The 53,054-nt window shown below is 60.4% G+C and carries 44 protein-coding genes (1 of these 44 cut by a window edge); 17 read left to right on the top strand and 27 right to left on the bottom strand.

Going from position 1 to position 53,054, the window contains the following annotated elements; translation table 11 throughout:
* The 10 genes from RSF91_RS12235 to hemC all read right to left on the bottom strand — a co-directional run.
* A partial coding sequence (locus RSF91_RS12235; protein WP_332568676.1) for a UTP--glucose-1-phosphate uridylyltransferase occupies window positions 1–394 on the bottom strand: 394 nt, incomplete at its 3' end.
* 68 nt (window positions 395–462) lie between these two features.
* Entirely contained in the window at window positions 463–3,366 is a 2,904-nt protein-coding gene (locus tag RSF91_RS12230) for a valine--tRNA ligase (protein WP_332568675.1), read from the bottom strand.
* A 284-nt stretch (window positions 3,367–3,650) separates the two neighbouring features.
* Window positions 3,651–4,301 (bottom strand): VOC family protein, encoded by a 651-nt coding sequence (locus RSF91_RS12225; RefSeq protein ID WP_332568674.1) that lies wholly within the window; start codon window positions 4,299–4,301, stop codon window positions 3,651–3,653.
* A gap of 176 nt (window positions 4,302–4,477) precedes the next feature.
* Window positions 4,478–5,053, bottom strand: coding sequence for a YceI family protein (locus RSF91_RS12220; protein WP_332568673.1), 576 nt, complete (start codon window positions 5,051–5,053; stop codon window positions 4,478–4,480).
* An 82-nt stretch (window positions 5,054–5,135) separates the two neighbouring features.
* A complete protein-coding gene (locus tag RSF91_RS12215) occupies window positions 5,136–5,711 on the bottom strand; it encodes a YceI family protein (RefSeq protein WP_332568672.1) in 576 nt (191 codons plus the stop codon).
* A 35-nt stretch (window positions 5,712–5,746) separates the two neighbouring features.
* The gene (locus tag RSF91_RS12210; RefSeq protein WP_332568671.1) at window positions 5,747–6,310 is read right to left on the bottom strand and encodes a cytochrome b; all 564 of its coding nucleotides are present in this window, start codon (window positions 6,308–6,310) and stop codon (window positions 5,747–5,749) included.
* 177 nt (window positions 6,311–6,487) lie between these two features.
* On the bottom strand, window positions 6,488–7,798 hold the full coding sequence (locus tag RSF91_RS12205; RefSeq protein ID WP_332568670.1) for a heme biosynthesis HemY N-terminal domain-containing protein: 1,311 nt from the start codon (window positions 7,796–7,798) through the stop codon (window positions 6,488–6,490).
* 18 nt (window positions 7,799–7,816) lie between these two features.
* Window positions 7,817–8,935, bottom strand: a complete 1,119-nt coding sequence (locus RSF91_RS12200) for a uroporphyrinogen-III C-methyltransferase (protein WP_332568669.1) — start codon at window positions 8,933–8,935, stop codon at window positions 7,817–7,819.
* The gene (locus RSF91_RS12195; RefSeq protein WP_332568668.1) at window positions 8,932–9,765 is read right to left on the bottom strand and encodes a uroporphyrinogen-III synthase; all 834 of its coding nucleotides are present in this window, start codon (window positions 9,763–9,765) and stop codon (window positions 8,932–8,934) included. The genes RSF91_RS12200 and RSF91_RS12195 overlap by 4 nt, the downstream gene beginning before the upstream one ends.
* Window positions 9,766–9,776: 11 nt before the next feature.
* Window positions 9,777–10,721, bottom strand: coding sequence for a hydroxymethylbilane synthase (gene hemC, locus RSF91_RS12190; protein ID WP_332568667.1), 945 nt, complete (start codon window positions 10,719–10,721; stop codon window positions 9,777–9,779).
* Window positions 10,722–10,801: 80 nt separating this feature from the next.
* On the opposite strand from hemC, the gene ppc reads away from it, so the two are divergent.
* Window positions 10,802–13,651 carry a phosphoenolpyruvate carboxylase gene (ppc, locus tag RSF91_RS12185; protein WP_332568666.1) on the top strand — a complete coding sequence of 950 codons (2,850 nt, stop codon included), beginning with the start codon at window positions 10,802–10,804 and terminating at the stop codon, window positions 13,649–13,651.
* A 230-nt stretch (window positions 13,652–13,881) separates the two neighbouring features.
* Here ppc and flhC read toward each other — a convergent pair whose 3' ends face one another.
* Both flhC and flhD read right to left on the bottom strand, forming a co-directional pair.
* Entirely contained in the window at window positions 13,882–14,433 is a 552-nt protein-coding gene (gene flhC, locus RSF91_RS12180; RefSeq protein WP_332568665.1) for a flagellar transcriptional regulator FlhC, read from the bottom strand.
* Window positions 14,434–14,471: 38 nt separating this feature from the next.
* Complete coding sequence (gene flhD, locus RSF91_RS12175; protein ID WP_099736112.1) at window positions 14,472–14,798, bottom strand: flagellar transcriptional regulator FlhD; 327 nt, start codon at window positions 14,796–14,798, stop codon at window positions 14,472–14,474.
* Window positions 14,799–15,199: 401 nt separating this feature from the next.
* On the opposite strand from flhD, the gene RSF91_RS12170 reads away from it, so the two are divergent.
* Entirely contained in the window at window positions 15,200–16,453 is a 1,254-nt protein-coding gene (locus RSF91_RS12170; RefSeq protein ID WP_332568664.1) for a GGDEF domain-containing protein, read from the top strand.
* Here RSF91_RS12170 and RSF91_RS12165 read toward each other — a convergent pair.
* From RSF91_RS12165 to RSF91_RS12155, 3 genes are all read right to left on the bottom strand, one after another.
* Window positions 16,383–17,294: a sulfurtransferase gene (locus RSF91_RS12165; RefSeq protein ID WP_332568663.1), complete on the bottom strand. Its 912-nt coding sequence runs from the start codon at window positions 17,292–17,294 to the stop codon at window positions 16,383–16,385. The genes RSF91_RS12170 and RSF91_RS12165 overlap by 71 nt on opposite strands.
* Window positions 17,295–17,552: 258 nt before the next feature.
* Complete coding sequence (locus RSF91_RS12160; protein WP_332568662.1) at window positions 17,553–18,467, bottom strand: DMT family transporter; 915 nt, start codon at window positions 18,465–18,467, stop codon at window positions 17,553–17,555.
* An 84-nt stretch (window positions 18,468–18,551) separates the two neighbouring features.
* Window positions 18,552–19,691, bottom strand: coding sequence for an aromatic ring-hydroxylating oxygenase subunit alpha (locus tag RSF91_RS12155; RefSeq protein WP_332568661.1), 1,140 nt, complete (start codon window positions 19,689–19,691; stop codon window positions 18,552–18,554).
* 448 nt (window positions 19,692–20,139) lie between these two features.
* Between RSF91_RS12155 and xseB the strand changes: the two genes are divergently transcribed.
* The 5 genes from xseB (at window position 20,140) to RSF91_RS12130 (ending at window position 25,842) form a co-directional block, all read left to right on the top strand.
* Window positions 20,140–20,379: an exodeoxyribonuclease VII small subunit gene (xseB, locus tag RSF91_RS12150; RefSeq protein WP_198461307.1), complete on the top strand. Its 240-nt coding sequence runs from the start codon at window positions 20,140–20,142 to the stop codon at window positions 20,377–20,379.
* 56 nt (window positions 20,380–20,435) lie between these two features.
* Window positions 20,436–21,377: a polyprenyl synthetase family protein gene (locus RSF91_RS12145; RefSeq protein WP_332568660.1), complete on the top strand. Its 942-nt coding sequence runs from the start codon at window positions 20,436–20,438 to the stop codon at window positions 21,375–21,377.
* A gap of 68 nt (window positions 21,378–21,445) precedes the next feature.
* Window positions 21,446–23,311, top strand: a complete 1,866-nt coding sequence (dxs, locus tag RSF91_RS12140) for a 1-deoxy-D-xylulose-5-phosphate synthase (RefSeq protein WP_332568659.1) — start codon at window positions 21,446–21,448, stop codon at window positions 23,309–23,311.
* Window positions 23,312–23,493: 182 nt separating this feature from the next.
* Window positions 23,494–24,576: an ABC transporter substrate-binding protein gene (locus RSF91_RS12135; RefSeq protein WP_332568658.1), complete on the top strand. Its 1,083-nt coding sequence runs from the start codon at window positions 23,494–23,496 to the stop codon at window positions 24,574–24,576.
* Window positions 24,577–24,759: 183 nt separating this feature from the next.
* On the top strand, window positions 24,760–25,842 hold the full coding sequence (locus RSF91_RS12130) for a TRAP transporter substrate-binding protein (protein ID WP_099736119.1): 1,083 nt from the start codon (window positions 24,760–24,762) through the stop codon (window positions 25,840–25,842).
* Between the two features lie 263 nt (window positions 25,843–26,105).
* Here RSF91_RS12130 and RSF91_RS12125 read toward each other — a convergent pair whose 3' ends face one another.
* From RSF91_RS12125 to RSF91_RS12115, 3 genes are all read right to left on the bottom strand, one after another.
* On the bottom strand, window positions 26,106–27,950 hold the full coding sequence (locus tag RSF91_RS12125) for a TRAP transporter large permease (RefSeq protein ID WP_332568657.1): 1,845 nt from the start codon (window positions 27,948–27,950) through the stop codon (window positions 26,106–26,108).
* A 19-nt stretch (window positions 27,951–27,969) separates the two neighbouring features.
* Window positions 27,970–28,590, bottom strand: a complete 621-nt coding sequence (locus RSF91_RS12120; protein WP_198461322.1) for a TRAP transporter small permease subunit — start codon at window positions 28,588–28,590, stop codon at window positions 27,970–27,972.
* A gap of 487 nt (window positions 28,591–29,077) precedes the next feature.
* Window positions 29,078–29,461 (bottom strand): nuclear transport factor 2 family protein, encoded by a 384-nt coding sequence (locus RSF91_RS12115; protein WP_198461324.1) that lies wholly within the window; start codon window positions 29,459–29,461, stop codon window positions 29,078–29,080.
* 259 nt (window positions 29,462–29,720) lie between these two features.
* Here RSF91_RS12115 and RSF91_RS12110 point away from each other — a divergent pair, with 259 nt between their 5' ends.
* The 5 genes from RSF91_RS12110 to RSF91_RS12090 all read left to right on the top strand — a co-directional run bounded on the left by RSF91_RS12110 (window position 29,721) and on the right by RSF91_RS12090 (window position 39,831).
* Window positions 29,721–31,478, top strand: a complete 1,758-nt coding sequence (locus tag RSF91_RS12110) for an MdtA/MuxA family multidrug efflux RND transporter periplasmic adaptor subunit (RefSeq protein ID WP_332568656.1) — start codon at window positions 29,721–29,723, stop codon at window positions 31,476–31,478.
* A gap of 24 nt (window positions 31,479–31,502) precedes the next feature.
* Window positions 31,503–34,685 carry an MdtB/MuxB family multidrug efflux RND transporter permease subunit gene (locus RSF91_RS12105; protein WP_332568655.1) on the top strand — a complete coding sequence of 1,061 codons (3,183 nt, stop codon included), beginning with the start codon at window positions 31,503–31,505 and terminating at the stop codon, window positions 34,683–34,685.
* Window positions 34,682–37,855, top strand: a complete 3,174-nt coding sequence (locus RSF91_RS12100) for an efflux RND transporter permease subunit (RefSeq protein WP_332568654.1) — start codon at window positions 34,682–34,684, stop codon at window positions 37,853–37,855. The genes RSF91_RS12105 and RSF91_RS12100 overlap by 4 nt, the downstream gene beginning before the upstream one ends.
* A gap of 1 nt (window position 37,856) precedes the next feature.
* Window positions 37,857–39,434 carry an efflux transporter outer membrane subunit gene (locus tag RSF91_RS12095; RefSeq protein ID WP_332568653.1) on the top strand — a complete coding sequence of 526 codons (1,578 nt, stop codon included), beginning with the start codon at window positions 37,857–37,859 and terminating at the stop codon, window positions 39,432–39,434.
* A gap of 73 nt (window positions 39,435–39,507) precedes the next feature.
* On the top strand, window positions 39,508–39,831 hold the full coding sequence (locus RSF91_RS12090) for a hypothetical protein (RefSeq protein WP_198461334.1): 324 nt from the start codon (window positions 39,508–39,510) through the stop codon (window positions 39,829–39,831).
* A gap of 148 nt (window positions 39,832–39,979) precedes the next feature.
* On the opposite strand, the gene RSF91_RS12085 is transcribed toward RSF91_RS12090, so the two are convergent.
* Both RSF91_RS12085 and RSF91_RS12080 read right to left on the bottom strand, forming a co-directional pair.
* Entirely contained in the window at window positions 39,980–40,498 is a 519-nt protein-coding gene (locus RSF91_RS12085; protein ID WP_332568652.1) for an SRPBCC family protein, read from the bottom strand.
* A 99-nt stretch (window positions 40,499–40,597) separates the two neighbouring features.
* Window positions 40,598–40,963, bottom strand: a complete 366-nt coding sequence (locus tag RSF91_RS12080) for a hypothetical protein (RefSeq protein WP_332568651.1) — start codon at window positions 40,961–40,963, stop codon at window positions 40,598–40,600.
* A 116-nt stretch (window positions 40,964–41,079) separates the two neighbouring features.
* Here RSF91_RS12080 and RSF91_RS12075 point away from each other — a divergent pair, with 116 nt between their 5' ends.
* On the top strand, window positions 41,080–41,745 hold the full coding sequence (locus RSF91_RS12075; RefSeq protein ID WP_332568650.1) for an ABC transporter ATP-binding protein: 666 nt from the start codon (window positions 41,080–41,082) through the stop codon (window positions 41,743–41,745).
* Between the two features lie 3 nt (window positions 41,746–41,748).
* Here RSF91_RS12075 and RSF91_RS12070 read toward each other — a convergent pair whose 3' ends face one another.
* The 4 genes from RSF91_RS12070 to RSF91_RS12055 are packed head-to-tail and all read right to left on the bottom strand — an operon-like array spanning window position 41,749 to window position 44,368.
* Window positions 41,749–42,564 carry a LytR/AlgR family response regulator transcription factor gene (locus RSF91_RS12070; protein WP_332568649.1) on the bottom strand — a complete coding sequence of 272 codons (816 nt, stop codon included), beginning with the start codon at window positions 42,562–42,564 and terminating at the stop codon, window positions 41,749–41,751.
* The gene (locus RSF91_RS12065; RefSeq protein ID WP_442878846.1) at window positions 42,561–43,631 is read right to left on the bottom strand and encodes a sensor histidine kinase; all 1,071 of its coding nucleotides are present in this window, start codon (window positions 43,629–43,631) and stop codon (window positions 42,561–42,563) included. The genes RSF91_RS12070 and RSF91_RS12065 overlap by 4 nt, the downstream gene beginning before the upstream one ends.
* A gap of 24 nt (window positions 43,632–43,655) precedes the next feature.
* Window positions 43,656–43,940 (bottom strand): 2TM domain-containing protein, encoded by a 285-nt coding sequence (locus tag RSF91_RS12060; protein WP_332568647.1) that lies wholly within the window; start codon window positions 43,938–43,940, stop codon window positions 43,656–43,658.
* Window positions 43,941–43,978: 38 nt separating this feature from the next.
* Window positions 43,979–44,368, bottom strand: a complete 390-nt coding sequence (locus tag RSF91_RS12055; protein ID WP_332568646.1) for a DUF2306 domain-containing protein — start codon at window positions 44,366–44,368, stop codon at window positions 43,979–43,981.
* Window positions 44,369–44,634: 266 nt separating this feature from the next.
* Between RSF91_RS12055 and RSF91_RS12050 the strand changes: the two genes are divergently transcribed.
* Both RSF91_RS12050 and RSF91_RS12045 read left to right on the top strand, forming a co-directional pair.
* Window positions 44,635–46,818, top strand: a complete 2,184-nt coding sequence (locus RSF91_RS12050; RefSeq protein ID WP_332568645.1) for a TonB-dependent receptor — start codon at window positions 44,635–44,637, stop codon at window positions 46,816–46,818.
* Between the two features lie 12 nt (window positions 46,819–46,830).
* Window positions 46,831–48,072 carry a PepSY-associated TM helix domain-containing protein gene (locus RSF91_RS12045; protein ID WP_332568644.1) on the top strand — a complete coding sequence of 414 codons (1,242 nt, stop codon included), beginning with the start codon at window positions 46,831–46,833 and terminating at the stop codon, window positions 48,070–48,072.
* Between the two features lie 70 nt (window positions 48,073–48,142).
* Here RSF91_RS12045 and RSF91_RS12040 read toward each other — a convergent pair whose 3' ends face one another.
* On the bottom strand, window positions 48,143–48,421 hold the full coding sequence (locus tag RSF91_RS12040) for a PsiF family protein (RefSeq protein ID WP_332568643.1): 279 nt from the start codon (window positions 48,419–48,421) through the stop codon (window positions 48,143–48,145).
* Window positions 48,422–48,634: 213 nt separating this feature from the next.
* On the opposite strand from RSF91_RS12040, the gene RSF91_RS12035 reads away from it, so the two are divergent.
* Entirely contained in the window at window positions 48,635–49,459 is an 825-nt protein-coding gene (locus RSF91_RS12035) for an undecaprenyl-diphosphate phosphatase (protein ID WP_332568642.1), read from the top strand.
* A gap of 261 nt (window positions 49,460–49,720) precedes the next feature.
* On the opposite strand, the gene RSF91_RS12030 is transcribed toward RSF91_RS12035, so the two are convergent.
* Window positions 49,721–50,587, bottom strand: a complete 867-nt coding sequence (locus tag RSF91_RS12030; protein ID WP_332568641.1) for an alpha/beta fold hydrolase — start codon at window positions 50,585–50,587, stop codon at window positions 49,721–49,723.
* A gap of 84 nt (window positions 50,588–50,671) precedes the next feature.
* A complete protein-coding gene (locus tag RSF91_RS12025; RefSeq protein WP_332568640.1) occupies window positions 50,672–51,655 on the bottom strand; it encodes a proteasome-type protease in 984 nt (327 codons plus the stop codon).
* Window positions 51,656–51,942: 287 nt separating this feature from the next.
* On the opposite strand from RSF91_RS12025, the gene RSF91_RS12020 reads away from it, so the two are divergent.
* Window positions 51,943–53,054, top strand: partial view of a methyl-accepting chemotaxis protein gene (locus RSF91_RS12020; RefSeq protein ID WP_332568639.1) — the 5' portion only. It continues 775 nt past the right edge of the window; only the first 1,112 of its 1,887 coding nucleotides appear in the window; the start codon lies at window positions 51,943–51,945; its stop codon lies beyond the right edge, outside the window.

The following is a 53,054-nucleotide window of genomic DNA, read 5'->3' as shown; positions in this document are numbered from 1 at the left end:
CGGCAAACGGCTCGTCGCCCACCAGAGGCTCTGCGCACAGCACGGCGTGGCCCAGGCCCAGAGAGCGGGGCTGGCGCACGAACAGGCAGTTCATGTCGGCAGGGCTGATGCTGCGCACCAGATCCAGCATGGCCTGCTTGCCTGCACGTTCCAGCTCGTTTTCCAGCTCGTAGGCGGTGTCGAAATGGTCTTCAATGGCGCGCTTGCTGCGGCCGGTCACAAAGATCATGTCGCGAATGCCAGCCTCATAGGCCTCTTCGACGGCGTACTGGATCAGGGGCTTGTCCACCACGGGCAGCATCTCTTTGGGAGAGGCTTTGGTGGCAGGCAGAAAGCGGGTGCCCAGACCAGCAACGGGAAACACGGCTTTGCGAACGCGGGTTTGATTATTCATGGCAGTCAAATGGGATGGAAAAAAGGCGCAGTTTCCTGCGCCTTGAACTGGTGAAAGTCTACCCGGGATTAGCCAAGGCGAGCCAGTTGCTCATTGATGCGAGTCAGCGTGGACCCAAAGTCGGCCAGGCGCTTGCGCTCCTGCTCCAGTACGGCGGCAGGCGCCTTGGCGCAGAAGGCTTCGTTGCTCAGCTTGCCATTGGCTTTGACGATTTCGCCTTCGAGTCGCTTGGCCTCTTTGGAGAGGCGGGCTTTTTCTGCTTCCACGTCGATTTCCACAAACAGCGCCAGGCGGATATCGCCCATCACGTTCACGGGCGAGGCTTGAGCCGCTGTGGCCCATGCTGCTTCGTCGTCGAAGACCTTGACTTCGCTGAGCTTGGCCAGGTTCTTGAGCACGTCGGCATTGGCACGCAGGAACTCCGTGCCTTCGGCCGAGCCTGCCACCGTCAACAGCGGCAGGCGCTGTGCGGGCGAGACACCCATCTCACCACGCAGGGCGCGGCAGGCGTCGACCATTTGCTTGATGCGGCCCACGTAGGCAATCGATGCTTCGTCGATCTTGGCAGGCTGGGCTTCTGGGTAGCGGGCCACGGCGATGGATTCGCCCTTCAGACCCGCCACAGGCGCCACTTGTTGCCACAGCTCTTCCGTCACAAACGGAATGATGGGGTGGGCCAGACGCAGAATCGCTTCCAGCGTGCGGATCAGTGTGCGGCGGGTGGCGCGCTGCTGGGCAATGCTTCCGGTCTGGATTTGCACCTTGGCGATTTCAAGGTACCAGTCGCAGAACTCGTTCCAGACAAAGTCGTAAATCGTGTTGGCGACGTTGTCCAGACGGAATTCGGCAAAGCCCTTGGCCACTTCGGCTTCGACCTTTTGCAGCTGCGAGGAAATCCAGCGGTCAGGCTGGCTGAAGTGCATATAGCCTTCGAACTCGCCGCCGGGCTGGCACTGTTCCTTGGTGTGCTCTGCCAGACCGCAGTCATAGCCTTCGCAGTTCATCAGCACAAAGCGGGAGGCGTTCCACAGCTTGTTGCAGAAGTTGCGGTAGCCCTCGCAGCGCTTGCTGTCGAAGTTGATGGAGCGGCCCAGCGATGCCAGCGCGGCAAAGGTGAAGCGCAGTGCGTCCGCACCGTAGGCGGGAATGCCTTCGGGGAATTCTTTTTGCGTGTTCTTGCGCACGGTGGGCGCGGTCTCTGGTTTGCGCAGGCCGGTGGTGCGCTTGTCCAGCAGAGGCTCGAGCGAGATGCCATCGATCAAATCGACCGGGTCCAGCACATTGCCTTCGGACTTGGACATTTTCTTGCCCTGCGAGTCACGCACCAGGCCGTGGATGTAGACATGCTTGAACGGCACACGTCCGGTGAAGTGCGTGGTCATCATGATCATGCGCGCCACCCAGAAGAAGATGATGTCGTAGCCGGTCACCAGCACCGAAGAGGGCAGGTACAGGTTGTAGTCATCGTCAGCGGCAGTGCCTTGCTCGGGCCAGCCCATGGTGCTGAATGGAACCATGGCCGAGGAGTACCAGGTGTCCAGCACGTCGGGGTCGCGGCGCAGCGTCTTGCCGGGGGCCTGGGCTTGCGCTTCGGCTTCGTTCTTGGCGACGTAGATCTTGCCGTCTTCGTCGTACCAGGCCGGAATCTGGTGGCCCCACCACAGCTGGCGCGAGATGCACCAGTCCTGGATGTTGTTCATCCACTGGTTGTAGGTGTTGACCCAGTTCTCGGGCACAAACTTCACTTCGCCCGAGGCCACGGCATCGATGGCTTTTTGCGCGATGGACTTGCCCGTGGCATCGCCAACACCTGCCTTGCTCATGGCGATGAACCACTGGTCGGTCAGCATGGGCTCGATCACCTGGCCGGTGCGGTCGCAGATCGGCACCATCAGTTTGTGCTTCTTGATCTCGACCATCAGACCGAGTTCTTCCAGATCAGCCACGATGGCCTTGCGGGCCACGAAGCGATCCATGCCGCGGTACTTTTCTGGCGCTTCGTCGTTGATCTTGGCGGTCAGCGTCAGCACCGTGATCATGGGCAGGTTGTGGCGAATACCGACCTGGTAGTCGTTCTGGTCGTGCGCAGGCGTGACCTTGACCACGCCGGTGCCGAATGCCAAGTCCACATAGTCGTCGGCAATGATGGGGATTTGGCGGCCCACCAAAGGCAGGGTCACGGTCTGGCCTATCAGGTGCTTGTAGCGCTCGTCTTCGGGGTGGACCATCACGGCCACGTCGCCCAGCATGGTTTCGGGGCGGGTGGTGGCCACGACCAGATTGCCTTCACCGCTGGTGAGCGGGTAAGCGATGTGCCAGAGCGAGCCGTCTTTTTCCTGGTTTTCAACTTCCAGGTCCGACACCGCCGATTGCAGCACCGGGTCCCAGTTCACCAGGCGCTTGCCACGGTAGATCAGGCCTTGCTGGTACAGCTTGACAAAGGTTTCGGTGACGACCTTGGACAGCTTGTCGTCCATGGTGAAGTACTCGCGGCTCCAGTCCACGGTGTCGCCCATGCGGCGCATTTGCGTGGTGATGGTGTTGCCGGATTTTTCCTTCCACTCCCAGACCTTCTTGGTGAACTCGTCACGGCCCAGGTCGTAGCGGCTCACGCCTTGCGTCTGCAACTGACGTTCCACCACGATTTGTGTGGCGATGCCAGCGTGGTCGGTACCAGGAATCCAAGCTGTGTTGTAGCCCTTCATGCGGTGGTAGCGCGTCAACGAATCCATGATGGTCTGGTTGAACGCATGGCCCATGTGCAGCGTACCGGTCACATTGGGTGGGGGCAGCTGGATGGCGAAGTTGTTGCCAGCAGCGGTAGCCTCGGCACCGGGCAGGCCCGTGCCGCGATAGCCGGCGTTGCCGTAGCCGCGCTTTTCCCACTCGGGGCCCCAATGGGCTTCGATGGAAGCGGGTTCAAAAGACTTGGAGAGGCTGTCGAGGCCGGGCTGTTGAATGGTGTCGCTCATGGCTGCGGTGCAAAAAGTTCTGAAAATGAAAACGGCATCCGTGGAGGGGATGCCGTCTGCATAGAAATTAGGACGGATTGCCAATGATTTTAGCGATCCGATCCGGCGATGGGGACAGTAGGCCTTATTTCAACGCTTGGCGCTTATCTATCAAGCGTAAGCTGCTATCAAAATTAAAAAGCTTAAAACCACCATACGCCAGCAAAGAGACGCCAGGCAAGCGCCGCCGCCCCACGAAGCTGCAGTCCTCCCTTGGGAGAAGGCGCGTAGCGCCTCAGGGGGCGTTATTTGCCAGGGACAAATTCTGGCCGGTCATTGCTCTGGGGCTTGAGCGCCTCAGCGGTCTTGCCTGCAGCGCGCTCCCTGCGCCACTGCTCCTTGCGGGCTGTCCACTCCGCCAGGCGGGCGTGGGCCGTGGTGCTTTCCTTTTGCATCTGCATTTCGCTGGCCAGCTGTGCGGTCAGCTCCAGGCGAATGCCGTTAGGGTCGAAGAAGTAAATGCTTTTGAAGATGTGGTGGTCCGTCACGCCCAGCACTTCCACGCCGCAGGCCTGCAGGCGGGCCTTGGTGTTCTCCAGCTCCTCCACGGTATCGACGCGAAACGAGATGTGGTTAATCCAGATGGGGGTGTTGGGTGAGGGCAGGGCCGCTTCGTCGTCGCCAATGTCAAAGAAGGCGATGAAGGAGCCATCTTTCAGGCGAAAGAAGAAGTGTGTGTACGGGCAGTACTCGCCCGTGGAGGGGACGTAGTCGCTCTGAATGATGTGATAGAGCGGCAGGCCCAGGATGTCTTCGTAGAAGTGGCGGGTCTCTTCGGCATCTTTGGCCTTGTAAGCGTAGTGATGCAACTGCTGCACGCTGGCGGGAGCGGGCAGCTGGCTCATGTCTACGCGCTGGGGCTGGGAGTAAACCGGTGTCGGGGCGGTCTGGCTCATGGATGTCTCCTTGGATTTTTTGAGAATGCTGGAATTCTACTATTCGTAATTGATTAACCTAAAGTAAATTTTAATTGAGGGGATTTGTGTCGCACAAGGTGAAGCAGCGGGCGCAAAAAAGCCCAGCCTGTTTTCACGGGCTGGGCTTTTCAAGGCAATGAAGCCGCTGACTCCGCTTATTGCTTCACAGCTTCAATGGTCATGACCAGACGCACTTCCTTGGGGAAGCCGTAAGGAATGCCGTAGTTCACGCCCCACTGGGTGCGGTCGATGGTGGCTTCAAAGTCGCCGCCGCAGACTTCACGCTTTTGCAGCATGGGGCTTTCGTAGCAGGTGAACTTGTTGGCCTTGATGGTGATGGGGGCAGTCTTGCCCATCATGGTCAGCTGGCCGGTGACTTCCTTGAGCTTGTCGCCGTCAAACACAAATTTGTCGGAGACAAACTTGGCGGTGGGGAATTTCTCCACGTTGAAGATGTCGGCGCTTTGCAGGTGCTTGTTGAAAGCAGGCGTGCCGGAGTTCACCGAAGTCATGTCCAGCTCGATCTCGACCTTGCCTGTCTTGGCTGCCTTGTCGAACTGCACGGAGCCGCTCTTCTTGTCAAAGCGCACGCGGTTGGTCGAGGCGCCGAAGTGGTCGATCTCGAAAGAGGCGAAGGTGTGAGTAGGGTCGACCGCGTAAGTAGCGGGGGCGGCCTGAGCGGCCGAAGCAAACACGGAAGCAGCGGCCAGGGCGAACAATGCAGAACGCATGGTGAAAACTCCTTGAGGGGTTGGAACTATCAAAACATGAGCTGCTAGCGCTTATCTACCAAGCGCTAGAGCCTAAAAAGACTTAAATCTTGCCGACGCCAGTCAGGGCCAGCTTGAATTGCACGGTGACTTCATCGGCCACCATGGAGGTGTCCTTCCAGTCGCCGTCGCCAATCTTGAAGGTCAGGCGCTTGAGCGGCAGGGTGCCGGTGGCCGTGGTGGTGGCGCCAGACTGGGTCAGCGTCACGGGCAAGCTCACCTTTTGTGCGTTGCCCTTGATGGTCAGCGTGCCGTCGACCTGGAACTTGCCGCCGCCCAGAGCCTTGATGGCGCTGGAGTCAAACGTGGCCTGAGGGAACTTGGCGACATTGAACCAGTCTGCCTTGGGCAGCTCGGCATCGGTTTCCTTGGCGCCCATGGTGGCGCTGCCGGTATCGATGGAGAAGTGAATCTTGCTGGCCTCGGGCTTGGCGGCGTCAAAGGCAATCTTGGCGTCGAACTTCTTGAAGTGGCCCTTGAGCGGCACGCCCATTTGCTTGGCTTCAAAGTTGACGGCGCTTTGTGCGGGCACCAGAGCCTGATCGGCCAGAGCCAGGTTGGAGATTGCGGCAACGCCCAACGCGGCGACGACAGCAGTGGTTTTGAACAGATGCTTCATGGAAACAGACTCCGTGGTTTTCTGGAAAACAAGGGTTAGCGGCTGCCGGGCAGCATGCGGGAGAGCAAACCGTCGCGGTCGATGATCTGGTGCTTGATGACGGCTGCGACATGCAACACCACCAGCGCGGCCAGGGCATAGGCCAGATAGCCATGCCAAGGCTTGAGGGCTTCGGCCAGCTCGGGGCTCTTGCTCACCAGATCGGGCAGGGGCAATTGACCAAACAACACGATGGGGAAACCGGCGGCCGAGCTGTACATCCAGCCCACCAGCGGAATCGCAAAGAACAGCGCATACATCAGGTGGTGCGTACCGTGGTGGGCCACGCGCTGCCAGGCTGGCATGGTGCGGGTGACAGCGTCAGGCAGCTCTGGCGGGCGATGGGTAATGCGCCAGATAAGGCGCAGCGCCGACAGAATCAGAATCGTCATGCCCGCCCATTTGTGCCAGTTGAAGTACTTCAGGCGTGCGGGCGAGAAGGGCAGGCCTGTCATATAGAGGCCAAAGGAAAAGATGCCGATCAGCGCCAGGGCCAGAAGCCAGTGCAGGGCAATGGCTGTGGTGCTGTAGCGCTTGGCGGAAGGAGTGGCGTTGTTCATGTTGCTGCAAAAAAGAAAGTGCGACCATCGCGCTAGCCATGCAGTGTATGAAGCGAGCTGTGCAAAAAGGTTCAGCGGGTTTGAGGAAACAATTCAAAAAAGCTGAATGATGGCGGCGCTGAAATGAAAAAGCCCCGAGCTTTTACAAGCTCGGGGCTGATTGAAATAGGTGATTTTTTACGCCTCGCGTGCCGGGTTTTCCGGCAGCACCACCATGGCCTGTGCCGCCAGCTTCCAGGCAATGGCGGATGCTTCCATGTCGCCGCGGTGCTCGGCCATCAGCGCCAGTCGTTGCCAGGCGCGGGTGCGCAGCAGCGGGTCTTGCAGCAGGGGCGCGGCGCGGGTCAGTAGTTGCTGCGCCTTGCCCCAGAGTTCGCGTTGCACACAGGCCATGCCAGCCAGATACTGCAGGCGCGGCTCGCGGGGGTGGGCGTTGGATGCCGCTTCAATGCGGGCCAGCCATGCGCCATCGAGTTTGCTCAGGCAGGACTGCAACACTTGCACCAGCTTGGGCAGATGGGCTTCGGTGCGCGGGCCGGGGTGGCCCAGCAAATGCTCCCATACGGGCAGCAGCCAGGTGCGGGCTTGCTGGGCTTCGCCGCCCAGCTCGATCAGGCGCTCGGTGGCGGGAATGGCCACTTCGGGCATAGCCCGTTCGTCTTCATCCAGCGACAGCCAGAACTGCTGCAGCGACGAAGTGTCGCGTGCATCGCGAATGCTGGCCAGCAGCAGGCCGCGCACCACGCTGGCCGATGCAGCGGGCGAGAAGGCGCGGTGCTTGGCGAGCAGGCGGGCGGTATCCAGCGCAATGTGCGTATCGCCTGCGAGGCGCGCGGCCTTGAGCTTGATGCGCAGGGCGATGGTGCGGCGGGCCGCGCCCAGCGGCAGCTCGCCAAGGCGGCGCATGGATTCGGCGGCATCGCGGTCATCCAGTGCCCAGCGGGCGGCACGCATTTGTGCGCCTTCGCGGATTTCTTCGTCCTGCGTGTTGCCGGGAATGGGCAGCGTGTCTAAGGCTTTCTGCCAGTGCTTGTCGCGCAGAGGCGTATCTTGCAGAGCGTGTGATGCGTCGGCGGCAATCAGATGGGCGGTAGCGCTCAGGCGCTCGCCGTAGGGCAGGGCGGCGCCGCCTTCACGCAGCGACAACTCGGTGGACAAGGCCGTCAGCGCTGCCTTGCGGGCGCGCACAAAGCGACCGGCCTGCAGATGCGAGAGCGCTTCCAGCAGGCTCTGGTTCATGGCGCGCTCTTTTTGCTGCATGCGCCAGCGGCGGGCCTGATGCGGCATTTGCAGCAGCGCAGCCAGGGCGCGCAGCGCGGCATAGACCAGCGCAAAGCTCAGAAAGAGCAGGACGATGGCCAGATTCAGCGACATGTCCACCCGGTAGGGCGACCAGAACCAAGTGATCGAGCTCTGGTTATTGCCAGCAAACAAGGCCATGGCTACCGCCATGGCAAACAAACCCATTAACCACAAGGCGGCGCGCATTTCTGTCTCCTCCTTGGGTTAGCGGCCAGCCGCTGCAGTGGCCAGCGCGTTGAGCGTATCGTCCAGCTGCAGCTGTCCGCCAGCGTGCAGATTGGACTGAATCTGCTGCAACTGCGCCTGCGCAATCTGGGTGCGGCGCGAGCGGTTGTCGAAGTATTTGTGCAGCAGCGCGCCCGATGCACTCAGGTCAGCGCGGGCCGATTCCCATTGGCGAGACAGCAGGCCCAGTCTGGCGTTGAGCAGCTGTAGCTTGAGGTTCTCACGCAGAAAATAGCCTTGCTCGGGGGCGAGCAGGGCGACTTCGGGGTGATCGATGCGGCGCACGCGCACCAGATCGGACGCGCCATTCTTGAAGGAATCCCACACGCGCTGGCTTTGCCCCTGCCACCAGGCCCACTGGGTGGCAGACAGGTTGGCGACATCGGCAGCGGCATGGTCTGCGGCGGTGTTTTTGTCTTGCGCCGTGCTGCGGCTGCGTGCGCGGCCCACATCGTTGATCAAGGGCAGGTCATCGACTTGACGAATCAAGTCTTCAATGCGGCTGAGTACCCCCGTGGTGTCGGTCACGCTCATGCGCGAGAGTTTGTCCAGATCCAGATCCAAAGCGCGCACCACGGGCGCAAGGCGCGGCTGAGCCGTGCTTTCCACGCGTTTTTTGGCGGATTTGAGGGTGGTCACCAGCGGCTGCAGGCTGCCGGATAGCTCGGCCTGTTGCTGAGCCAGCCGCACCGATGACTCAATATCCGCCACCAGGTTTTCATCACGCGAGCGGGACATGCTCTGCATCAGCTCTTCGAGCTGATTGCGCTGCAGGCTCAGTTCGCCCACGCGCGCTTCCATGACGGAGACGCGGGCCGCGCTGTCGCGGGCCAGGTCTTGTGCATCTTTGGCCAGCGTGCGTGCCTCTACCGATTGAGCACCAGACTGAGCCGACTGGCGCGCCAGCTGCTCTTGCATATTGCCCACGCGCTGCCACAGCATGCCGCAGGCAATGAGGGCTGCGACGGCTACCGCCCCCAGCGTCAGCACCACGGCCATGGGCGTTCCATGGCCGGTGTTTACGGGCGCTGGATTGTCCTGACTGGGCGGTAGATCTGCGGGCTTGTTATCGGTAGTGGGGATGGCATCAGAGCTCATAGCCCTGATTCTATAGACGCCACCACGTCGTCCAGACTTGGCCGACTTTGCAAAACACGGCCAAAGCCAGCAGCAAGTGCTTTGCTGGCAATGCGATCATGGGTGGTAAGCGCTAACCCAGACTGCCAGTTTTGTGCAGGCAAGAGTTGTTGCAGGTTGGCAACAGCTTCAGAACTGCTGAACAGCCACAGGCTGCCGTCAGTGGCGGACTGCTCCGCAAAAGCCATCTGCTGAGCGCTCCACAGCGGAAGTTGGCGCTCATAAACCGCCAGAAACTCCACCTCGGCACCGGCATCACGCAGTTTGGCGGCCAGCCAGTCGCGGCCTGCGCCTTGGGTAGACGGCTGGCTGGTGGTGCTTTGAGTTGCTGCGACTGGGCTTGCGCCGCGCACAATCAGCACGCGATCGCCGGGGCGAATTTGCTGGTGCACGTTTTGCCACAGCGATTCGGACTCGAACTGCGCCGCATCGGGTGATGGGCCATCAATCTGGCAGGCGGGCAGGTTCGCTTCCAGCAAGGCGCGCTCTGTGCCCGGGCCGGGCGTCCATGCTCTTGTTTCAGTAGCTATCAGCGCTTGTCCATCAAGCGATAGAGGCTGGATTTGAGCAAAGAAATGCTGCACGGCATTGCCGCTGACAAACATCACCGCCCGGTAATAGCCACGCTGTGCGCGCTGGCGGGCAGCCGTTAATGCCTGGCGGGTTGCTTCATCGCTGCAGGGGCCAATGGCCAGCAGCGGCAAGGCCTCGGCCAGCAGGCCGCGGGCGTGAAAAGCCTCCACCCAGGGCATTGCATCGTGCAAGGGGCGGGTTACAAGTACGCGGCGCATGGGGTGTGGGCTTAGTCCTGCTTGGGGGCGGCGGGCACGGCGCCGGCAGCTTGCAGGCGTGTGGCCAATTGCTCGCCCAGAGCGTTGGCGGTGGCAAAGTCGGTGACGGTGGCGCTGGCCTGCACGCGGATCAGGCCCTTTTGGCCTTCCATATCGCCCCATGCGGCATTCATATGCAGGGTGTCGCCTTCAAAACGGCCAAAGGCGGCCAGCGGCATGGAGCAGCTGCCGCCCATGCAGCGGCTGACGGCGCGCTCAGCCGTCACGGTCAGCCAGGTGGGCATGTGGGCCAGCGGTGCCAGAGCGTCAATGACGTCCTTACGGTCAGCACGCACTTCAATGCCCAGCGCGCCTTGACCTGCTGCGGGCAGCATGTGGGCGGGGTCGAACTTGGTGCGAATGCGATCGCTCATCTCAAGACGCATCAGGCCGGCAGCGGCAAGCACAATGGCGTCGTACTGGCCTTCGTCCAGCTTGCGCAAACGGGTGTTGACGTTGCCGCGCAGTGGTTCAATCTTGAGATCCGGGCGCAGGGCTTGCAGCAGAGCCTGACGGCGCAGGCTGGAGGTGCCAACCACGGCGCCTTGTGGCAGCTCGGCCAGCGACGCGTATTTATTAGAGACAAAGGCGTCGCGCGGGTCTTCGCGGGTCATCACGCAGGCCAGCACAAAGCCTTCGGGCAGTTCCATGGGCACATCCTTTAAGGAGTGCACGGCCAGATCGGCGCGGCCTTCTTCCAGAGCGACTTCCAGCTCTTTGACGAATAGGCCTTTGCCGCCGACTTTGGACAGAGCGCGGTCCAGAATCTGGTCGCCCTTGGTGGTCATGCCCAGCAGGTCTACAGCGTGGCCACGGCTGCGCAAGATCGCCTGCACATGCTCGGCCTGCCACATGGCCAGCTGGCTTTCGCGGGTGGCAATGACGATGGATGCGGGTGTGGGCGATTGGGAATTCATAACAGGCGCAGGTAGCTGACAGGTAACAGGGAATGCTAGCATGGCAAGTTGTCTTACACAGTGCCCAAGGAGAATAGTCGATGCCTTCCGCCCGTCCCAAAAGCGCCGCAGCTACAGACAAACATACAGACAAGCCGGTGCGCAAGACTGACAAGGATTTGCCGCTGATTGAGGACATTCGCCTGCTGGGCCGCATTCTGGGCGATGTGATCCGTGAGCAGGAGGGGGAGGCCGCTTTTGCGCTAGTTGAGCAGGTGCGCCAGCTCTCCGTGGCCTTTCGCCGCGATGCCGATGAGGCCGCTGACAAGGCGCTGAAAAAGCTGCTCAAGGGCCTGTCCAGCGACCAGACGGTGAGCGTGATTCGCGCCTTTACCTATTTCTCGCATCTGGCCAATCTGGCCGAAGACCGCCACCACATTCGTCGCCGCGCCGTGCACGAGCGCGCGGGTAATACGCAGGAAGGCAGCATCGAAGTGGCGCTGGCCCGCCTGCGCTGGGCCGGCATTTCATCGGGCACGGTGGCCAAGACGTTGGCCAAGAGCTTTATCTCGCCCGTGCTCACCGCTCACCCCACCGAGGTGCAGCGCCAGAGCATTTTGACGGCTGAGCGCCGCATTGCTCAATTGCTGGCCGAGCGTGACGATATTCTGGTGCGCGCCCAGCTCTACAACAGCGCCAAAGATGCGCTGACTCCGCGCGAGCTGGCGCGGGTTGAGGCGCAGTTGCGCGCCTTTGTCGCCCAGCTTTGGCAGACGCGCCTGCTGCGCCACTCCAAGCTCACCGTGGCGGATGAAATTGAAAACGCGCTGTCTTATTACGAAGCGACGTTTTTGCAAGAGATTCCTAAAATCTACGAGCAGCTGGAGCAGGAGTTGGGCGAGAAACTGCCCGAGCAAAGCTTTTTGCGCATGGGCCAGTGGATTGGTGGCGACCGCGACGGCAACCCCTTTGTGACGGCTGAGAGCCTGAATCTGGCCCTCTCGCGCCAGGCCGATGTGGCGTTGCGTCACTATCTGCGCGAGGTGCACTACCTGGGCGGGGAGCTGTCGCTGTCGGCCAATCTAGTGGACATCACACCCGAAATGCAGGCGCTGGCCGATGCATCCCCTGACCACAATGTGCACCGCAGCGATGAGCCTTATCGCCGTGCTCTGACCGGCATTTATGCACGCTTGGCGGCCACGCTCAAGCAACTGACGGGCGGTGAGGCGGCCCGCCATGCCGTGGCGCCGCAGAACGCTTATGCATCGGCGGCTGAGTTTCTGGCCGAGCTGAAGGTCATCGACGATTCGCTCTCGCGCTATCACGGCGATGCGCTGGCCCCCCAGCGCCTGCGCCCGCTGATGCGCGCTGTGCAGGTGTTTGGTTTTTATCTGGCCACGGTGGATTTGCGCCAAAGCTCGGACAAGCATGAAGAAGTGGTGCGCGAGCTGCTGGCCGTGGCCAAGGTGGAGGCCGATTACAGCGCCCTGGAAGAAGACGCCAAATGCGCACTGCTGGTGCGCCTGCTGGAAGATGCCCGCCCGCTGCGTGTGATGGGTGCAGACTATGGCGATCACACTCGCAGTGAGTTGGCAATTTTTGAAGCCGCCAAGCAACTGCGCGAGCGCTTGGGCGCTGAGGCCATTCGCCACTGCATCATCAGCCACACCGAAACCGTGAGTGACTTGCTGGAAGTGCTGCTGCTGCAAAAAGAAGTGGGCCTGCTGCGCGGCACTTTGCAAGATGGCGCGCAGTGCGACCTGATTGTGGTGCCGTTGTTCGAAACCATTGAAGACCTGCGCAACGCCGCACCCATCATGCGCCGCTATTACCAGCTGCCCGGTATTGCCGAGCTGGTGAAAAAAAGTGGTGGCGAGCAGGACATCATGCTTGGCTATAGCGACAGCAACAAGGATGGCGGCATCTTCACCAGCAACTGGGAGCTGTACCGCGCCGAGATTGCGCTGGTCGATCTGTTTGATGATCTGGCAGGCCGCTTTGACATTCAGCTGCGCATGTTCCACGGCCGTGGCGGCACGGTGGGGCGTGGTGGTGGCCCTAGCTATCAGGCCATTCTGGCCCAGCCACCGGGCACGGTGCGAGGGCAGATTCGCCTGACCGAGCAGGGTGAAGTCATTGCCTCCAAATACTCGAACCCCGAAATTGGCCGGAGAAACCTTGAGACCTTGGTGGCAGCCACGCTGGAAGCCACGCTGCTGCAGCCAACCAAACCTGCGACCAAGGCGTTTCTGGAGGCCGCGGCCTTTTTGTCTGAAGCCAGCATGAAGGCCTATCGCGAGCTGGTGTACGAGACACCGGGCTTTACCAATTACTTCTTCAGCAGCACGCCGATTCGCGAGATTGCCGAGCTCAATATCGGCTCGCGCCCTGCATCGCGCAAGGCCACGCAGGCGATTGAAGACCTGCGTGCTATCCCTTGGGGCTTCAGCTGGGGGCAGTGCCGTTTGACGTTGCCCGGCTGGTACGGTTTTGGCTCAGCGATTCAGGCCTTTATTCACCGCCCGGGTAAAGATGCCAAGGCGCAACTGGCGCTGCTGCAGAAGATGTACCGCCAGTGGCCGTTCTTTAAAACGCTGCTGTCGAATATGGACATGGTGCTGGCCAAGAGCGACCTGAACCTCGCGTCGCGCTACAGCGAACTGGTGACGGACACCCGTCTGCGTCGTCGCATCTTTAACGTGATTGAAGCCGAATGGCACAGCACGGTGGATGCCCTGAACCAGATCACGGGCGACAAACAGCGGCTGGAGCACAACTCCGCACTGGCCCGCTCCATTCGTCACCGTTTCCCCTATATCGACCCGCTGCACCATTTGCAGGTGGAGCTGGTGCGCCGCTGGCGTGCGGGCCAGACGGATGACAAGGTGAAAAACGGTATTCACCTGTCCATCAACGGTATTGCGGCGGGGGTGCGCAACACGGGTTAAAGCAAAGCAGCTCTTGAAACAGGAGCTGCTTGCGCCAATGCATAAAGGGTTTGAGGCCATTAAATGCTTCAAACCCTTTTCTATAAGGCGGTACCAGCTATGAAAAGAATGAGCCGACCTAAATACCGGCGCGACCTCAGCGCAAGGGGCAGCAAGCAAGGGCTGCCCCGTAGCGATGCTGTCGCCCCCCTTGGGGGAAGCCGCGTAGCGGCTCAGGGGGAATCGTCCCCTCAGTGAAGCATCAAGGACCCAGCTGCCTTGCTCTTGCCGGCACGGGCCGGAGGATTGCACAGGCCGCACTGATAGTGGCGGGCATTTTCATAAGGCTCGGTCACAAACTGGCCCTTGCAGACCGAGCATTGTGTACGGCTCAGCATCTGTGCATCGACAAACTTCACCAGGCGCCAGGCGCGTGTGAAGGACAGCAGCACATCCAGTTCAGCCGCCTTGATTTGTTCTGCGTAGAGGCGGTAGGCCTTAGTCAGCTGCTCGGCGGTATCCAGCTCCACGCCCTTGGACAGATATTCGTAGATGTTGAGAAACAGCGAGCTGTGCACGTTTTCCTGCCAAGTTAGAAACCAGTCCGTAGAGAACGGCAACTGGCCCTTGGAGGGGGATTTGCCCGAGATTTCCTTGTACAGCCGGATCAGGCGTTCGTAAGACAGAGTGGTCTCGGACTCCAGCACTTGCATGCGAGCGCCCATCTCGATGAGCATGGCGGCGCGCTCGATTTGCTTGGATTCGTTGAGAACGCTTTTCACGGCAGTCTTGGTAGCAGACATGTGTCTTTCCTTAAAACCAGGTAGGTATTAACGAGTGCTTAAAGCACTTCGGAGACACGGCTGGCCATCAGGATATTGGCGTGCAGCGTGTTGGTGGCGGCGTTGCCAATCTTGTTGCTGCTGTGGTTGGTTAGCAGGCTCCAGACCATTTCATCGTCGGCGCGGAAGCTGGCCAGCAGCGTGTTGCGCGATGCCAGCTTGAGCACCTGTGCCGAGGAGAGCGAGCCCAGCAAGTCGCAGGCTTCTTCGTTCAGACCCAGGCGGAACACGGCTTCAGCCTTGTCCTGGCGGATCAGGGTCTGGGCCAGCATCAGATAAGTGAGGTTGGCTTCGCGGATCTCGGCAAGCAGTTGTTCGTTGTTCATGGGTCTGGTCCTTTCAATCCCGACAGACCGCAACGGCTTACAAAACAAGGCGTTAAAAGTGTTTCGATCTGTTGGAATGAATTGTGTTTCAGGCCGCGACTGAACTGAAGTCGGGGCAGGGATGTCTGGCCTGACCGGTTGCACCAGCAACTGTGTAAGATTTCCCTTACTTGACTGCCATCCTTATGGATGACTCAATGAGTCTGCGTTGGGACTGCATTGACGCAGGGTGATCTCCTGCTGTTGTTCGCTATTGTGATTGAGGTGCAAAAAAGCCAAGCTACGAAATAGGCAGTTTTTTCGTTGTATCTAAGGGCATTTGAAATAGAGAATCCGCCGCCGGCTGTGATAGTTGCGTGAATCTACGTTGACTGGCTTAGTCAACTTCTTCAGGAGTGCATATGAGCCAGAAGTTCGTGAGTTCTCAAGGCATGAAGTGCTACAGCCTGCTGGATGCTCTGCTGACGACGGATTCGCGTCAGCGTGTGTCATTGATTACGACGGGATTTGCCTGTTTGTTCATGGCGTTTTGCATTCTGGCCATGGAGCTGGTTGCCGCAGCCGGGCTGGCTGACAGGCAGTGGGTGCGCTGGTGGTCGTTTGCCAGCGGTGCCTGCGTGCTGATCAGCTTTGCTTTGATCCGCAGCGGCGTGACGCGTGACTGGCATGACCCGGCGTTTACCAGCGTGCAGATGCTCTACGCTATCACCAGCAACGCCGTGGCCTATGTGATTGCAGGTTCGGCCAGAGGTATTACGCCGCCCATACTGGCGGCGATCATGATGTTCGCGGTCTTCGGCCTGAAGCCACGTCAGATCAAGGGCTTGATGTTCTACGGGCTGCTGGCCTACGGTGTGGCAGCAGCGGTGGTGCAGTGGGGTCTGCCAGACGATCCCATGCCTGCCTCGCTGGCGGCGGTCTATTTGCTGATCGTGATCATGGTGCTGGCGATGACGGCCGCACTGAGTCTGCATGCCAATGCCATGCGGGTGCGCCTGCAGGTGCAAAAGAGCGAGTTGTCAGAAGCGGTAGCGCAAATCCATGAAATGGCGACCCGCGATGAGCTGACGGGCCTGCCCAATCGCCGTTATATGCAGGACATGCTGCGCCTTGAAGAGCTGCGGGCCAGACGCAGTGGTCTGCCCTTGCTGGTGGCACAGCTGGATCTGGACTTTTTCAAAAGCGTTAATGACAACTATGGCCATGCTGCAGGCGATCAGGTGCTGCAGGACTTTGCCCGCCGGGTGGAGAGCTGTGTCAGGGCGACAGACGTCTGGGCGCGCTGGGGCGGTGAAGAGTTTGTGCTGCTGATGCCCAATACCTTGGAAGCCGATGGTGCGGCGATGCTGGAGCGGGTGAGAGCCAAGGTTGCCGGCATGCCTGCGAAATTACCCTCGGGCGTCTCCATTCCCTACACAGTCTCTATTGGTGCAGCGCAGTTGCAAAACGGCGAGGGTCCGATGGCGTTACTGGAGCGCACTGACGGTGCTTTGTATGACGCCAAGGATCTGGGTCGCAACAGGGTGGAGTGGGCCAAGTCCAGGTTCAAGCCTGCACCGGGCCTGGCCCCTGCGCGAAAAAAGGCTAGCCCCGCTCCGCAGGGCGAGTTGGCTGACTACACCATTCGCTCCAGCTGCCAGCAAACAGCGATGTAGGCGCAAAGCCTGCAATGCGCATGGCCAGCACATTGGGCGTAGCGCTGACGCCGCTGCCGCACTGGTGCACCACGGTGGCTGGGTCACGCCCTGCCAGCAGTTCATCAAACTCAGCCTTGAGCAGGGCTGCGGGCTTGAAGCGGCCGTCGGCGGCAATATTGCTGCTGAACGGACGGTTGAGCGCGCCGGGGATATGGCCTGCCACGGGGTCCAGAGGTTCGACCTCGCCGCGATAGCGGGCGGGCGCGCGGGCATCAATCAGTGTCTGGGTGGGCTGGCCCAGATCGGCCTCGACCTGATTGACGGTTTTCAGCGTCTCCAGCGGCTCGCCCAGCTCAAAGTTGGACTGGAAGTGGCTGGGCTCTTCACCCGCATTCACGGCCTGACCAGCGGCCTGCCAGGCTTGCAGCCCGCCGTCGAGCACGGCCACGGCATCATGGCCGGCCCAGCGCAGCATCCACCACAGGCGGCCGCAGTAGTTGGCGCCGTTGCGGTCATAGACAACGGCCTGCATATCGTTGGCAAAGCCTATGGACGACAGCCAGACAGAGAAGCGCTCGCGCGTGGGAAGAGGGTGGCGACCGCCCGAGGCGGCCTGAACGCTGGTGGCAACCTGGCCATCTTCACCCGGTGCGCCGTGCGGGGCACTGAGGTTTTTGTCCAGATCGGCAAACACCGCCTCAGGAATATGCGACTGCAAATACTGCGCATGACCGGCAGGTGGGTTCATGAGATCGAAGCTGCAGTCAAACACCATCACGGGCTTGCCGATGGCCTTGAGCTGGGCCAGTTGCTCGACAGAAATCAGGGTGTTATAGCGCCCGGGTGCAGATGTGGTCATGGCTTGCTGCTCCAAAAAATGTAGCTAATGCAGGCCATTTTTTGGTGCTGACCTGCGGGATGCAAACCATTATGCGATGGGGGTGAGCTGGCGCAGAGGTATGCCGAGCTATCGTTTGGTCATGTGTGTGTGCGCTGTCAGATAGCTTTGAACAGGCGTGGCTCAGTCAGGGATGCCAAGCAAGGGCTGCCCTGCAGCGATGGCATCGACCCCTTCCCGCGAAGCGAGAGAGGGGGGAGGAGCACAGTGCCTAAGGGGTCAGCTTCTGGAGCGGAGTGCAGTCGCCGCCGCACCACTGGCCACGATCAGCACAATGCCCACCCAGCCGATCACGGGAATGCTCTCACCAAACAGCATCAGGCTGAGCAAGGCGGCAAACACAATACCGGTGTACTGCAGATTGGCTACCACCAGCGTGTTGCGCTTGCTGCCTGCGGCAGCGTAGGCTTTGGTCATGCAGACTTGGGCGACGGCGGCAAGCACGCCCACGGGCAGCAGCCACAGAGCGCTCCAGCCCGGGAAGGGGGAGATGCCGATAAACAGCATGGTGATGCCGCCAGCAATGGCCGAGCCCAGAGAGAAGTAGAAGACCACGCGGGTTTCAGGCTCGCCCATGCGCGAGAGCGTGGCCACCTGCATATAAGCCATGGCGGCAAACATGCCGCCAAACAGCCCGCCCAGTGCGGCCACCCATTCGCTTGCCGGGGCGCTTGTGGGGCGCAGCACCAGCAGCACGCCGACAAAACCGGCCACAACGGTGGAGACCAGTCCCCAGGGGAAGGGCGGAATGGCGAGACGTGTCTCGGGCTGCGCGGCATAGGACTTGCGCAGGGTGTGGCGCATCCATAAACCCTGGGTGATGAGGAATACGGCCATCCAGATGCTGCTCATGGAGTTGAGCGTGGTGGCGGTGGCCAGTGGGAGGTGACCAATGGCATAAAACCAGGCACCCATGGAGACAACGCCGACAAAACTGCGCCAGCCGTGCTCACGCGGGTAGCGGGTCGCCAGTGTCACGCCGCTGCTTCTGGCCAGCCAGGCCAGCAGCGCCATGCTGATCAGGCCTCGGTAAAAAATAATCTCTGCAGTATTGAAGTCCTGAGAGGCAAACTTCACACACACACTCATGACCGCAAAAATCAACGCGGCCAGCACCATCCACAGGGCTTGCATATCTCACTCAATTCAGCATAAAAAAATAGCTGCTGTGCTTATGGGGTAAGCGATAGCAGCTATAGATTTTGAGGCGCACCTCGTTCAGCGTTGGGGGACGCTGTCACCCATGATGCGGCGGTACCACTCATGGAAATGTTGCATGCCGTCCTCCATGGGGCTCTGGTAGGGGCCGACTTCGTTGTCGCCGCGCATATGCAAAGCCTTGCGGCCCGCATCCATGCGTTCGGCGATTTCGTCGTCCTCAATGCAGGTTTCCATGTAGGCGGCTTTTTGGGCCTGAACGAACTCGGGTTCGAAGGCCGCGATTTCCTCGGGGTAGAAGAATTCCACCACGTTCAGCGTCTTGTCCACGGCCAGCGGGTGCAAGGTCGAGACCGTCAGCACATGCGGGTACCACTCCACCATGATGTGGGGGTAGTAGGTCAGCCAGATGGCACCGCGATCAGGTAACTCGCCATTGCGGTAGGCCAGCAGCACGTCATGCCAGATCTTGTAGATGTCCGAGCCGGGGTTGCCGAAGCTGGGTGCCACGCCCACGGTCTGCACCGAGTACTCGCTGGCGAATTCCCACTTCAGATCGTCGCAGGTGACGAAGTTGCCCAGACCGGGGTGGAAGGGGCCGACGTGGTAGTCCTCCAGATAGACCTCGATAAAGGTCTTCCAGTTGTAGTTGCACTCGTGCATTTCTACGTGGTGGAGCACAAAGCCATCGAACTTGAGCTGATCGCGCAGCTTCATGCCGGCAAGATCGGCCTCGACATCGCGGCCGTTGTCCTCAAACAGCAGTCCATTCCACTCGCGCAGCTTGTAGTTGTTGAGGTTGAGGCAGGGGTCGTGGCCAAAGTGGGGCGCGCCCAGCAACTCGCCGCTGGTGTTGTAGGTCCAGCGGTGCAGCGGGCAGACGATGTTGCCCCCGGCATGGCCTTTGCCTTCGGAGCTCAGATTGCCCCGACCCTTGAGCATCACGGCCTGACGGTGGCGGCAGACGTTGGAGATCAGCTCGATCTCCCCCTTGCTGTTGCGCACCAGCGCCCGGCCTTCGTTTTCCTGAGGCAAGGCGTAGTAGTCGCCGATTTCGGGTACGGCTAGCTGGTGGCCCACATAGCGAGGGCCGCGCTTGAAAATCGTTTCCAACTCGCGCTGGAACAGCGCGGGGTCGAAATAACTTGAAACTGGTAGTTGGCTTGAGGCCTGCTGCAGTTGAAGACTTAAATCAGTCATGGGTGACCTGACCTAAAGACTCCCCACAGGGAGGGTGCACGTACGCACGCGGTAAATAACGAAACCGGCCTTGTCTGGACATGAATTTCAGGCGGTGAGGGGGCGGAACTTGAAAATACAGCCCCCAGAGCGCCCAAGCAGCATGACGAGAGAGGGGCCGGCTTGACTGGAATGGGATTATAGGCTGTGGGGTTATTGCCGTTTTTCTGGTACGTGTATTGGCGATGCGTGCCGTTTGCTGCGGAGATCTGTCAGCTAACTGCCAGTTGCCTGAAAACCTGCGTGGGCAAGGGTTCTGCCGTCTCTGGCAGGGTGCTCAGACCTGCAGAAGTCGTGCAGAAGTCACACCTAAGACACAAAGCGCAGGCCTGCTTTGCGGTCATTGGGCGCTGGGGGGGCAGGGGCGCCTAAAATCTTCGGTTCCGTCCAACACAAGCCCACACCATCCATGCCCAAGGCCGCCGCTGCGAAAAAATCTGAACAGCCCGCCAGCTACGAAGCTGCTTTGCAGGAGCTGGAGCAACTGATTGCACAGATCGAATCCGGTCAGCTGCCGCTGGAGCAGATGCTCAGCGGTTATCAGCGAGCCGCTGAACTGCTGGGCTTTTGCCGTGGGCAGCTGGATGCCGTACAGGAGCAAGTCAAGGTGCTCGATGAAGGCAAGCTGTCTGCCTGGACTCAGGACTGAGTCCTGTGCCTGAGCTAGATTCAGACCTAGAGACTACCGCCTTGAATATGCCGCCCATGAATGAATCAATGATTGCTGAACCGTCGACTTCTTTGAACGCGGGCAAGCCTGCCCTGGATTTTTCTGCCTGGATGCAGGAGCGACTGGCTCGCACCGAGGATGCGCTGTCGCGCTGGGTGGGCATCAACACGCCTGCCGGTCTGGGTGAAGCCATGCGCTACGCCGTGCTCGATGGTGGCAAGCGCCTGCGCCCGTTGCTGGTCTGGGCGGCTGCCGAAGCCGTGGGCGGGCAAGCGGCGGCCATGCTGCGCGCCGGTTGCGCGGTGGAGCTGATCCACGCTTACTCGCTGGTGCACGATGATATGCCCTGCATGGACAACGACATCATGCGCCGCGGCAAGCCCACTGTGCATGTGCAGTTTGGCGAAGCCTTGGCTCTGCTGGCTGGTGATGCGCTGCAGGCGCTGGCCTTTGAGCTGCTGCTGCCTGAGGACGAAGGCATTCCCTGCTCCATGCAGGCCAAGCTTTGCCGCTTGCTGGGCGCTGCCGCAGGCGGTCAGGGCATGGCCGGCGGTCAGGCCATTGATCTGGCCAGCGTGGGCAAACAACTCGATGAAGCGCAGTTGCGCGAAATGCACCGCCTCAAGACCGGCGCGCTGCTGCTGGGCAGCGTGCTCATGGGCGCTGCCTGCAATGAAAAAACGGATGGGGCGGCTCTGGCTGCGCTGACGGACTATGGTCAGGCGCTGGGCGTAGCCTTCCAGGTCGTTGATGACATTCTGGATGTGGTCGCAGATTCGGCCACGCTGGGCAAGACGGCGGGCAAGGATGCCGCCAATGACAAGCCTACCTATGTGTCCCTGCTGGGGCTGGACACTGCACGCGCGCATGCTGAAGAGCTGCGCCTGCAGGCCCATGCCGCGCTGGCCCGCAGCGGCCTGGCAGATACGCAGGCGCTGGCGGCGCTGGCTGATATGGTGGTGCAGCGCACGCACTAAAAAACAAGAATAAAAAAGCCCTGTAACCCAGTATTGGCAAGCACTAGCAGCTATCAAAAATATAGATCATGTCCACGAACACATTCCCCTTGCTGCAGAGCATCAATGATCCCGCAGAGATGCGCCGCCTGCCGCGTGCGCAGCTCAAGACGCTGGCCGCCGAGCTGCGCGGCTATGTGATCGACAGTGTCTCCAAGACAGGCGGGCACCTCAGCTCCAATCTGGGAACGGTGGAGCTGACGGTGGCGCTGCATGCGGTGTTCAACACGCCCTATGACCGCATCGTCTGGGACGTGGGCCACCAGACCTATCCGCACAAGATTCTGACCGGTCGCCGCGACCGCATGTCCACGCTGCGCCAGATGGGCGGTCTGTCGGGCTTTCCTCAGCGCACCGAGAGTGAATACGACACTTTTGGCACGGCGCATTCGTCCACCAGTATTTCTGCCGCTTTAGGCATGGCCATGGCGGCCAAGCAAAAGGGCGAAGACCGCCGTGCCATCGCCGTGATTGGCGACGGTGCGATGACGGCCGGCATGGCCTTTGAGGCGCTGAACAACGGCGGTGTGACGGATGCCAATCTGCTGGTCATCCTCAATGACAACGATATGAGCATCAGCCCGCCCGTGGGAGCGCTGAACCGCTATCTGGCCCAGCTGATGAGCGGCCAGTTCTACGCCAAGGCCCGCGATGTGGGCAAGAGCGTCCTCAAGCAAGTGCCTCCACTGCTGGAGCTGGCCAAGCGCCTTGAGCAGCAGGCCAAGGGCATGGTCGTGCCTGCCACCATGTTTGAGCAGTTCGGCTTCAACTACATCGGCCCGATTGATGGTCACGATCTGGATTCGCTGATTCCTACGCTGGAGAACATCAAAGGTCTGAAAGGCCCGCAGTTCCTGCACGTAGTCACCAAAAAAGGTCAGGGCTACAAGATGGCCGAGGCTGACCCGATTGCTTATCACGGCCCCGGCAAGTTCGATCCGGCTGTTGGCTTGGTCAAGTCCGCTACACCGGCCAAGCAGACTTTTACGCAAGTCTTTGGCTCCTGGCTGTGCGATATGGCGGCCAAGGATCAGCGCCTTGTGGGTATCACGCCTGCCATGCGCGAAGGCTCGGGCATGGTGGAGTTTCACAAGCGCTTCCCCGGTCGCTACTACGACGTGGGCATTGCCGAGCAGCACGCCGTCACCTTTGCGGGTGGCATGGCCTGCGAAGGGCTCAAGCCCGTGGTCGCCATCTATTCGACCTTTTTGCAGCGCGGCTACGACCAGCTGATTCACGACGTGGCCCTGCAAAACCTGCCCGTGGTGTTTGCGCTGGACCGTGCAGGTCTGGTGGGCGCTGACGGCGCTACGCACGCCGGTGCATACGATGTTGCCTTTGTGCGCTGCATTCCGAATATGAGTATGGCTTGCCCGGCCGACGAGCGCGAAACGCGCCAGTTGCTGAGCACGGCTTACGCGCAAAACCACCCCGTCTGCGTGCGCTACCCGCGCGGCGCTGGTGTGGGCGTGGCTCCGCTGGAAAGTCTGGACGCTTTGCCCTTCGGCAAGGGCGAAATGCGCCGCGAATCGACCTCTAAAAAGGTGGCAATTCTGGCCTTCGGTCCGCTGCTCTACCCCGCATTGCAAGCAGCCGAGGCGCTGGACGCAAGCGTGGCCAATATGCGCTGGGCCAAGCCACTGGATGAAGCACTGCTGCTCAAACTGGCTGCCGAGCATGATTTGATCGTGACGCTGGAAGACAGCTGCATCATGGGTGGTGCTGGCACGGCGGTGATGGAGGCTCTGGCCGCCCACGGCGTGACCAAGAGCGTGCTGCAACTGGGCCTGCCCGATCAGTTCATTGAGCATGGCGATCCCGTCAAGCTGCTGGCGCTGCAAGGACTGGATGCTGAAGGCATTGAAGCCTCGATTCGCAAACGTCTTGCTGCCTGAGTCGCAGAGCAAAAACGAGGCCCTTCATTGAAGGGCCTTTTTCTTTGTGACATGGCAAAGAAAACTGACGGCAGACCTGAATCTCCACACAGTCGGCATCTGCGTTTCTAGAATGGCTGGGGCTTGAGCTCAGCCTGCTATAACGGTTGAGTCACAGACAAACTTATTGCGGAGAAATATTCATGGATCGTCGCTCACTCGTCAAACATGTGGGCATGGCGGGCGTGCTGGCTGCGGGTGTCGCACCTGCCGTTCGCGCCCAGGAGGTGCTGCGCTGGCGCCTTGTGACGAGCTTCCCTAAAGTACTGGACGCCATCTCTGGCGCTGCAGAAAAATTTGCCCAGACGCTGCGCGTCATGTCTGCAGGCCAGATCGAAGTCAGCATCCACGCCGCAGGCGAGCTGATGCCCGCGTTTGGCGTGATGGAAGGCGTGCAGAACGGTACGGTGGAGATTGCGCTGACGGCGCCGTACTACTTCACCGACAAAGACTACTGCTTCGCTCTGGGCTGCGCCGTTCCCTTTGGTCTGACGGCCCGGCAGATGGATGCCTGGATGGAGTATGGCGGTGGGCGCAAGCTCATGGATGACTTCTACGCCCAGTACAACATCAAGAGCCTGAGCGCCGGCAACACAGGCACGCAGATGGGCGGCTGGTACCGCAAAGAAATCAAGACCGTGCAGGACCTGCATGGGCTGCGCATGCGCGCAGGCGGTGGCCTGCTGGGCGATGCACTGCAAAAGCTGGGGGTGCAGGCCTTCAACATGCCGATTGGCGATGCGCAGCAGGCGCTGGAAAAAGGCCGGCTCGATGCGGTGGAGTTTGTCGGCCCCTACGACGACCAGAAGCTGGGCTTTGGCAAGATTGCGCCTTACTACTACTACCCTGGCTGGTGGGAGGGCGGGGCCGAGCTGGCCTATTTCATCAACACCAAGGCCTTTGCCGCGCTGGCGCCTGAGCACCGGGCTATGGTGGAAGCCGCTGCCGCGCTGGCGGCCAAGGATTTGACGGCCAAATATCTGGCGCTGAACCCCGCAGCATTGAAGAAGCTGCTGAGTGAAAGAGTGCAATTGCGCGCCTTCCCGCGCGAGTTGATGGACGCGGGCTTCAAGGCTGTGATGGCGACCATGGCCGAGCATGAAGCCAAGTCGGCCATGTTCAAGAAAATTCACCGCAGCATGCGCGGGTTTCAGCATGACCAGCTGCTGTGGGACCGGTTTTCGGAATTTCGCTATTCCAGCTATATGAGCGCTGTTCGGCTGTAAGCGCTTGCTCTTTTTAGGTTGAGGTTGATGAAAATCACTAGGTAGAACTTCTTAAATGAACGGTCACTTTTTAGTGAGCACTCCGCGTTGGGCTCGTGTACATTTTGTGCCTGTTACATGAGTGAAGCTGGCTTAGATCAGTCATCTGTGCCAGCCCAATAATTTCCTCAAGGAGACTAAAAAGTGGATCGTCGTTCTATTCTGAAAAATGCGGGTATCGCCGGCGTGCTGGCTGCTGGTGCAGCTCCCGCTGTTCACGCTCAGGCCGCAGTGCGCTGGCGTCTGGCTTCCAGCTTCCCCAAGTCGCTGGACACCATCTTCGGTAGCGCAGAAAAGCTGTCGCAAGTGGTCAAGGCCATGTCGGGCGGCAAGTTTGAAATCTCGGTGCACCCCGCTGGCGAGCTGATGCCCGCTTTTGGCGTGGTGGATGCACTGCAGGGCGACACCATCGACATGGCACAGACGGCGGCCTACTACTTCACCGGCAAAGACCCCATCTTCGCCTTCAGCTGCGCCGTGCCTTTTGGCCTGACCGCGCTGCAGATGAATGGCTGGAAGGATCATGGTAACGGCCGCAAGCTGCTGGATGCTTTCTTCGCCAAGTACAACTTCAAGACCGCATCCGCCGGTAACACCACCACCCAGATGGGCGGCTGGTACCGCAAGGAAATCAAGACCGTGGAAGACCTCAAGGGTCTGAAGATGCGTCTGGGTGGCGGTGTGTTCGGCGAGGCCATGGCCAAGCTGGGCGTGGTGGCGCAGAACATGCCTGCTGGCGATGTGTACCAGGCTCTGGAAAAGGGCACGCTGGATGCTGTGGAATTCGTCGGTCCTTACGACGATGAAAAGCTGGGCTTCAACAAGGTTGCGCCTTACTACTACTATCCCGGCTGGTGGGAAGGCTCTGCCGAGCTGGAGTTCTTCATCAACATCAAGAAGTACAACGCTCTGTCGCCCGAGAACAAGGCCATTCTGGATGCCGCGACTCGCGTGGCTGCCATGGACATGACCTCCAAGTACCAGGTGCTGAACCCCCAGGCCATCAAGCGCCTGGTGGCCAACAAGACGCAGCTGAAGATGTTCCCCAAGCCTTTGATGGACGCTGGTTTCAAGGCCTCCATGGAAGTGTTTGCCGAGCACGAAGCCAAGTCGCCCGAGTTCAAGAAGATTCACCAGGACATGCGCGCCTTCCAGCGCGATCAGATCCTGTGGAACCGCTTCTCCGAGTACCCTTTCAACCAGTACATGGCTACCGCCAAGATCTGATGCTTTTCAAGGTGCAGCCAGGCTGCACCGCAAGCGCCAAAAGCCGCAAGAATCTCTTGCGGCTTTTTTTATTTAGTGAGCTGCCAGCGCTTGCTATTCATGGGTTTCAGAGTCTTATGCTCTTGAGGGCAATGCTTATCAAGCGCTGAAAGCTATTGTTTTTATCTCCGCTGCAGGGCAGGCATGAAAAAGCCCCGGCTCTTGCGAGGCGGGGCCTGTCGAGAAGCTGCCAGTTTCTGGCTGCCAGCTCTTACTTCTGCTCTTTACTTGGCAGCAGGTGCGGGCGTCAGCGAATCCTGCAGAGCCTTGGCCGGGTCGTCCGAGCCGTAACCGGTATCAGCGCTAGGGGGCACTGGGGCAGGCTGGCTGCCGTCTTTGGGTGCTTCGGCAGGGGCAGAGCCTTCTTCGCCACCTTCAGGTGCGCCAAACGGGTTGTCTGCTCCGTAGCCGCCGCCAGCATCGTTCAACTGCTCCTGCAGCTGGTCGCCGACCTTCTGCATGTCGACGACGACCGGTTTATCGAGCGCGCCCGTCACGATGCCTGGGAAGGCGATCAGTACGCCCACCATCACCAGCTGGATCAGCACAAAGGGAATGGCACCCTTGTAGATCTGCATGGTGGTCACAGGCTCGATGACCTTGTGCGTGACCTTGTCCACATACTGCTTATCGGGGGCGACGGAGCGCAGGAAGAACAGCGCAAAGCCGAATGGTGGGTGCATGAAGGAGGTCTGCATATTGACCGCAAGCAGCACGCCGAACCAGATCAGATCAATGCCCATCTTCTCGGCCACTGGGCCCAGCAGCGGCACCACGATGAACGACAGCTCAAAGTAGTCCAGGAAGAAGGCCAGGAAGAATATCATGACGTTCACCACGATCAGGAAGCCCACCTGGCCGCCGGGCAGGCCGGTCAGCAGGTGCTCAACCCACTTGGGGCCGTCAGCAGCCTGGAAGACCAGACTGAAGGTGGTGGCGCCAATCATGATGAACATCACAAAGCTGGCCAGCTTGGTGGTGGATGCCAGAGCCTGCTTGAGCAGGGCCATGTTCAGGCGACCGCGTGCAAAGCCCATGATGAGCGCAGCCATCGCGCCCATGGCGCCGCCTTCGGTGGGGGTTGCAATGCCCAGGAAGATGGTGCCCAGCACCAGGAAGATCAGCAGCAGGGGGGGGATCAGCACAAAGGTCACGCGCTCGGCCAGCTTGGACAGCAGGCCCAGCTTGAACACGCGGTTCAGCGAAGCGATCACAAAGGCCATGAAGGTGCCGCCGCACATGGCGGAGACAATCTTCTCGTCTGTGGCAACGTCCAGCACTTCCTTGCCCTGCCACCAGGTGTGCAGGTCCGCCATGTGGTTGGCCAGGAAGATGGCAACGATGGTGGACAGACCCAGCACCACGACCAGCGAGGTGTAGCCGCCGTTGCCATTGGCTTCGCGGTAGATACGGGCTTCAGGCGGCAGTGCGGGGACCAGCTTGGGCTTGAACACGGCCAGGAACATGACCCACAGCACATACAGACCCATCAGCATGAAGCCGGGGATGAAGGCGCCCTTGTACATATCGCCCACGCTCTTGCCCAACTGGTCGGCCATCAGAATCAGCACCAGCGATGGCGGAATGATCTGGGCCAGCGTGCCGGATGCGGCAATCACGCCCGCAGACAAGGGGCGGTCGTAGCCGTAGCGTAGCATGATAGGCAGCGAGATCAGGCCCATGGAGATCACCGAAGCGGCGACCACACCGGTGGTGGCAGCCAGCAGCGCGCCCACAAAAATCACAGCCAGAGCCAGACCACCGCGGATGGGGCCGAAGACCTGACCGACGGTGTCCAGCAAGTCTTCTGCCATGCCTGATCGTTCAAGAATCAGGCCCATCAAGGTAAAGAAGGGGACGGCCAGCAAGGTGTCGTTGGCCATGATGCCGATCAGGCGCTGGGGCAGCCAGGCCATGACGGACGAGGGGAAGACGCCCAGCTCGATGCCCAGAAAGCCGAAGGCCAGGCCCGCAGCACCCAGACTGAATGCCACGGGGAAGCCCAGCAGCAAGAAACAGATCAGCCCCGCAAACATGATGGGGGCGTAGTTGGTAGCGATAAATTCCATTAATGTCTCCCGCTACTTCTTATGCCTTGGCCTGAGCGGCCAGCGCCTCAGCCTGCTTGCGATCAGCTTCGGCACGCAGTGCTTCGGCCAGCTCTTCTTCGGCGCTCTTGTCCTGCAGCTTGCCCATGGGGTCGGGGCCATTGCCGGTCAAAAATGCGATGCGCTTGATTAGCTCAGACCAGCCTTGCAGCATCAGCAGCGTGATACCTACAGGGATGGCGGCCCACACAGGCCAGCGAATCAGACCCCCTGGGTTGCCCGATACTTCGCCCGACTGGTACATCTGAATGGCAACGGGCGTGCTCAGCCACAAAATCGTGATGCACAGCGGTGTCAGGAACAGGGCGAAGCCGATGATGTCGATCCAGACCTGCGTTTTCTTGGACAGGCGGGAGTTGATGACGTCGATGCGCACATGCTCGCGGTGCAGCAGGGTGTAGCCAGCGGCAATCAAAAAGGACCAGGCAAACAGGTACCACTGCACTTCCAGGAAGGCGTTGGAGCTGGTGTCAAAGACCTTGCGGACGATGGCGTTGGCGGCGCTGATGAAGGTTGCGGCAAATATCAGCCAGATGGAATATTTGCCGACAAAGGCATTGAGCCTGTCTATGCCCTTTGACAGGGCGAGTAAAGCCTGCATGGTGTCTCCAAAAAGTAGGCTGTGTTGTGTCGCGCGGTTTGGAGCTGGTAAGCCTCAAGGGGCGATCTGTGTGTTCTAACCAAGGAAGAGATTCTACGGACGCCGGTATCAAGTTTTTTACAAATATCGCCCTGAATGTGGTGGCTGAGCGTCAGCTATTGACTACTACTGGTTTGATAGCTGATGACGCAATCCAATCAAGCGCTAGAGCCTTGTTTTATTTGAATATTCGACAGGTTCTTTGAGTCTGTGAATCAGTGTGCGCCTGCTGTCATTCAGGGGCTTTTGGGGCAAGGGGTTAGGGGAAATCAGGAGAGGCTTGACCTGTGTCAGCTTGAGCCGGTCGGTACTGATTTTTCTGACAGCCCTGAGGCTGCTCGATTTGGCGAAGAGGAGCGCCGCATCAACAGGTGAGCCAACAAAAAAGGCCTCTGCCGTATGGGCAGAGGCCTTGTCTTCAAAGCCGTTTCGGCTTGCTGTTGCCCGATTACTGGGGCTGAGCGTGGAAGGCCTTGTTGGCAATCTTCCAGCCTTGCTCGGTCTTGAGCAGCAGGAAGTAGTCGGTGAAAGTCACGGCGCCGTGATAGAGGGTGACCTTGGCCATGGCGGCGGTGCCCACGATGTCCAGCGAGTCGATCACGCGGCGGCGCGTGGCTTCGTCAGCGGCGGGCGTGTTCTTGAAACGCTGGCAGTAGAAGTCCACATCCCAGGATGTCAGCGGACCTTCGCGCACGGACTCCAGGCGGGCCGTGGGCATGAAGGCAGCGCGCATATGCTCGGCGTTGTCTTCGGCGTGGCCGCGCATGTACAGCTCCAGAGGGGCGCGGACTGCGGCTTCTTCGGGGTGGTTGGTCAGGCGTTCGGTGGTCATATCGGTTTCTCCTTGGAGCCAGATTCGTGGCTGCCGCAGTGCGGGCGCACCCGTGGCAGTGTCAGCAGTCAAGCATGAGGCCTGAAATCCACGGCATTGGTTTGATGAAAGTCAGCACTGTTTTTTGCAGAGTGACACAGGTAAACCCAAGGTAAAGCGCGGGTAAATGCAGGCAAAGCCGGCGCTGCCTGACCGAAGGTTGAATTGCAAATAGATACCATTGGCGGCAATTCAGGCTCGAACTTCCTGCGCTCACACCATGCCCAGCACACCTTCTTTGACTCCAACCCCTCAATCTTCTCAGCTGGGCAAGGCCAGTCCTGCCATTTTGGCTGCCGTCGTTCTGGCGCTGGCTGCATCGGCTGGGGGCTACTGGTGGTACAAGCAAAAACAGGGTGCAGGGCAGGATGCATCAGCGCAAACTGCTCCTAAATCAGGACCGGGTGGGCGCGGTGGCCGCATGGGCCCGGGCGGTCCAGGCGGTGCGGGGCAGTCTCAGCCTGTGTCGGTGGGTGTGGTTGAGCGGCGTGATATGCGCGTGCTCATCAGCGCTATCGGCACCATGAATGCGCGGGCCACAGCCGTGGTGCGGGCCAAGGTCTCGGGCGAGCTGCTCAAGCTGCACTTCAAGGAAGGTGACGAGGTCAAGGCAGGTCAGTTACTGGCCGAGATTGATCCGCGCAGCTTTACCGCAGCCCTGGCGCAGGTGCAGGGCTCGCTGGCGCGCGATCAGGCGCAGCTCATGAATGCGCAGCTGGATTTGAAGCGCTACAAGGAGTTGCTGGCGCAGGACTCGATTGCCCGCCAGCAGGTGGATACGCAAGAGGCGCTGGTGCGCCAGCTGCAAGGCACTGTGGCTGCAGACCAGGGCCAGGTCGATGCCGCCAAGCTGCAACTGAGCTATACCAAGATTACGGCACCTATCTCGGGTCGACTGGGTTTGCGTCAGGCCGATCTGGGCAATGTGGTCAACCCCTCGGATACCAATGGTCTGGTGACGATTTCGCAGGTGCGGCCAATTGATGCCGTTTTCTCCATTCCCGAAGCCCATGTCAGCACCTTGGCCCAGCAATTGAGCGCAGGCCAGTCCATGCCGGTGGAGCTGTGGGACCGCGAGCAAAAGCAGATTCTGGCCAAGGGCCTGCTCAATGCGCTGGACAACACCATTGATACGACCACCGGCACCGTCAAGGCCAAGGCCGCGTTTGACAATGCTGAGCGCAGGCTGTTTGCCAACCAGTTTGTCAACGTCAAGCTGCAGGTGCGCCAGCTCGATCAGGTGCTGGCCGTTCCGGCCAATGCCGTGCAGAACAACTATGTGTATCTGGTCAAGTCCGATAACACCGTTACCCAGCGCAAGATCACCGTGGGCGTGACGGATGGCGACTTTGTCAGCGTGCGCGGCGAGCTGGAGCCGGGTGACAAGGTGGTGACCGACGGTATTGACCGCTTGCGCGAAGGCGCTCAGGTCACGGTGGTGGATTCTGAAAAAGTCAAAAAGGTCGATCAGGCCGTGCAGGACGCCGCCGGCCAGCCGCGCGGCATGCGCAATCTGACGCCTGAGCAGCGCGAAAAACTCTCCAAGATGACACCTGACGAGCGCAAGGCTTTCTTCCAGAAGCTGCGCGCCGAGCGCGGTGCCAATGGCGCAAATGCGGGTCCAGGAGCCGCCCCCGCCAGTGAAGGCCGCAGCGGCGATCAGCCCCGCAAGCCTGAGGCACAGGACAAGACGGGCGCTGCAGAGCCTGCCAAGGCTCAACAAGCTCAGCCGGAATCGACAGCACCTGCGGCACAGCGCGCTGAAGGACGTGGAGAGCGCGGTGGTGAAGGGCGAGGTGAGGGACGAGGCGAAGGGCGGGGTGACCGTCCCCAGCTGACGCCCGAGCAGCGCGAGAAGCTGGATGCCATGTCGCCTGAAGAGCGCAAGGCCTTTTTCCAGAAAATGCGTGCCGAGCGTGAAGCCAATGGCGGAACCAGTGGCAACGCAAATGGTGGCGCAAACAGCGCAGGCCGCTGAGCATAGGCAGAAGCTGCGGCCATCATGAATATCTCGCGCATCTTTATTCTTAGACCCATTGCCACCAGCTTGCTGATGGTCGCGGTGCTGATTGCGGGCATTCTTGCCTACCGACTGTTGCCCATCTCGGCTCTGCCCGAGGTGGACTACCCCACCATTCAGGTCACCACGCTGTATCCGGGCGCCAGCCCCGATGTGATGACCTCCAACGTCACAGCGCCGCTTGAGCGGCAGTTTGGCCAGATGCCAGGGCTGGACCAGATGTCGTCCACCAGCTCTGGTGGCGCATCGGTCATTAATCTGCGCTTCTCGCTGTCCATGTCCATGGACGTGGCCGAGCAGCAGGTACAGGCCGCCATCAACGCCGGCAGCAATCTGCTGCCCAGCGACCTGCCCATGCCCCCGCTGTACAGCAAGGTCAACCCGGCCGATGCACCGGTGCTGACGCTGGCCATCAGCTCGCCTTCGCAGCCCGTTATCAAGATCAATGATCTGGTGGAAAACCGGCTTGCACCCAAGCTCTCGCAGGTCAAGGGCGTGGGTCTGGTTGCCATTGCTGGTGCGCGCCGCCCGGCTGTGCGTATTCAGGCCAACCCTGCCGCTCTGGCTAGCTTTGGCATGACGCTTGATGATGTGCGCTCTGCCATCTCAGCGGCCAACGTCAAGACCGCCAAGGGCAGTTTTGACGGCCCTAATCGCGCATCCACCATCGATGCCAACGACCAGATGCAGTCTGCGGCCGAGTACCGCAACCTCATCATCGCCTTTAAAAACGGCAACCCCGTGCGCCTGTCCGATGTGGCGCAGACCGTGGATGACGCCGAAAACACCCGCCTTGCCGCTTGGTCTGGTACGCCAGACACGGGTTCCAAATCGGCAGTGATTTTGAACATTCGCCGCCAGCCCGGTGCCAACGTGATCGAAACGGTTGATGCCATCAAGGCTTTGCTGCCTCAGCTCAAAGAAACGCTGCCCGCATCCATTGATGTGCAGGTGCTGACGGATCGCACCGTGACCATCCGCGCCTCGGTCGAGGACATGCAGTTTGAACTGGGCCTGGCCATTGCTCTGGTAGTGATGGTGATTTTCCTGTTCCTGCGCAGCGCTTCGGCCACGCTGATCCCTAGCGTGGCGGTGCCGCTGTCTCTGATCGGCACCTTCGGTGTCATGTATCTGGCCGGCTACTCCATCAACAACCTTACGCTGATGGCGCTGACCATCTCCACCGGTTTTGTGGTGGACGATGCCATTGTGATGATCGAGAACATCGCCCGCTATGTGGAAAAGGGCGAGCCACCCATGCAGGCCGCGCTCAAGGGGGCCAAGCAGATCGGCTTCACCATCATCTCGCTGACCATCTCTCTGGTGGCGGTGCTGATTCCATTGCTCTTCATGGGTGACGTGGTGGGGCGTCTGTTCCACGAATTTGCCATCACCATGACGGTGGCAATTTTGATATCTGCCGTGGTCTCGCTCACGCTCACGCCCATGCTGTGCGCGCGCTTACTGCGCCACAAGCCCGAAACTGAGCAGGCTGCAGAATCCAAAGGCATAGACGCTGCCGTTGCACGTTTCTTTGACAAGGTAATTGCCGAATACGGCCGCATGCTGACCTGGGTGCTGGACCACAGCAAGCTGACCTGGTTGGTGTTTCTGGCCACGCTGGCCGTGACGGTGCTGCTGTATTTCGTCGTGCCCAAGGGCTTTTTCCCCGAGCAGGACACGGGCACGATTGCCGCGACCACCGAGGCCGATCAGTCCATCTCTTTCGCTGCCATGGCCGAGCGCCAGCAGGCGCTGGCCGAGCAGCTGCTTAAAGACCCGGCCGTGGCGTCCATCTCGTCCTTTATTGGCGTGGATGGCACCAATACCACGCTCAACACCGGCCGCATTCAGATCGACCTCAAGCCCCATGGCCAGCGCGATACTTTGCCCGTAGTGCTCAATCGTCTGGCCGAAGATGCACAGCATGTGTCCGGCATCCGCCTCTACGCCCAGCCCGTGCAGGACTTGACTATTGAAGACCGGCAAGCGCGCACCCAGTACCAGTTGCTGCTGTCTTCGCCCGACATGACGCAGCTGACGGCCAGCACCAAGGCGCTGGTTGAAAAGCTGCAGCAACTTCCCGAGCTGCTGGATGTGAGCAGCGATCTGCAGAACCAGGGCCGTCAGGCCTATGTGCAGATTGACCGCGCGCAGGCCAGCCGTCTGGGTGTGACGGTGGCATCGGTGGATTCGGCCCTCTACAACGCGTTTGGACAGCGGCTGATCTCCACCATCTTCACTCAGTCCAACCAGTACCGCGTGGTGCTGGAAGTAGCGCCACAGTTCAAGGTCGGCCCCGAGGCATTGCAGACCATTTATGCAGCATCTTCCACCGGCGCACCCGTGCCGCTGTCGTCGATTGCCACGGTGAGCGAGCGCCCCATGGCGCTGGCCGTGAACCACGTGGGCCAGTTGCCCGCAGCCACTATCTCCTTTAACACCGCGCAAGGTGTATCGCTGGGTCATGCGGTGGATGCATCCAAGCAAGTCATTCAGACCTTGCGCGATGAAGGACAGATTCCGCTGTCGGTGGATGCGCAGTTCCAGGGCGCAGCACTGGCGTTTCAGGCTTCGCTGTCCAACACGCTGCTCTTGGTGCTGGCGGCTGTGATCACCATGTATATCGTGCTGGGCGTGCTCTATGAAAGCACGATTCACCCGATCACGATTCTCTCGACTCTGCCATCGGCGGGCGTCGGTGCTCTGCTGGCTTTGCTGGTAGCGGGGCTGGATCTGGACATCATTGCCATCATCGGCATCATCTTGTTGATTGGTATCGTCAAGAAGAACGCCATCATGATGATTGACTTCGCGCTGGATGCTCAGCGTGAAGAGGGCATGAATGCGCGCGATGCCATCTATCAGGCCTGCCTGCTGCGCTTTCGCCCCATCATCATGACCACGCTGGCCGCATTGCTGAGTGCGCTGCCCATGATGCTGGGCTCTGGTGTGGGTAGCGAGCTGCGCCAACCGCTGGGCGTAACTTTGGTGGGCGGCCTGCTGGTCAGCCAGTTGCTGACGCTGTTCACCACCCCTGTTATCTACCTGACCTTTGAGAGCTGGGCCGAAAACTGGCGCACCAAGCGCGGCCTGTCTGCTGTCAAGCATCTGCCGCATTCCGAAGCGGAAGTCATGGGTGAGCAGGGTGGAACAAAGCCATGAGCATTTCCACGCCTTTCATCTTTCGCCCCATCGCCACCATCTTGCTGACCATAGGCATGGCGCTGGTGGGTGGCGTGGCCTACTTTCTGCTGCCGGTGGCACCGCTGCCGCAGGTGGACTATCCGACGATCTCTGTCACCGCCAGTTTGCCTGGTGCTGCCCCTGACACCATGGCAGCCACCGTGGCCACCCCGCTTGAGCGGGCGCTGGGCGCGATTGCGGGCGTCAACGAGATGACGTCCAGCTCCAGCATGGGCAGCACGCGCATCACGCTGCAGTTTGACCTGACGCGCACCGTTGATAGCGCGGCCCATGATGTGCAGGCCGCCATCAACGCGGCGCGTACCCTGCTGCCATCCGGCATGCCCAGCAATCCGACTTATCGCAAGGTGAACCCGGCAGATGCGCCCATCATGATTCTGGCGCTGACGTCTGAATCGCTGACCCGTGGCCAGATGTATGACGCGGCCAGCACGGTGCTGGCGCAGAAGCTGGCGCAAGTGGATGGCGTGGGGCAGGCTTCGATCAACGGCGGAGCCTTGCCCGCCGTACGCGTGGAACTGGACCCGGTGCGGCTGGCCGCCAAAGGTGTGTCGCTCGATTCCGTGCGCACTGCCATCACTTCCACCAACGCCAACCGCCCGCTGGGCGCGGTAGAGCGTGACGACCAATACTGGCAGGTTGCGACCAACGACCAGGCCCGCACTGCCGCTGAATATGCACCGCTGGTGCTGCGCTGGAACAACGGCAACGCCGTGCGTTTGTCCGATGTGGCAGACGTTACCGACTCTGTGCAGGATGTGCGCAACTACGGCGTGATGAATGGCAAGCCTGCGGTGTTGCTGCAAGTCTTCAAGCAGCCAGATGCAAATATTTTGCAGTCCGTGGACAAGGTGCGCGCCATGCTGCCGCAGCTCAGGGCCTCCATCAATCCAGCCATTGATGTGACGGTGATCTCGGACCGCACGCCCACGCTGCGAGCTTCGGTCAAAGAGGTGCAGAACGCGCTGCTGATTTCGGTGGCGCTGGTCATCATGGTCGTGTTCGTCTTTTTGCGCCGCCTGCGCGCCACGCTGATTCCGGCTGTGGCCGTGCCCGCATCGCTGCTGGGCACCTTCGGCATCATGTATCTGTGCGGCTACACGCTGGATAACCTCTCGCTGATGGCGCTGACGGTTGCAGCCGGCTTTGTGGTCGATGACGCCATCGTGGTGCTTGAAAACGTCATGCGCCACATGGAGCGCGGCAAGAGCGCCATGCAGGCGGCTATTGAAGGTGCCCGCGAGATTGGCTTTACCGTGGTCTCCATGAGCCTGTCCCTGATAGCGGTGTTCGTGCCCATTTTGTTCATGGCGGGCGTGGTGGGCCGGTTCTTCCGAGAGTTTGCCGTGGTCATGTCGGCAGCCATTTTGGTGTCCATGATCATCTCGCTGACCACCACCCCCATGATGTGTGCAGCTTTGCTGCGTACGCCCGCCGAAGAAGAGCGCCGCCGCGCCGAGCGGGCCAAGAGCCCGTTCTCGCGCCGCTGGGATGCCTTCTGGCTGCGTGTCTCGCAGGCCATGGATCGTTTCGAGAAGAGACTGACCGCGCTGTACCGCAAGTCTCTGGCATGGGGTCTGCGCCACCAGCCCGTGGTGATGGCGGCCTTGGTCGCAGTCATCGGCCTCAATGTCTACCTCTACACGGCCATTGAAAAAGGCTTTATGCCCAGCGAGGACACAGGCCGCGTCATGGGCTTTATCCGCGCTGACCAGTCCACATCCTTTCAGGCCATGGAGCGCCGTATCAAGCGCTTTCTGGATGTCGTGCAGCAGGACCCGGCTGTGGAATATGTGACCGGCTTTACCGGCGGCGGTCAGGCCAACTCGGCCAATATGTTCATGTCGCTCAAGCCCATGGCTGAGCGCAAAGTATCGAGCGATGAAGTCATCAACCGCCTGCGTGAAAAGCTCAAGGATGAGCCGGGCGCGCGCCTGTTCATGGTGACCCAGAGCGATGTGCGCATTGGCGGACGCCAGAGCATGTCGGCCTATCAGTACACGCTGCAGGCCGACGACACGGCTGAGCTGCGCCTGTGGGAGCCGCGCATTCGGCAAGTGCTTTCCACCTTGCCAGAGCTGGCCGATGTGAACAGCGACGTCCAGGATAACGGCGTGCAGACAAAGCTGGTCATTGACCGCGATCAGGCCACGCGCCTGGGGCTGACGGTTGCGCAGATCGACAACACGCTGAACGATGCCTTTGGTCAGCGTCAGGTGGGCGTGATCTACAACCCGCTGAACCAGTACCGGGTGGTGATGACGGCATCAAACCAGTATCTGCAGAGCCCGGAAGCACTGCGCGGCTTCTTCTTCGTCAACAGCGCGGGTCAGCAGATTCCGCTGACGGCGTTTGCCAAGATCACCACATCGACCACCCCGCTGTCTGTGCAGCACCAGAGCGGCACGCCTGCCAGTACGGTGAGCTACAACCTTGCGCCGAATATGTCCCTGTCGCAGGCGAACGATGCGATTCGCAATGCCATGGTGGAGCTGGGTGTGCCCGTGTCCATTCGCGGCAGCTTCAGTGGCTCGGCGGGGGCCTTCCAGCAGATGCTGGCCGGGCAGCCGCTGCTCATTCTGGCGGCCATCATCACCATTTATCTGGTGCTGGGCATCCTCTATGAAAACCTGGTGCACCCGCTGACGATTCTGTCCACGCTGCCATCGGCAGGTGTGGGCGCGCTGCTAGCGCTGATGCTGTTCAAGACCGAGTTTTCGTTGATCGCCTTTATCGGTGTCATCTTGCTCATTGGGCTTGTCAAGAAGAACGCCATCATGATGATCGACTTCGCGCTGGAGCGAGAAAAGGGCGGCCACGCCACAGCTGCCCAGGCCATTTACCGAGCCTGCCATCTGCGCCTGCGACCCATTTTGATGACCACCATGGCCGCCTTGTTTGGCGCGCTGCCGCTGGCGTTGGGTCGTGGCGACGGGGCGGAGCTGCGCCAGCCGCTGGGCATTGCGATTGTGGGTGGCCTGCTGCTTAGCCAGTTGCTCACGCTCTACACCACGCCCGTGGTCTATGTATTGCTGGACCGTGCGCGCAATCGCGTCATGCGCCTGTGCTCGCGTGCTCCCAAGACACAGCACAAAGCAGTTGTCGTCGCCGTGGCCGAGGTGAAGTGAGATGAATATGTCCACACAGTTTTTGAATCAAATCGGCCTCAAGCCCAATCAGGTAAAGCGTAAGCAGCTCACTTTTATGAAGAAATCCGCCATGGCGCTGCCTCGCTCGATTCCCCGTCTATTGCCCGTTGTTGCAGCTGTCATGCTGGCGGCATGCTCCACCCAGCCCGTCTATGAAGTCCCCAAGCTGGATGTGCCTGCCCAGTTCAAGGAAGCCACGCCACAGGCGGCCCAGTTTGGCGTGTGGCAACCTGCGCAGACCGTGGCAGGCAGCCCTGCAGTCACCGTGCCTGATCAATGGTGGACGGTGTATGGCGACGCCGTGCTCAACCAGTTGCAAGATGCCGCTGCCGCTGGCAACGCCAGTGTGGAGCAGGCCGTGGCCCGCCTGCGTTCGGCGCAAGCCGCAGTCGCCAGCAGCCGGGCTGGGCAGCTGCCCACGCTCAGCACCACGGGCAGCGGCACGCGTTCGCTGACGGGGGGCGGCACCTACAGCAACACCAACGGCGATAACGTGGCCCGCAGCGGCAGCATCAACAACAACTTCTCGTTGGGCTTGAGCGCCAGCTGGGAGCTGGACTTGTGGGGCAAGCTATCGGGCGCAGTCGATGCCAGTCGTGCCTCGGCCCAGGCCAGTGCGGATGATCTGGCGGCGGCCCGCCTGTCGGCTCAGGCATCGGTGGCGCAGACCTACTTCTCGCTGCGTGCTGCAGAGTCGCAGATGCAATTTTTGCAGGAGAGTCTGGACGCCTATGCGCAAAGCCTGAAGCTGACGCAAAACCGTTACCAGTCGGGCGTGGTGTCGTCTGCCGATGTGGCGCAGGCCCAGTCGCAGTACAAGAGCACGCAGGCCAGCTTGCTGGATGCTCAGATCACCCGCGCGCAGTACGAGCACGCACTGGCCGCCTTGCTGGGAAAGGCTCCGGCGCAGTTCAGCCTGCCGGTGACCGCAGTGCTGCCCACGCCGCCCGTGGTGCCTGAAATGCTGGCATCCACCCTGCTGGAGCGCCGTCCCGACATTGCGGCGGCAGAGCGCCGCGTGGCCATGGCCAATGCACAGGTGGGCGTGGCGCGTGCGGCGTTCTTCCCCTCGCTCACCTTGTCCGCATCGGGTGGTTATCGCAACTCCATCCTGTCTGATCTGCTCAATGCGCCCAATCTGTTTTGGTCGCTGGGCCCGGCGCTGGCCATGAGTCTTTTTGATGGCGGTGCGCGCTCGGCGGCTGTTGAATCGGCCCGCGCCACGCTGGACCTGAATGCCGCGACCTACAAGCAGACGGTGCTGACGGCGCTGCAGGAGGTAGAAGACAATCTGGTCGCGGCCGTCAATCTGGCGCAGGAAGAGCAGGTGCAGGCCGAGGCGCTGGTGGCGGCGCAGAAGTCGCTCACGGTGGCCAACAACCAGTACAAGGCCGGCATCGTGGCCTATCTGAATGTGCTCTCGGCCCAGACTTCGGTGCTGAGTGCGCAAAACACGCTCAACAACGTCAAAAACCGCAGGCTGACGGCAGTGAATACCTTGCTCAAGAATGTGGCCGGTCGCTGGGAGCCGCTGAACCCTCCAGCACGTAAAGACTGAGAAAGAGTGAGTTCGCTGTGCAGGCTTGCGCTCTGGGTTACAACTAGCACTGTTTTGTTGTGAAGATCATGCTATGAGCATTGCTGTTTTTTACCTGCGCAATTCCGAGCCCGAGGGCCAGACGCCTGCCTGGCAGTCGCAATGCCAGGCCTTTTCTGATGCGCAGATGGGTGAGGCGCTGGCGCTGTGTCAACTGCTGCGCAAGGACCAGAGCAACGCCCATGTCGTCATCTCGTCAGAGCTGCGCGACATGGTCGGCCTGGTGGGCGTCTCTGCCGTGGAAGATGGCAAGACGCCTGATGGCTTTGACTATCAGTGGAGCAAGGCGGGCCGTGCCGGTGCCAGTCGCAAGAACGCCACTGCCGCGCCCAAGCGCAAGCAGGACATGGATAACTGAGGTGCGACGGTTTCTGGCCCGTTAATACGCCACTGCGTCACCAAGAGTTGCTAACGCAAGCCAGTAAACCGCAGGTTTACGGTTGAGACGAGGCGACGCAAGGATGTATCAAGGCTTGCGTTAGTGGCTCTAAGTCAATCGGCCTGCATTAAGCGGCCTGAATTTTGCTCAGATAGCTGGCCAGCAGCTGCATGCTGCTGCTCCAGCCCACTGTCATACCGGCGTGCGAACTGTTGAAGACCGCTTCTTCTATGGCATCGGCATTGAGGGCGCGCCATTCGAGGTGAATGCGTGTGCCTTCAGACTCTTGAACCAATGTGGTGGTTGACAGGGTGTAGAGCGGCCATTGCGCCGCCATGGGGTGACGCGTGACGCCGCCAGCGGCATCGCTGAACTGCACGACGGCGACGATGCGCTCAGGCGCTTTCAGTTCTCTGAACGTCCACTTGCCCCACATGACAGGTGCTAGTGGCATGGCCTCGGCGCGCAGGGCGTAGTGAAAGCTGCCGCCTTCGCGGGCATCCACCTCGCATTGCGTCATCACCATGCCGGGTGGGCGCATCCAGTGGCTCAGGTGCTCCGCCTCGGTAAAGGCCGCGTACACCAGCTCGCGCGGAGCCTTCACAAATTTCTCGAACACAAATGGCGCAGAGAGTCGATCAGTCATGGGGAACCCCTTTGAAAAGTCACTTCAAGCGGCCTCATTTTGCATGGGGCGGTCATGACTTTCCAGTGGGTTTTAGCCCCCGCTATCAATCCTTATTTCTCAATCCTCAATGTCGAATTTCTCACGCAGCGCATCACCAAAATGTGCAGAACCGGACAGGGTGAGATTGACTGTGGTGCGGCCCGTGGCCGAGGCCTGTAGCGTCAACTTGCCTTCGGCCTTGTCAAAGCGGGCAGCCAAAGGTTCGCCATCATCGTCCTGGGCCTGCAGGTCGTAGTCCCAGTCCAAACCTTCTTCCACAGCACCCTGGCGGCCTGAAAACTTCTGGCTGGCCCAGCGCAGCACGGCTTCGATTTCGGTGGCCAGCGCAGGCACGCGCTCGGCTTTGACGCAGGCCATGGCATCCCATGTGCCGGTGCCTTCTTCATCTTCGCTGTAGTCGAATTCCAAATAATCCAGAGCCATGGCATATTGCGCGCTATTGAGGGGACGCCATTGTGCCTGCGCCTTGTCTGCAGCAAGTGAGTAGGTGCATTGGAAGAAATCAGCCGTAAACCCATACTTATAAGGCGTTGCTAGCTATGAATTCTGAGATGGATGACTGCTGTGAAACTCGTTGCATGGTGCAGGCCTTGCAAGTCAGTTTCGGCTACCCGGGCCGCGCGGTGGCGAATCAGAGCTCACATTGCTGGCACGCAGGCTTGTGCCTGGTGCAAGGCGATGAGGGCGCGGGCAAGACCAGCTGGCTCAAAGCGCTGGCCGGGCAGCTGCATCTGGGCAGCGGCGTGTTGCACTACCCGTTTTCAGACGATGGACGCTTGCCTGCCGCATCCTGCTTCTGGCAGGACCCGCGCCAGCCCCTCAATGAGGTGCACAGCCACATGACGGCCAGTAGCTGGGTGGCTTTGCAGTGCACCATTTACCCGCACTGGTCAGCTGCGCAGTTTGAGCAGCATGTGCAGGGCTTCGGGCTGGAGCCGCATTTGAACAAGCCGTTGCTGGCGCTGTCATCAGGCACGCAGCGCAAGCTATGGATGGCGGCGGGCTGGGCCAGCGGTGCAGAGCTGGTCCTGATCGATGAACCATTGGCCGCGCTGGACAAACCTTCAGAGCGCTATGTGCAGCAGGCCTTGGCGGCAATGGCGCTCAAACTCAAAGACCCGAAGCGCCCGCGCAGCGTCATCGTGGCGCACTGGGATGCCATGCAGGGCGTGGACTGGGATGATGTGCTGGAGTTGCGTAATTAGGCGCTACATGGCCTTGAAGCGCGTGGCGTAGAGGCGGCTGACCAGCAGCTTTTCGCTGCGCCCCCGCAGCAGCAGCCACAGGCGTCCGGCCTCATCGCGCTGGGCACTGGCAATGGCGTCGGCGCGCGCCACGGTGCCGCGGTGAATTTGCCAGAACTGCTGGGCATCGAGCTGGGGCAGAAGATCCTTGAGCGGGGTACGCAGCAGATATTCCTGCTGCGACGTCAGCACGCGCAGGTATTTGTCTGCAGCCTCCAGGTACACGATGTCCTGCACCCGCACCATATGAATCTGCGCGCCCACGCTGGCCTGAATGATTTGCAGCGGCGCGGCTGTGCTGGTTTGCATGCGTTGCTGCAAGGCCAGTAACTGTTCCAGTGTTTGCTCCAGCGTCTGGGGCTGCGGTGCTTCCTGTGCCGACTGGCGCTGCTGCCACCAGTGCTGCAAGCGCTGCACGCTCTGTGCCAGCCGCAGGGGCTGCACGGGCTTGAGCACGTAGTCCATAGCGCAGGCCTCAAACGCGGCCAGCGCGTACTGGTCGTAGGCGGTGACAAAGACGATGGCGGGCAGCGGCCTGTCTTCGGGCCATGCATCGGCAATCTCTGCCGCCGCATCCAGCCCGCTTTGCCCCGGCATGCGGATATCGAGAAACAGCACATCGGGCAATAACTGCAGCGCCTGCGCTGCTGCGCTGATGCCGTCGCCAGCGACGGCCTGAATCTGCAACGCAGGCCATTGCGTGCTCAGCATGTGCACAAGCGCCTGTGCCAGCAGCGGCTCGTCTTCAGCAATCAGGGCGCGTGGGTGGGTGTGGCTCATGGCTCGATTTTTAAAGGAAATATCAGGCTGGCGCTTGTCCCGCCTGCGCTGGCAGCTATTAATTTAAAAGTGGCTTGATCGCCATAGCGTGTGGCCAGCCGCTCGCGGATTTGCTGCAGGCCAAAGCCGCTACCGGTGTTGCTCTTGCTGGCAGGGTGCGGGGATGCAGGTAGGCCGCAGCCGTTGTCAACAACCTTCAGCTCCAGCCGCCCGCCATCCAGCAGCACTGCAGTCACACGGATGTGGCCGCCCGCCAGTTGCGGCTCCAGCCCGTGGCGAATGCTGTTTTCTACCAGCGGCTGCAGCAGCAAGGTGGGCACGTGCGCGTCGCGCAGCTCGGCAGGCAAATCCAGCGTATAGCTCAGGCGTGCGCCCATGCGCACCTGCATCAGCGCCAGATAGTCTCCCAGCAGCGCAAACTCGGCCTCTAGGCTGTGCGTGCCGCTGCGCGAGCCTGCCAGCGTGGCACGCAGATAGGCAATCAGATGGTCCAGCATTTGCTCGGCCCGCGGGGCATCGCAAGCAATCAGCGCACGCAGATTGGCCAAAGTGTTGAACAGCATATGGGGCTCCAGCTGTGCCTGCAGTTGGCTCAGCCTGGCCTCTGCCGCCTGACGCTGGGCCTGTTCGGCCTTAACCTGAAGATGGCGCGCCTTGCCGACCACGTAGAAGCCCCAGGACATGGCAATGCTGGTGCCGATGGTGATGAGCACAGGCAGCCATAGCGACGGCTGGGCTGCAGCCTGCAGCTCCGGGTGCCGTTGCTGTACATAGAGTCTTCCCAGAGAGCTGCCCAGAATCAGGCCCAGCACAATGCCCAGCGGCACCAGGGCCAGCCCTTTGGCTCCGCGCGGCCAGGCGATTGCGTCGGACTCGCGCCAGCGCAGTCTGGCCAGGTCAATCGTCAGCCAGCTGATCAGACCAATTGCCAGAGAGTAGGCCAGGTTGACATCCCACAGACCTTGGCCCAGTGCGGTCAGGGCTCCGGTAATCAGCAGACAGGCGGTCACGGTGATGGCACCGTGGCGTAGCAAGGTGGGGAATAAAGCGAGCTGCATGGACGCCATCGTAGGTGAGGGCAGGTTCCGCGCCTAGTTTTTCTCGCGCCGCTGCAGGAATTGCAGCTCGCGCTCTACCAGGCTGCTGAAGAGAGGGCTTGCCGGTGTTGTCAGCCAGACCACGCAGCCATGTATCAGCAGTCCTAGGCCCCAGCCCAGGGCCGGGTAGATGGCCCAGTGGCGGCCCTGGCTCAGGGCCAGACTCATCAGTCCCAGATTGACCAGCACATAGACCGAGGCGTGTATGTACCAGCCCAGCTTCATGCCTGCGCGGCGGCGGGCCTGTTGCTGCAGGGTGTCATATGAAATGGGGGTCATGTATTGCTCCTTGAAGATTCGGGCCATGCCAGTTTTTGCTAGAGAAGGTCGCCCAGAATGCGTCCGGGCACCAGGGTGAAAAGTCCAGCGACGACGCAGCTTCCGATGTAGGTTTTGCGCATGATGCTGCGGTGCTTGTCTATGCGTCGGTGCGCCAGATGCGAGAAAGAGAGCCCCAGCCCGCCCAGCGTGACGGGCACCAGCAGATGAATGGGCGTGAAGCCCGACCAGTTGGGCAGGCGGAAGTCGCGTATGAACAAGGCCGAAATCGCCGTGCCCAGCATCAGCAGAACAAAGGCGTAGCCGGCAATGCGATGCAGCAGAGGGCGCGGTCTGCCGCTGCGGCGTGCCCAGAGGGTGAGGGCTCCGACGACGGTGGCAGCGATGGCTGAACTCATATGAAAAGCGATCAAGGGCGTCAGTTGCATGGTTTTCTCCTGCGATGAACCGGACTGTGCGCGTCAGAGATTGGCCCGGCCAGCGCTTTGCGATGAAACGGCCAAATCCGGGGGCCAGTTGCATAGTGCAAGGGCCGGGTGTGGCGATTGTTTGTGCGCGCACACATAGCACGGAGCGCCCGCATGCATTTCGATCCGGTTTGGATTCCGTTGAAAAATCAGGGTGTTTGCTGCTGCAGAAATGATTGAACTTTAGAATCTAATGATTATGAAAATCATTCTCAATAGCATTTAAAATGTTCCCTGTTCGTCGAATTTCACTGGCTGCCATTGTTCTGTGCAGCCCTCAGCTTCTTTGGGCCCAGACCGCCAGCTCTGCCCAGGTGCCAGAACAAGAAACCTCCTTGCAGACCGTGACCGTGGAAGCCAGTGCCGACGCATCGGCGCAGGGCCTGGCCAAGCCTTTCGCGGGCGGGCAGGTAGCCACCGGAGCACGCAACGGCATTCTCGGAACCCGGGACTGGAAGGATTCCTCGTTTTCGTCCACGGCCTATACCAGTCAGCTGATTGAGGACACGCAGTCCAAAAGCGTTGGCGATGTGCTATTGAGTGATCCGTCGGTGCGGCAGGCGCGCGGTTTTGGCAACTTCCAGGAGCTGTACATGCTGCGCGGCATGCCCGTGTACTCCGACGATATTGCCTATAACGGCCTGTACGGACTGCTGCCGCGCCAGTATGTGGCTTCCGAATTTTTCGAGCGGGTGGAAGTGCTGCGCGGTGCGAATGCCTTTCTTAACGGTGCTGCTCCCGGCGGCAGCGGCGTGGGAGGCGTGATCAGCCTGCTGCCCAAGCGCGCAGGCAACGATCCACTCACTCAGGTCAGCACGGGCATACAAACGGGTGGTCAGGCCTATGCTTCGGCCGATGTGTCGCGTCGCTTCGGTCCGGACCAGAGCACGGGCGTACGCCTGAATGCCGTGCGTCGCGATGGCGGCACTGGCATCAAGGGCGAGGACCGCAGTTTGACGGCGCTGGGTGTGGGCCTTGACTGGCGCAGCCGCGATGTGCGCTTGTCGGCCGATGTGGGTTATCAGCGCAACAGCTATCGTGGTGGGCGTCCCAGCGTGACGCCTTCGGATTTCATTCCTGCGGTTCCGGACAACAAGACCAACTACGCTCAAAACTGGACGCGCTCCACCGAGCGTGATTTGTTTGCCACCATGCGTGGCGAGTGGGATCTCAATGCCACCACCACCGCCTGGGCAGCGGGCGGCCTGCGCCGCAGCAAGGAAGACAATATCAACAGCGGCGTGACCGTGCTCAACGCGAATGGCGATACCACGGGAACGCGCTTTGATAACGTGCGCAAGGACCGCGTCGGCACGGCCGAGGCCGGCATCCGCACCCGAGTGCAGACGGGCAGCGTCGGTCATGAGCTGGTGGCGTCAGCAAGCACTTTTTCAGCGACGGAAAGCGGTGCCTGGGCCATGGCTTCGGGGGTGCGCAACAACCTCTACAACCCCTATGCCAGCCTGATGCCCGAGAACACATTCTTTGGCGGCTCCATGGCCAACCCCTACAAGGTGGGTGAGACCCGCTTTGACAGCCTGGCCTTGAGCGACACGCTGTCGATGTACGACGATCGCCTGCAAGTGACGCTGGGGCTGCGCCGTCAGCGCATAGATCAGACCAGCTACGACTACAACAGCGGCCTGCAGACCGACAGTTACAAGAAGTCCGCCACCACGCCAGCACTGGGTGCGGTGTTCAAGGTCACCGATGGTGTGTCCGTCTACGCCAACTACATCGAGGCGCTGACCAAGGGTGCCGTAGCGCCTTCCACGGCCAATAGCCTGCCCGTGCTCAACGCCGGTCAGGTGTTCTCGCCCTACAAGTCCAAGCAGAAAGAGCTGGGCGTGAAATGGCAGCGCGGCACCATGGGTGCGACGGCGGCCCTGTACACCACCGATGTGCCCAGCAGCTATGTCGTCAATCAGATGTACGGTCAGTACGGCAAGCAGCGCAACCAGGGCATGGAATTCACCGTCTTTGGCGAAGCCGCCAAGGGACTGCGCGTGCTGGGCGGTCTGACGCTGACCCAGGCCAAGATCAAACAGGCAGCCGATGCCTCTCAGGTCGACCGCTATGCCATCGGCGTACCCAAGACTCAGGCCACGCTGGGCGTGGATTGGGATGTGCCCGGTGTTTCCGGTCTAGCACTCAATGCGCGTGTGACGCACACCTCCAGTCAGTACGCCAATGCCGCCAACACCATGAAAGTGGCCAGCTGGACGCGCACCGACATCGGTGCCCGCTATCTGGTTGATCTGGGTAACGACCGCATGCTGACGCTGCGTGCCCGTCTGGACAATGTGTTCGACAAGAACTACTGGGCGTCGGTGGGCGGCTATCCGGGGGCCAACTATCTGGTGCAATCGGCTCCGCGCACCCTGTCGGTGAGCGCTACGGTCAACTTCTGAGGTTGAACGGATATGCGTGCTCTCTGGACCGTGGTTCACCGCTGGGTGGGCCTGTTTCTCGCGGCTTTCCTGATCATGGCCGGCCTCACGGGAGCGGTGCTCTCGTGGGATCATGAAATCGACGACTGGCTGAACGCCGACATGCTGCATACGCCGGGGCGTGGCCCGCTGCAGACGCCGCTGCAATTGGCGCAAACTGTGCAGGCGGCTGATCCACGCGTCGAAATCTCCTATATGAGTCTGGGTCTGCGCGAGGGGGAGGCGGCTTCCTTTCTGGTACGCCCGCTGCTGGACCAGGGCACTGGCAAGCCCCATGTGCTGAGCTACAACACGGTGTTCGTGGACCCGGTGACGGGTGCCATCACCGGTTACCGGGACTCCAAGAGTCTGGCCCTGAGCTGGCGCAACCTCATGCCCTGGCTGCGTCATCTGCATGAAAGCCTGCTCAGCCCTACGTTTGCGGGCAGCGATCGCTGGGGCTACTGGTTCATGGGCGGCCTCGCGCTGCTGTGGCTGGCCGACAGTTTCTGGGCGCTGGTGTTGACCCTGCCTGCGAAGCGCAAGCCTGCTTTGGCCAAAGCACAAGGTGATTCCGGGAAGTCCTGGTGGTCACGCTGGATGCCGGCCTGGCGTCTGCGCTGGGGTGCTGGTGCCTACAAGCTCAACTTCGACCTGCACCGTGCGGGCGGGCTCTGGATCTGGGGCGTGATCGTTGTGGTGGCCTTCACCTCGTTTTCGATCAATCTCTACCGCGAGGTGTTCTATCCCGTGATGAGCAAGGTCTCGACCACTACGTCGGGTCCGTACGAAACGCTCAAGCCGGCTCCCTTTGGCAGCTATATCGAGCCGAAGATCAGCTTCGCCTCGGCGATAGACATTGCCAAGAAGGAAGCCGTGCAGCTGGGGATCAAAACAGAGGCTGGCGGCATTTGGTATGGCGGAGACTTTCCGTTCTACAACGTGTCCTTTTTCGATCCTGATGACGAGACCGGAGCCATGGGCATGGGCCTGTCCAACGTCTATGTGAGTTCGGAAACCGGCGAGTTGCTGGGCAGTTATCGGCCCTGGCATGGCACGGGCGCCGATGTGTTCGTACAGCTGCAACTACCTTTGCACAGCGGACGCATTCTGGGCACTTTCGGGCGCGTTCTCATGTCCTTTGTGGGCGTGATGGTGGCCATGTTGTCCATCACCGGAGTCGTCATCTGGTGGCGCAAACGACGCGGCAGACGGGCGCAGCTGGCGGCTCGCTGAAGGCCGTGCTCGCAGAATACAAAACGCCATGGTCTGACCATGGCGTTTTTTGTTTTGGGAAGAGCGGGTCTCAGTTCTTCTTCAGGCACTCGCTCATAAACGCCTTGCGCTCGTCACCCTTCTTGCCGGTGGCGTCGACGTTGCAGCTCTTCATGCGTTCTTGCTGGCGCTTCTTGCCGTCAGACAGACAAGACTTCATGAAGTCCTTGCGCTCATCGCCTTTTTTGCCGGTGGCTTCGGTATTGCAGGTGCCCATGAGTTGTTGCTGGGCGGTTTTAGGTTTTTCGTCAGCAGCCATGCTCATGCTGCAAGCCAAGGACACGACAGCCAGGACAACGAGTTTTTTCATGATGGTGTGATTTTTGTGAAAACGCCAACAACCGGCGCGCCGTTATTGCAGCACAGCTTGGGTGCTTTGCCCATGACCGCAAACCATGGCTTGTAAAAGTTTGCGATTGGAGCGTGATTAAGGGGCGTAAGGGAGCTGCGGCCAAAATAGCGAAAACGACAAGTGGATAATGAGCAGCTTTGCTCTCAACCCTGCACCCAAAGGACGATTCGCGTGGATACTTTATTGCTGCTCAAGGCCGCCATCATGGGCATTGTGGAAGGGCTGACCGAGTTCTTACCGATTTCCTCAACCGGTCACCTGATTCTGGCGGGCTCGCTGATGGGCTTTGTCGGTGGCAAGGCCAAGGTGTTCGAGATCGCCATTCAGACCGGCGCCATCTTTGCTGTGATGCTGGTGTACTGGCAAAAGATTCGCAGCACGCTGGTCGAGTTGCCCACCAGCCGTGAGGCGCAGAAGTTTGCGCTCAATGTCTTCATCGGTTTTCTGCCTGCCGTAGTCCTGGCGCTGCTGTTTGGCAAGTATGTGCAAGAGCACCTGTTCACGCCCGTGATTGTGGCCACCACCTTCATCGTTGGCGGCTTCATCATCCTGTGGGCTGAAAAGCGCCCCGCATCGGCCACCCGCGTGCATTCGGTGGACGATATGACACCGATGGATGCCATCAAGGTGGGGCTGGTGCAGTGCTTTGCGCTGGTGCCGGGCATGAGCCGCAGTGGCTCCACCATCATTGGCGGCATGCTGATCGGACTGTCGCGCAAGGCTGCGACTGACTTTTCCTTCTTTCTGGGCATGCCCACGCTGATTGGCGCAGGCGTCTACAGCATGTACAAGGAGCGTGCAACGCTGAGCATGGCGGATGCGCCGCTGTTTCTGGTGGGCCTGGTTTTCTCGTTCATCAGTGCCTGGCTGTGCGTACGCTGGCTGCTGCGTTTTATCTCTACCAACAGCTTTGTGCCGTTTGCCTGGTACCGCATCGTCTTCGGCATCATCGTGCTGGTGACGGCCTATACCGGTGTGGTGAACTGGCACCACTAAGAGTCGTTAACACCACCCTTGATGCGTCGTTATTTCGCTTTGTCGTACGTTTGTACTGCCTGCGGCTTCATGCCTCGTCTCAACCGCAAATCTGCGATTTACTGGGTGGTGTTAGCGCCTCTAAGCTAGCTTGTTAGCGCCCACAAAAAAGCCACTTGCGTGATTGCAAGTGGCTTTTTTCATAGCTGCTAGCGCCTTTATTCATTGAACTTCAGCATGTTTTATCAATGAATCCAATAATTAACAGGCGCTAGCAGCTATCTATTTGTGAGCGTCTACACCCGCTTTTTGCAGAATGCTTTGCTCCATATTGAGCAGCGAAGCCTCGATGGCGGCGGCTGTGGCCTGTGGGCGCTCCATGGGAAAGAGGTGGCCGCCGTCCAGCATCATGATGCGCCCGCGTGTCATGCGCTGCGTCATCTCCATGCCGACCTGGCGCATTTCTACCGATGAACGCCCGCCGATAAAAGACACGGGGCAGTGCAGCGGATTGCGCCTGAGCTGGTTGTTGAGATTGCTGGGCAGCGTGTTGTAGATGGCGGTTTCCACCTCGCGGGTGAATAGCAGGCTGCGCCTGCCCTGATCATCGTCTTGCAGGCCGTGCTCCACATAGTCTTGCAGCACCTGTGGGTGCCACTGGGCAAAGGCTTTTTTGCTGCGAAAGTACTCCAGTGCCTCGGCATTGCTGGCCCAGGTGTTGCGCCTGCGCTGGCTGATTTTGCCCGGCGAGACCGAGGCCACAATCTGCGTCTGCTTGGCAAGGCCTACGGCATTGGCCTTCCAGCCGCCCAGCAGGGGCGAGTCAATCAGCAGCACGCCGCGCGCCAGATCGGGGCGCTTGGTGGCCGCCTGAAAGCTCAGAATGCCGCCCAATGAGTGGCCCACCAGATAGATGGGCTGGCCATGCTGCTGCACTTTTTGTTCGACAAACTCGATCAGCTCATCCACCAGATGCGGCCAGTGATTGGTGACCGGGCGTGCCGGGTCATGGCCAAAGCGCTGCACGCCACTGGCATCAATGCCGCGCTGGCGCAGCAGAGAAAAAAGCAGGCGGTAGGTGCCGAGAGGAAAGCTGTTGGCGTGCGCGAACACCACGGGCAGGGTGTTCAGATCGCTGGCAGGAACCATGGTGTGAGAGCTGTGGGGCACAGAATAATGAATCGGGCGGAGGGTGCATCTGACATGAAAAACGCACCCTGAGGTGCGTTCATCTTATCGGTTAGAGAGCGATGCTTGCCGCTGCAGTCTGGCCTGCTCCTCGCTGGTCTGCATGCGCTGGTATTCGGTAGCGGTGCTGAGGCCGGCTTGCGCGGGAACCGGCGGCTGGCGCAGGGCTGCGGGGGGGATACTGCCGGCACCAGTGCCCAGTGCGGATTTCATGGAAGTGGGTGTTCCCACCTTCACCAGCGGATGCGCACGCGGGCTGTGAATGCGGATGGGGGAGTCCGTCTGGCCGCCATCCCAGGCCGGGTCGTCAATGCTGTCGAACACATTGCGCAGGCGCTCGCCCCAGCTGTCGTGCAGCATGCGCAGATAGGGGTTGTCGGCGTCCAGGCAGACAATGCGGTCGGTGGCAAAACGGTTGTTTTCATAGACGATCAAGTCCAGCGGAAGGCCTACCGAGAGGTTGGACTTGAGCGTGCTGTCCATAGACACCAGCGCGCATTTGGCGGCTTCATCCAGCGGGGTCTCTGAGGTGATGACGCGGTCAAGCACGGGCTTGCCGTATTTGGATTCGCCGATCTGGAAGTAAGGCGTCTCGCCCGTGGCTTCGATGAAGTTGCCGGCCGAATAGACCTGAAACAGGCGCATCTGCTCGCCCTGAATCTGGCCGCCAAAAATCATGGACACATTGAAGTCCACTCCAGCGCGCTGCAGGGCGGCGGCCTCACGTTCATACACATGGCGCACGGCTGCGCCCAGTACGCGGGCGGCGTCGAACATGCTGCGCACATTCCAGATGGTGAGCATCTCGTCCGTGGTCGTGTCGTGCAGCTGAAAGCTTTCCAGCAGCTCGCGCACCGACTGGGTGATGGACAGATTGCCCGCCGACTGCAGCACCATAAAGCGTTCGCCCGGCTGCTCATAAAGCATGACCTTGCGGAAGGTGCTGATCTGGTCGAGCCCTGCATTGGTGCGGGAGTCGGACAGAAAGACGAGGCCGGCATTGAGCTTGAGGGCGACGCAATAGGTCATGACAGAAAGCGGTACGGTAAAGATTTGAAGTGTAGTGGTGAGCCGCTGGGCTGGGGACTCGTCAGCTCAAGGTCGAGCGGCCGAGCCAGCGCCAGCGCCAGCCATATGAAAACCACTGCGGGATTTTAAAAGAGAGTCGTCTCAGGGGCTCTGCGCCCGGGCATTGCTGCCACAGCGCGAGGGCTGGCTGGGGCAAAACTGTTGCCCATCCTGGATGGGGTCGCGCTGCTGCTGAACATGAGAGAATTCCGCGCCTTTTAATTACATTTACTTTCATTTTGACGATTTTGCTGAACGTATTACGCAACCTCTCCATTCGCTACAAGCTGATGTCCGGCATGCTGGCCTGCCTGCTGCTGTTTGTGGCGATCGCCACGGCTCTGGGCTTCTTTCTGACGGGCGCCAACCTGCGTGAACGGGTGGTGACTCTGGAGCTGCCAGCCGTGGTGGGTGAAATCCGCAACGACATACTGCGCCAGATCGGTACGCCCCTGGCCATTGCCAAAACCACGGCCAGCAACAGCTTTTTGCTGGACTGGGAGGCTGCAGATCAGCCTGCCGAGGGGGATGCCGCCTGGGTGAAGTACGCCAGCTCCGTCAAGAAGCAAGCGGGTGCAGAGACCGTGTTCTGGGTCTCGGGCAGCACGCAAAAATATCTGACGAACGAGGGGCTGGTGCGCATGCTCGCGCCCAAGGGGCAGGGCGAGCAATGGTTCTATGACTTTCTGGAGCAGGGGGCTAGCCAGATGCTGGCCATCGATAAAGACGCCAGCTCTAGCAAATACATGATGTTTATCAACATCCGCTTCGATGCGGGTGACAAGCGCCAGGGTATTGCCGGTTTGGGTCTGTCCGTGGATTCGCTGGCTCAGACCGTGCGCTCATACAAGGTGGGGGAGTCCGGCAGCGTGTTTCTGGTGCGCGGCAACGGCAGCATTCTGGTGCACCGCGACCCGGCTCTGGCTGATGGTGCCCACTGGCTCAAGGATTTACCCGGTTTTTCCGCGTCTCTGAGTTCTGCCTTGCTGGACAAAAAGCCGTTCGTGCACTCGGTGTATGACACGGCAGAGGGCCCGCACATTGTGGCTTCGTCTTATGTGCCCGAGCTGGACTTGTATGTGCTGGCAGAGCTGCCTGAGGCGCAGGTGCTCGGCGATATGCGCCGCACCATTGCACTGACTTCGCTGATTGCCGCCGTGGTCGGTGGCGGTATTGGCCTGTTGGTGATTTTGTTTGTAAGCCGTGCCATTGCGGCCCCTGTGGGGCGCGCTGCACGCATGCTGGAAGAGATTGCCGACGGTCATGGCGACCTGTCGCGGCGCATGCTGGTGGAAAGCGCGGACGAGGTGGGCGTGCTGGGCTCGGCCTTCAATCGCTTTGTGTCTTCGCTTGAGCGCAT

This window comes from Comamonas sp., assembly GCF_036643215.1.
Classification (GTDB): domain Bacteria; phylum Pseudomonadota; class Gammaproteobacteria; order Burkholderiales; family Burkholderiaceae_C; genus Comamonas.
This window is presented reverse-complemented; position numbering and strand designations above follow the sequence as displayed.

Coding starts and splice junctions, on each gene's coding strand:
- ppc (WP_332568666.1), top strand. CDS start 10,802: ATGCCTTCCGCCCGTCCCAAAAGCGCCGCAGCTACAGACAAACATACA.
- RSF91_RS12215 (WP_332568672.1), bottom strand. CDS start 5,711: ATGAAGCATCTGTTCAAAACCACTGCTGTCGTCGCCGCGTTGGGCGTT.
- RSF91_RS12205 (WP_332568670.1), bottom strand. CDS start 7,798: ATGCGCGCCGCCTTGTGGTTAATGGGTTTGTTTGCCATGGCGGTAGCC.
- RSF91_RS12075 (WP_332568650.1), top strand. CDS start 41,080: ATGAATTCTGAGATGGATGACTGCTGTGAAACTCGTTGCATGGTGCAG.
- RSF91_RS12095 (WP_332568653.1), top strand. CDS start 37,857: ATGAATATGTCCACACAGTTTTTGAATCAAATCGGCCTCAAGCCCAAT.
- flhC (WP_332568665.1), bottom strand. CDS start 14,433: ATGTCTGCTACCAAGACTGCCGTGAAAAGCGTTCTCAACGAATCCAAG.
- flhD (WP_099736112.1), bottom strand. CDS start 14,798: ATGAACAACGAACAACTGCTTGCCGAGATCCGCGAAGCCAACCTCACT.
- RSF91_RS12195 (WP_332568668.1), bottom strand. CDS start 9,765: ATGCGCCGCGTACTTGTAACCCGCCCCTTGCACGATGCAATGCCCTGG.
- RSF91_RS12085 (WP_332568652.1), bottom strand. CDS start 40,498: ATGACTGATCGACTCTCTGCGCCATTTGTGTTCGAGAAATTTGTGAAG.
- RSF91_RS12025 (WP_332568640.1), bottom strand. CDS start 51,655: ATGACCTATTGCGTCGCCCTCAAGCTCAATGCCGGCCTCGTCTTTCTG.
- RSF91_RS12105 (WP_332568655.1), top strand. CDS start 31,503: ATGAATATCTCGCGCATCTTTATTCTTAGACCCATTGCCACCAGCTTG.
- RSF91_RS12080 (WP_332568651.1), bottom strand. CDS start 40,963: ATGGCTCTGGATTATTTGGAATTCGACTACAGCGAAGATGAAGAAGGC.
- RSF91_RS12220 (WP_332568673.1), bottom strand. CDS start 5,053: ATGCGTTCTGCATTGTTCGCCCTGGCCGCTGCTTCCGTGTTTGCTTCG.
- RSF91_RS12210 (WP_332568671.1), bottom strand. CDS start 6,310: ATGAACAACGCCACTCCTTCCGCCAAGCGCTACAGCACCACAGCCATT.
- RSF91_RS12045 (WP_332568644.1), top strand. CDS start 46,831: ATGCGTGCTCTCTGGACCGTGGTTCACCGCTGGGTGGGCCTGTTTCTC.
- RSF91_RS12115 (WP_198461324.1), bottom strand. CDS start 29,461: ATGACCACCGAACGCCTGACCAACCACCCCGAAGAAGCCGCAGTCCGC.
- RSF91_RS12040 (WP_332568643.1), bottom strand. CDS start 48,421: ATGAAAAAACTCGTTGTCCTGGCTGTCGTGTCCTTGGCTTGCAGCATG.
- xseB (WP_198461307.1), top strand. CDS start 20,140: ATGCCCAAGGCCGCCGCTGCGAAAAAATCTGAACAGCCCGCCAGCTAC.
- RSF91_RS12030 (WP_332568641.1), bottom strand. CDS start 50,587: ATGGTTCCTGCCAGCGATCTGAACACCCTGCCCGTGGTGTTCGCGCAC.
- RSF91_RS12070 (WP_332568649.1), bottom strand. CDS start 42,564: ATGAGCCACACCCACCCACGCGCCCTGATTGCTGAAGACGAGCCGCTG.
- RSF91_RS12065 (WP_442878846.1), bottom strand. CDS start 43,631: ATGGCGTCCATGCAGCTCGCTTTATTCCCCACCTTGCTACGCCACGGT.
- hemC (WP_332568667.1), bottom strand. CDS start 10,721: ATGAATTCCCAATCGCCCACACCCGCATCCATCGTCATTGCCACCCGC.
- RSF91_RS12225 (WP_332568674.1), bottom strand. CDS start 4,301: ATGAGCCAGACCGCCCCGACACCGGTTTACTCCCAGCCCCAGCGCGTA.
- RSF91_RS12200 (WP_332568669.1), bottom strand. CDS start 8,935: ATGAGCTCTGATGCCATCCCCACTACCGATAACAAGCCCGCAGATCTA.
- RSF91_RS12155 (WP_332568661.1), bottom strand. CDS start 19,691: ATGACTGATTTAAGTCTTCAACTGCAGCAGGCCTCAAGCCAACTACCA.
- RSF91_RS12100 (WP_332568654.1), top strand. CDS start 34,682: ATGAGCATTTCCACGCCTTTCATCTTTCGCCCCATCGCCACCATCTTG.
- RSF91_RS12145 (WP_332568660.1), top strand. CDS start 20,436: ATGAATGAATCAATGATTGCTGAACCGTCGACTTCTTTGAACGCGGGC.
- RSF91_RS12055 (WP_332568646.1), bottom strand. CDS start 44,368: ATGCAACTGACGCCCTTGATCGCTTTTCATATGAGTTCAGCCATCGCT.
- dxs (WP_332568659.1), top strand. CDS start 21,446: ATGTCCACGAACACATTCCCCTTGCTGCAGAGCATCAATGATCCCGCA.
- RSF91_RS12125 (WP_332568657.1), bottom strand. CDS start 27,950: ATGGAATTTATCGCTACCAACTACGCCCCCATCATGTTTGCGGGGCTG.
- RSF91_RS12120 (WP_198461322.1), bottom strand. CDS start 28,590: ATGCAGGCTTTACTCGCCCTGTCAAAGGGCATAGACAGGCTCAATGCC.
- RSF91_RS12110 (WP_332568656.1), top strand. CDS start 29,721: ATGCCCAGCACACCTTCTTTGACTCCAACCCCTCAATCTTCTCAGCTG.
- RSF91_RS12160 (WP_332568662.1), bottom strand. CDS start 18,467: ATGCAAGCCCTGTGGATGGTGCTGGCCGCGTTGATTTTTGCGGTCATG.
- RSF91_RS12050 (WP_332568645.1), top strand. CDS start 44,635: ATGTTCCCTGTTCGTCGAATTTCACTGGCTGCCATTGTTCTGTGCAGC.
- RSF91_RS12170 (WP_332568664.1), top strand. CDS start 15,200: ATGAGCCAGAAGTTCGTGAGTTCTCAAGGCATGAAGTGCTACAGCCTG.
- RSF91_RS12090 (WP_198461334.1), top strand. CDS start 39,508: ATGAGCATTGCTGTTTTTTACCTGCGCAATTCCGAGCCCGAGGGCCAG.
- RSF91_RS12135 (WP_332568658.1), top strand. CDS start 23,494: ATGGATCGTCGCTCACTCGTCAAACATGTGGGCATGGCGGGCGTGCTG.
- RSF91_RS12060 (WP_332568647.1), bottom strand. CDS start 43,940: ATGACCCCCATTTCATATGACACCCTGCAGCAACAGGCCCGCCGCCGC.
- RSF91_RS12230 (WP_332568675.1), bottom strand. CDS start 3,366: ATGAGCGACACCATTCAACAGCCCGGCCTCGACAGCCTCTCCAAGTCT.
- RSF91_RS12165 (WP_332568663.1), bottom strand. CDS start 17,294: ATGACCACATCTGCACCCGGGCGCTATAACACCCTGATTTCTGTCGAG.